This window comes from Acidaminobacter sp. QWL-03 (assembly GCF_058683855.1).
The window spans coordinates 2,017,722-2,075,392 of record NZ_CM178752.1; the positions used below are offsets into that span (position 1 = coordinate 2,017,722).

At 48.8% G+C, this 57,671-nt stretch carries 53 protein-coding genes (2 of these 53 cut by a window edge); 8 read left to right on the forward strand and 45 right to left on the reverse strand.

Translation table 11 applies throughout. The features are described 5' to 3' along the window. The 22 genes from metK to AC4PHM_RS09495 all read right to left on the reverse strand — a co-directional run. A protein-coding gene (metK, locus tag AC4PHM_RS09390) for a methionine adenosyltransferase (protein ID WP_492017555.1) crosses the window boundary here: on the reverse strand, nt 1-968 show its 5' portion. 193 nt of this gene lie to the left of the window's left edge; the window shows 968 of its 1,161 coding nt (coding positions 1-968); the start codon lies at nt 966-968; its stop codon lies beyond the left edge, outside the window. A gap of 1 nt (nt 969) precedes the next feature. Further along, on the reverse strand, nt 970-1,581 hold the full coding sequence (locus AC4PHM_RS09395) for a P27 family phage terminase small subunit (protein WP_492017556.1): 612 nt from the start codon (nt 1,579-1,581) through the stop codon (nt 970-972). A gap of 36 nt (nt 1,582-1,617) precedes the next feature. Further along, on the reverse strand, nt 1,618-1,986 hold the full coding sequence (locus AC4PHM_RS09400; RefSeq protein WP_492017557.1) for an HNH endonuclease: 369 nt from the start codon (nt 1,984-1,986) through the stop codon (nt 1,618-1,620). A gap of 127 nt (nt 1,987-2,113) precedes the next feature. After that, a complete protein-coding gene (locus tag AC4PHM_RS09405) occupies nt 2,114-2,707 on the reverse strand; it encodes a type II toxin-antitoxin system RelB/DinJ family antitoxin (RefSeq protein ID WP_492017558.1) in 594 nt (197 codons plus the stop codon). Between the two features lie 124 nt (nt 2,708-2,831). Then, a complete protein-coding gene (locus AC4PHM_RS09410) occupies nt 2,832-3,281 on the reverse strand; it encodes an ArpU family phage packaging/lysis transcriptional regulator (RefSeq protein WP_492017559.1) in 450 nt (149 codons plus the stop codon). Continuing rightward, entirely contained in the window at nt 3,278-4,636 is a 1,359-nt protein-coding gene (locus AC4PHM_RS09415) for an SNF2-related protein (RefSeq protein ID WP_492017560.1), read from the reverse strand. The genes AC4PHM_RS09410 and AC4PHM_RS09415 overlap by 4 nt, the downstream gene beginning before the upstream one ends. Next, nucleotides 4,617-4,898 (reverse strand): PDDEXK family nuclease, encoded by a 282-nt coding sequence (locus AC4PHM_RS09420; protein WP_492017561.1) that lies wholly within the window; start codon nt 4,896-4,898, stop codon nt 4,617-4,619. Before AC4PHM_RS09420 ends, AC4PHM_RS09415 begins: the two co-directional genes overlap by 20 nt. Before the next feature lie 201 nt (nt 4,899-5,099). Next, a complete protein-coding gene (locus AC4PHM_RS09425) occupies nt 5,100-7,457 on the reverse strand; it encodes a virulence-associated E family protein (protein ID WP_492017562.1) in 2,358 nt (785 codons plus the stop codon). Beyond that, complete coding sequence (locus tag AC4PHM_RS09430; RefSeq protein WP_492017563.1) at nt 7,454-7,870, reverse strand: DUF7768 domain-containing protein; 417 nt, start codon at nt 7,868-7,870, stop codon at nt 7,454-7,456. Before AC4PHM_RS09430 ends, AC4PHM_RS09425 begins: the two co-directional genes overlap by 4 nt. Then, on the reverse strand, nt 7,857-8,636 hold the full coding sequence (locus AC4PHM_RS09435) for a phage antirepressor (RefSeq protein WP_492017564.1): 780 nt from the start codon (nt 8,634-8,636) through the stop codon (nt 7,857-7,859). Before AC4PHM_RS09435 ends, AC4PHM_RS09430 begins: the two co-directional genes overlap by 14 nt. 98 nt (nt 8,637-8,734) lie before the next feature. Continuing rightward, nucleotides 8,735-10,702 (reverse strand): DNA polymerase, encoded by a 1,968-nt coding sequence (locus AC4PHM_RS09440; RefSeq protein WP_492017565.1) that lies wholly within the window; start codon nt 10,700-10,702, stop codon nt 8,735-8,737. Between the two features lie 69 nt (nt 10,703-10,771). Further along, nucleotides 10,772-11,353 (reverse strand): DUF2815 family protein, encoded by a 582-nt coding sequence (locus AC4PHM_RS09445; RefSeq protein WP_492017566.1) that lies wholly within the window; start codon nt 11,351-11,353, stop codon nt 10,772-10,774. Between the two features lies 1 nt (nt 11,354). Continuing rightward, complete coding sequence (locus tag AC4PHM_RS09450) at nt 11,355-12,482, reverse strand: DUF2800 domain-containing protein (RefSeq protein ID WP_492017567.1); 1,128 nt, start codon at nt 12,480-12,482, stop codon at nt 11,355-11,357. After that, the gene (locus tag AC4PHM_RS09455) at nt 12,479-12,799 is read right to left on the reverse strand and encodes an rRNA biogenesis protein rrp5 (RefSeq protein WP_492017568.1); all 321 of its coding nucleotides are present in this window, start codon (nt 12,797-12,799) and stop codon (nt 12,479-12,481) included. The genes AC4PHM_RS09450 and AC4PHM_RS09455 overlap by 4 nt, the downstream gene beginning before the upstream one ends. Nucleotides 12,800-13,065: 266 nt before the next feature. Then, entirely contained in the window at nt 13,066-13,458 is a 393-nt protein-coding gene (locus tag AC4PHM_RS09460) for an RNA polymerase sigma factor (protein ID WP_492017569.1), read from the reverse strand. 161 nt (nt 13,459-13,619) lie between these two features. Then, nucleotides 13,620-13,766, reverse strand: coding sequence for a hypothetical protein (locus AC4PHM_RS09465; protein ID WP_492017570.1), 147 nt, complete (start codon nt 13,764-13,766; stop codon nt 13,620-13,622). A gap of 35 nt (nt 13,767-13,801) precedes the next feature. Further along, the gene (locus tag AC4PHM_RS09470) at nt 13,802-13,954 is read right to left on the reverse strand and encodes a hypothetical protein (RefSeq protein ID WP_492017571.1); all 153 of its coding nucleotides are present in this window, start codon (nt 13,952-13,954) and stop codon (nt 13,802-13,804) included. A 94-nt stretch (nt 13,955-14,048) separates the two neighbouring features. Then, nucleotides 14,049-14,765, reverse strand: coding sequence for an ImmA/IrrE family metallo-endopeptidase (locus tag AC4PHM_RS09475; protein WP_492017572.1), 717 nt, complete (start codon nt 14,763-14,765; stop codon nt 14,049-14,051). A 4-nt stretch (nt 14,766-14,769) separates the two neighbouring features. After that, nucleotides 14,770-15,153: a helix-turn-helix domain-containing protein gene (locus AC4PHM_RS09480; RefSeq protein WP_492017573.1), complete on the reverse strand. Its 384-nt coding sequence runs from the start codon at nt 15,151-15,153 to the stop codon at nt 14,770-14,772. Between the two features lie 141 nt (nt 15,154-15,294). After that, a complete protein-coding gene (locus tag AC4PHM_RS09485; RefSeq protein WP_492017574.1) occupies nt 15,295-15,678 on the reverse strand; it encodes an ASCH domain-containing protein in 384 nt (127 codons plus the stop codon). Further along, nucleotides 15,653-16,756: a GNAT family N-acetyltransferase gene (locus tag AC4PHM_RS09490; RefSeq protein ID WP_492017575.1), complete on the reverse strand. Its 1,104-nt coding sequence runs from the start codon at nt 16,754-16,756 to the stop codon at nt 15,653-15,655. Before AC4PHM_RS09490 ends, AC4PHM_RS09485 begins: the two co-directional genes overlap by 26 nt. Before the next feature lie 4 nt (nt 16,757-16,760). Next, nucleotides 16,761-17,285: an AAA family ATPase gene (locus AC4PHM_RS09495; RefSeq protein WP_492017576.1), complete on the reverse strand. Its 525-nt coding sequence runs from the start codon at nt 17,283-17,285 to the stop codon at nt 16,761-16,763. A gap of 172 nt (nt 17,286-17,457) precedes the next feature. Between AC4PHM_RS09495 and AC4PHM_RS09500 the strand changes: the two genes are divergently transcribed. From AC4PHM_RS09500 to AC4PHM_RS09515, 4 genes are read left to right on the forward strand one after another with little or no spacing between them, the layout of a single operon-like run. Beyond that, nucleotides 17,458-17,670, forward strand: coding sequence for a helix-turn-helix domain-containing protein (locus AC4PHM_RS09500; protein ID WP_492017577.1), 213 nt, complete (start codon nt 17,458-17,460; stop codon nt 17,668-17,670). A gap of 16 nt (nt 17,671-17,686) precedes the next feature. Then, nucleotides 17,687-20,530, forward strand: a complete 2,844-nt coding sequence (locus AC4PHM_RS09505; protein WP_492017578.1) for an SNF2-related protein — start codon at nt 17,687-17,689, stop codon at nt 20,528-20,530. Nucleotides 20,531-20,548: 18 nt separating this feature from the next. Next, nucleotides 20,549-22,120, forward strand: coding sequence for a site-specific DNA-methyltransferase (locus AC4PHM_RS09510; protein WP_492017579.1), 1,572 nt, complete (start codon nt 20,549-20,551; stop codon nt 22,118-22,120). Further along, entirely contained in the window at nt 22,110-24,845 is a 2,736-nt protein-coding gene (locus AC4PHM_RS09515) for a DEAD/DEAH box helicase family protein (RefSeq protein WP_492017580.1), read from the forward strand. Before AC4PHM_RS09510 ends, AC4PHM_RS09515 begins: the two co-directional genes overlap by 11 nt. Before the next feature lie 97 nt (nt 24,846-24,942). Here the strand turns inward: AC4PHM_RS09515 and AC4PHM_RS09520 are convergent, their stop codons facing one another. Together AC4PHM_RS09520 and rlmD are read right to left on the reverse strand one after the other, a co-directional pair. Continuing rightward, nucleotides 24,943-25,752, reverse strand: a complete 810-nt coding sequence (locus tag AC4PHM_RS09520; RefSeq protein WP_492017581.1) for a hypothetical protein — start codon at nt 25,750-25,752, stop codon at nt 24,943-24,945. A gap of 667 nt (nt 25,753-26,419) precedes the next feature. Beyond that, nucleotides 26,420-27,808 (reverse strand): 23S rRNA (uracil(1939)-C(5))-methyltransferase RlmD, encoded by a 1,389-nt coding sequence (rlmD, locus tag AC4PHM_RS09525; RefSeq protein ID WP_492017582.1) that lies wholly within the window; start codon nt 27,806-27,808, stop codon nt 26,420-26,422. A gap of 145 nt (nt 27,809-27,953) precedes the next feature. Between rlmD and AC4PHM_RS09530 the strand changes: the two genes are divergently transcribed. Next, complete coding sequence (locus AC4PHM_RS09530; protein ID WP_492017583.1) at nt 27,954-29,318, forward strand: GerMN domain-containing protein; 1,365 nt, start codon at nt 27,954-27,956, stop codon at nt 29,316-29,318. Nucleotides 29,319-29,538: 220 nt separating this feature from the next. Next, the gene (locus AC4PHM_RS09535) at nt 29,539-31,038 is read left to right on the forward strand and encodes a CAP-associated domain-containing protein (RefSeq protein WP_492017584.1); all 1,500 of its coding nucleotides are present in this window, start codon (nt 29,539-29,541) and stop codon (nt 31,036-31,038) included. Nucleotides 31,039-31,114: 76 nt separating this feature from the next. Here AC4PHM_RS09535 and AC4PHM_RS09540 read toward each other — a convergent pair whose 3' ends face one another. From AC4PHM_RS09540 to AC4PHM_RS09585, 10 genes are all read right to left on the reverse strand, one after another. Then, nucleotides 31,115-31,918, reverse strand: coding sequence for an alpha/beta fold hydrolase (locus AC4PHM_RS09540; protein ID WP_291405492.1), 804 nt, complete (start codon nt 31,916-31,918; stop codon nt 31,115-31,117). A 2-nt stretch (nt 31,919-31,920) separates the two neighbouring features. Beyond that, on the reverse strand, nt 31,921-32,862 hold the full coding sequence (locus AC4PHM_RS09545) for a prenyltransferase/squalene oxidase repeat-containing protein (protein WP_492017585.1): 942 nt from the start codon (nt 32,860-32,862) through the stop codon (nt 31,921-31,923). 214 nt (nt 32,863-33,076) lie between these two features. Further along, complete coding sequence (locus AC4PHM_RS09550; protein WP_492017586.1) at nt 33,077-34,345, reverse strand: glycerate kinase type-2 family protein; 1,269 nt, start codon at nt 34,343-34,345, stop codon at nt 33,077-33,079. 13 nt (nt 34,346-34,358) lie between these two features. Then, entirely contained in the window at nt 34,359-35,363 is a 1,005-nt protein-coding gene (locus AC4PHM_RS09555) for an aldo/keto reductase (protein ID WP_492017587.1), read from the reverse strand. A 66-nt stretch (nt 35,364-35,429) separates the two neighbouring features. Further along, on the reverse strand, nt 35,430-35,873 hold the full coding sequence (locus AC4PHM_RS09560) for an acyl-CoA thioesterase (RefSeq protein WP_492017588.1): 444 nt from the start codon (nt 35,871-35,873) through the stop codon (nt 35,430-35,432). 5 nt (nt 35,874-35,878) lie between these two features. Next, nucleotides 35,879-37,633, reverse strand: coding sequence for a pyruvate kinase (pyk, locus tag AC4PHM_RS09565; protein ID WP_492017589.1), 1,755 nt, complete (start codon nt 37,631-37,633; stop codon nt 35,879-35,881). 193 nt (nt 37,634-37,826) lie between these two features. Next, nucleotides 37,827-38,786 carry a 6-phosphofructokinase gene (gene pfkA, locus AC4PHM_RS09570; RefSeq protein WP_492020492.1) on the reverse strand — a complete coding sequence of 320 codons (960 nt, stop codon included), beginning with the start codon at nt 38,784-38,786 and terminating at the stop codon, nt 37,827-37,829. Between the two features lie 166 nt (nt 38,787-38,952). After that, the gene (locus tag AC4PHM_RS09575; protein ID WP_492017590.1) at nt 38,953-42,555 is read right to left on the reverse strand and encodes a DNA polymerase III subunit alpha; all 3,603 of its coding nucleotides are present in this window, start codon (nt 42,553-42,555) and stop codon (nt 38,953-38,955) included. Nucleotides 42,556-42,618: 63 nt separating this feature from the next. Continuing rightward, nucleotides 42,619-43,569, reverse strand: a complete 951-nt coding sequence (gene whiA / locus AC4PHM_RS09580) for a DNA-binding protein WhiA (protein WP_492017591.1) — start codon at nt 43,567-43,569, stop codon at nt 42,619-42,621. Nucleotides 43,570-43,608: 39 nt separating this feature from the next. Beyond that, nucleotides 43,609-44,031: an NUDIX hydrolase gene (locus AC4PHM_RS09585; protein ID WP_492020493.1), complete on the reverse strand. Its 423-nt coding sequence runs from the start codon at nt 44,029-44,031 to the stop codon at nt 43,609-43,611. A 399-nt stretch (nt 44,032-44,430) separates the two neighbouring features. Here AC4PHM_RS09585 and AC4PHM_RS09590 point away from each other — a divergent pair, with 399 nt between their 5' ends. Beyond that, on the forward strand, nt 44,431-45,807 hold the full coding sequence (locus AC4PHM_RS09590) for a sigma-54 interaction domain-containing protein (RefSeq protein WP_492017592.1): 1,377 nt from the start codon (nt 44,431-44,433) through the stop codon (nt 45,805-45,807). 212 nt (nt 45,808-46,019) lie between these two features. On the opposite strand, the gene AC4PHM_RS09595 is transcribed toward AC4PHM_RS09590, so the two are convergent. The 8 genes from AC4PHM_RS09595 to AC4PHM_RS09630 form a co-directional block, all read right to left on the reverse strand. Continuing rightward, nucleotides 46,020-47,429 carry an APC family permease gene (locus tag AC4PHM_RS09595; RefSeq protein ID WP_492017593.1) on the reverse strand — a complete coding sequence of 470 codons (1,410 nt, stop codon included), beginning with the start codon at nt 47,427-47,429 and terminating at the stop codon, nt 46,020-46,022. A 568-nt stretch (nt 47,430-47,997) separates the two neighbouring features. After that, entirely contained in the window at nt 47,998-49,032 is a 1,035-nt protein-coding gene (locus AC4PHM_RS09600) for a gluconeogenesis factor YvcK family protein (RefSeq protein ID WP_492017594.1), read from the reverse strand. After that, the gene (rapZ, locus tag AC4PHM_RS09605) at nt 49,029-49,910 is read right to left on the reverse strand and encodes an RNase adapter RapZ (RefSeq protein ID WP_492017595.1); all 882 of its coding nucleotides are present in this window, start codon (nt 49,908-49,910) and stop codon (nt 49,029-49,031) included. Before rapZ ends, AC4PHM_RS09600 begins: the two co-directional genes overlap by 4 nt. Next, nucleotides 49,901-50,719, reverse strand: coding sequence for a PHP domain-containing protein (locus AC4PHM_RS09610; protein WP_492017596.1), 819 nt, complete (start codon nt 50,717-50,719; stop codon nt 49,901-49,903). Before AC4PHM_RS09610 ends, rapZ begins: the two co-directional genes overlap by 10 nt. 87 nt (nt 50,720-50,806) lie before the next feature. Next, nucleotides 50,807-51,781: a UDP-N-acetylmuramate dehydrogenase gene (murB, locus tag AC4PHM_RS09615; protein WP_492017597.1), complete on the reverse strand. Its 975-nt coding sequence runs from the start codon at nt 51,779-51,781 to the stop codon at nt 50,807-50,809. A 147-nt stretch (nt 51,782-51,928) separates the two neighbouring features. Continuing rightward, nucleotides 51,929-52,381 (reverse strand): MOSC domain-containing protein, encoded by a 453-nt coding sequence (locus AC4PHM_RS09620; protein ID WP_492017598.1) that lies wholly within the window; start codon nt 52,379-52,381, stop codon nt 51,929-51,931. A gap of 1 nt (nt 52,382) precedes the next feature. Then, nucleotides 52,383-53,348, reverse strand: a complete 966-nt coding sequence (gene moaA, locus AC4PHM_RS09625) for a GTP 3',8-cyclase MoaA (protein ID WP_492017599.1) — start codon at nt 53,346-53,348, stop codon at nt 52,383-52,385. 61 nt (nt 53,349-53,409) lie between these two features. After that, nucleotides 53,410-54,696, reverse strand: a complete 1,287-nt coding sequence (locus AC4PHM_RS09630) for a molybdopterin molybdotransferase MoeA (protein ID WP_492017600.1) — start codon at nt 54,694-54,696, stop codon at nt 53,410-53,412. Nucleotides 54,697-55,031: 335 nt separating this feature from the next. Between AC4PHM_RS09630 and AC4PHM_RS09635 the strand changes: the two genes are divergently transcribed. Continuing rightward, nucleotides 55,032-55,598 (forward strand): MogA/MoaB family molybdenum cofactor biosynthesis protein, encoded by a 567-nt coding sequence (locus AC4PHM_RS09635; RefSeq protein ID WP_492017601.1) that lies wholly within the window; start codon nt 55,032-55,034, stop codon nt 55,596-55,598. A gap of 448 nt (nt 55,599-56,046) precedes the next feature. Here the strand turns inward: AC4PHM_RS09635 and panD are convergent, their stop codons facing one another. The 3 genes from panD to panB all read right to left on the reverse strand — a co-directional run. Next, nucleotides 56,047-56,430 (reverse strand): aspartate 1-decarboxylase, encoded by a 384-nt coding sequence (panD, locus tag AC4PHM_RS09640; RefSeq protein ID WP_492017602.1) that lies wholly within the window; start codon nt 56,428-56,430, stop codon nt 56,047-56,049. Between the two features lies 1 nt (nt 56,431). Continuing rightward, entirely contained in the window at nt 56,432-57,283 is an 852-nt protein-coding gene (panC, locus tag AC4PHM_RS09645) for a pantoate--beta-alanine ligase (RefSeq protein ID WP_492017603.1), read from the reverse strand. Between the two features lie 96 nt (nt 57,284-57,379). After that, nucleotides 57,380-57,671 carry the end of a 3-methyl-2-oxobutanoate hydroxymethyltransferase gene (panB, locus tag AC4PHM_RS09650; protein ID WP_492017604.1) on the reverse strand. Its footprint extends 545 nt past the window's final position, so only the last 292 of its 837 coding nucleotides appear in the window; the start codon falls outside the window, past its right edge; it ends in the stop codon at nt 57,380-57,382.

Consider the following 57,671-nt stretch of genomic DNA (forward strand, 5'->3'; position numbering starts at 1 on the left):
GAGACAGTACCCGTACCGAAGGTGTCAATCTCAACCGCAACAGGATCAGCCTTGCCGATAGCATAGGAGATGGCCACCTGACAGCGTTTGGCATAGCCGCAACGGACGAGGTTCTTTGCGATGGCCCTTGCCATGTAGGCACCGGAGCGGTCAACCTTCGTCGGGTCTTTTCCGGAGAAGGCACCACCGCCATGAGCAGCAAGGCCGCCGTAGCAATCAACCATAATCTTTCGACCAGTCAACCCAGTGTCAGCTGCAGGCCCACCTTCGACAAAACGTCCGGAGGGATTGATGAGGATTTGAGTGTCATCATCAAACGGAAATTTCTCGAACACCGGCCACAGTACTTGTGAGATGATCTCACTGCGGAGAATCTCTAAATCCTTATTAGCGCGGTGCTGTACAGAAACAATAATCGTTTTGATGCGCTTGGGCTTGTCATCTTCATACTCGACAGTGACCTGGGCTTTGCCATCAGGACCAATGCCTTTGATGATGCCGTTTTTCATGGTACTATCGAGCTTTTGACAAATGGCATGAGCAAATACGAGAGGGAGCGGAAGTTTTTCTAGCGTCTCATCTGTAGCATAGCCATAAACAGTGCCTTGATCGCCAGCGCCGAGCATGGAATACCATGAGGTATCTCCAGTGCGGGATTCCAGCGCCTGATTCACACCACCCGCGATATCCTTGCTTTGCTGGTGGACGAATACAAACACAATAAATTTCCAAGGGTTGTAGCCGACCTCCTCAAGAACTCTACGGACCACCCAGCGGATGTCTACTTTTTTCGAGCAGGTGATTTCGCCCGCTACGATGATTTTGCCTTTTGTCGCCATGACCTCGCAGGCCACGCGAGAAGTTTTATCTTTGCGAAGACACGCATCAAGAATGCTATCTGCTATCAGGTCGCAGAGTTTATCCGGGTGACCCTTGCAGACACTTTCAGAAGTTTTGTATTTTGTCATATCATTTTCCTTTCCGGGCGGTTAAGAGCCGCTCCATAACATCATCTTGTGGATTCACACCGCTGTACTCGCCGGTACAGTTTTCTTTTACGATCTGAAAAATCTCCATCCACAGGCGGTTTGTTTGGTTCATGTAGTTTTGACCCATCGCCACATAGGGGCTCTGAATTGCATTGCCTGTAGTGGGATGCTTTGCTAGAAAGCCGTATTCAGTGACTGCTTCCTCGCATTGAATCCACCTAGCCACGCTCATGGCGTAGCGCTCCAGAAGCTGCGGAGCTACAAGTACCGCACAGCCACGTTCGTTCAGCCAAGTCCAAGCGGATTTATAGATCTCGCTTGCGACAAGTGTCTTACCGTCTTTTTGTATGGCTTCGAGCATTTTGTTTGGTTCAGGCATTTCAAGGCCTTTGAGATCTGCAGCATCTTGAAATTCCATCACAGTCAGTTTCCTGCCGCCGGGATTGCCCTCGGCAATTTTGTCGGCTAGTGGCTTCTTTTTTGCGCCCGCTCCGATACGAGCACCGCCACGGTTGGTACCGTCTTTTGCCAAAAATATCACCTCACTTTGCAGGGCTGGGGCTATTCCCTCGTTTGAAAGCGCGTTTTTCAACACGAAGCCCCACGCCGCTGTCCGTTTTGAATAGTTTTAGAGATTTGACCGCCCCCACCGGTCACCGCTCTCTGCAGTAATTCGAGAATGACAGGATTTACATAGAGACATTAGATTACTCTTTTCATTGCCACCACCCTTAGAGAGCGGGATGATGTGGTGGACTTCTTCGGCAGGCGTTAGCTTGCCTTGCTTCTCGCACTCTTCACAAAGGGGATGCAACTTGATGTAGCGGTCGCGGATGCGCTTCCAGCTTCTGCCGTAGCGTTTGTTGGACTTTGGGTCGCGCTGGTAATGGTTGTATTGTTTGTCCACGACCTTTTGATGCTCGGCGCAGTATTGCTCACGCTCAGCGAGCCGACCGCAGCCGGGGAAGGCGCAGGGACGCTTTGGTTTGTATGGCATGGGTTCACCTCACTTTCGGGGCATAAGAAAAGCCCCCGCGGTTTTCCGCGAAGGCTCTTGATATAGCTTTTGATACTATTATTATACTATGCCTTTAGACAAATACTCCCTCAGAATTCCCTCATCTTTATGAGTGCTTCTTGCAGTATGCCTCGACTTTATCACCAAAGCTTCCGGACAGCTTATCCTGCCAATAAGGGACGGACAATTTTAATGATTTTAATGCATCCTGGTGTTTTTCCTCACCGAGTTCCTTTTTTATTTTTTCCATGTAATACTCAAGGTCCTGCATTTTCATGGTACGGGTGTTGGGTTCACCCTTGGCAAGGTTGGCGAGAATGTTCAGGTAGATAAACGCACTACCACGGTTCATCCCAGTTTTAGTGGACACCTCCGTGCTCATCCGATTGATTTCACCAGAGCCCTCAAGATGTCTTAAGAACGAACGCCAAACCTCCTCGACCATAACCGGGGTGATCTTATTATTGCTACGTGTGACCTGGATGGAGTCATAATCAATCGCCTCGTTTGAGTCCTCAGAAGCGTCAGGCTCTGCTTGACTTGAAACCGGAGCCGCCATCGTCATCGGTAAGCCCTTTTCTATTGCGACCCTCCTAAGAAAAATGTTGACTGCCATCTCCATATTCAGCCCAAGGGAGTGAAGGATCTTCTCCGCTTCATGTAAGGTTACATCCTCAATATTGATTTCTAGCTTTGCCATACTGAACACCTCCATAATTTACTATCGTTTTACTTGAATTTACTATATCGTTTTTACTTTTACTTGTAAATAGTATTTTTATAGTATTTTTGCTTTCGTTCAATTAATCGATAGTATTTGTAGATCAACAATATAGAAGGCTCCGAAGATGATTCAGGGCATTGGACCTTAAACGTTCAATGTGGCTTTCACTGTAGCTCAGTTCATCCATCAGGCGATAGGTCGCACCGGATTTCTGGTTTTCTGTCATGTAGAACTCGGTAAGGATGTGCTGCTCTGTGTCAGTCAAGCTGGACCACGCAGGCTCAAACCAAGTCATGTACTCAATGGCCTGGCTGTAGCGCTCCCGCAGAATATCCAGCTTATCAATCTGGGCCGCCAACTTGTCGGCTCCAGCCTGAGGGTTCCTTGCAGAGGGCATCCCGGATAGCTTTGGACCTCTTGGAGAAGCCATCTGGGAATACACATCCTTGATTTCCTGAGGAGTGTTGTTGATGATAAACCGCATGTTTTCGTAATCGCGGATGGCGGCTACAGTAGCGGCGTTTTTATTGATATATTTTAGTGCAATCATGTAACCGCCTCCTTCTTTAGGGTCGCCCTGACCGCATCAATCAGTGCGGACTGGGATTTATCTTTCATCCGTAGGGCTTTCATGACCTGTTCGTCAATTGTGCCCTTAGCAATGAGGTGATGGATTATTACCGTATCCTTTTGTCCTTGCCGCCAAAGCCTCGCATTCGTTTGCTGATAAAGTTCGAGACTCCAGGTCAACGAAAACCACACGAGGGTGGAACCTCCAGCCTGAAGATTTAGGCCATGTCCAGCTGAAGCAGGGTGAATAACCCCTAGCGGTAGTTCTCCGGCATTCCATCTGCAGATGCTTTCAGCTGTATCTAGACGCTCAGCAGGAAAGCGCTCGAGTATTCGCTCAAGATCATGCTTATACCAGTAGGCGATGAGCACCGGTTTACCGTTGGCCGCTTCGATCAGATCCTCAAGAGCATCAAGCTTTCGGTCATGCAGGTGGATGGCTTCGTGGTTTTCGTCATAGACCGCACCATTTGCCATCTGCAGCAGCTTCCCGGAAAGGGCTGCTGCATTTGCGGCATCAATCTCCTTGCCTTTAAGGGACAACACCATCTCGTCCTTCATGGTCAGGTAGTGTTGTTCCTCACTTGGCGACATCCGGACAGGGACTTCGTTCATCACCAGTTCCGGCAGCTTCAAATGGTCGCTGCCCTTCATGGATATCGTGATATCAGAGATCAGCCCGTATATGGCTTCTTCGGCACCGGGCTTTGGTTTATAGGAGAAAACCACCTGGGCATTTCGCTTGTCAGGGACAAAGAAGGTGGACCTATAATTCCCGATAAATCGGCCGAGCCGCTGGCCCATGTCCAGAAGCCTGAACTCTGACCACAGATCCATGAGACCGTTGCTGGAGGGTGTCCCCGTAAGTCCAACAATTCGCTTAACACCGGGCCGTACCTTCAGCAGGCTTTTAAACCGCTTAGCTTGATGGGATTTGAAGGAGGACAGCTCATCGACGACTATCATGTCATAGTCGAAAGGCAGCCCGCTCTTGGTGACCAGCCATTCAATGTTTTCTCGGTTGATGAGGTGCACCTGAGCTTTTTGCAGCAGCGCTGCTTTACGTTCCCGTTCACTGCCGACAGCAACAGCATATTTCAGACCCGAGATATGATCCCATTTCTCGATTTCAGCGGGCCAGGTATCCCGAGCCACACGAAGTGGAGCAATCACCAAAACCTTTCGAATCAGAAAGCTATCGAGGGTCAAATCAAAGATGGCCGTCAGGGTGATTACTGACTTGCCAAGACCCATATCTAACAGGATTGCAGCAATGGGATGCTGGAGGAGGTACTCTGTTGCATAAACCTGATAGTCATGTGGTTTGTAAATCATCAAGTATCCCTCCAATCTGCCTTTCATCGTCAAGGACATACACTAGAAAGCCCAAGGACCGTAACAGTTCATGCCTTCTAAGCTGCAAGGGACGTGGTTTACAGCCCTTGGCTTTAACCTCAACGAAGGCCATTTTTGAACCCGGAAAAAGTACAAGACGGTCGGGCATGCCATCAAAACCAGGCGAAACAAACTTCACAGCGATTCCACCAGCTGCTTTAACCACCCGGACCAACTTCTGTTCAATCAATTTTTCACGCATAAGTACCTCCTTGTGCCCATGTCCATGCCCAAGCGGTCTAAACTCTTACGCGCGTATACGCGCTTAAATGTGCCTATTACTCCTTTACTTCTTATAACTACAACCTTGAATAAATAAGGAATCGGCACAATGGGAACAAGCACTCCTAGAAGCCTACCAGCTGAAGGGCTTGCGACTTTGCCCAGACTGTGTGCCTTACCTTTAATGAGCAGCATTGGCATATGCCTGCACCTCACTTTCGGTTCGAATGAACACACGTTGAGGACCATAGAGCTGCACATGCTTTTTACCGGTCTTGTTGCCGGTGAATTTCGCCCAGCCGCCTATCTTACTTAGGATGCTCTCAATCTCATAGGAGTCGCCTTTCTTAACGGTCTCGCGACTCTTGCCAAAGCACTCACACCAAATTTCCATGACGCAGACCTGCTGCCTGCGCTGCGTTCCTATGCGGGTTTCGCCACCGAACTCACTGCCTGTGAGGAAGCTTCGCCGCTGATAAAGGTCCAGCTTATCCCAGCCTTCAGGTAGCAAGGTATCGAGATACTCCGCTACCAAACCTTCACGGTCGTCGCTTTCCATGGCATCCCGCTGCTGGGAGACTGCTTCCTCAGCCAGTGCACCTTTCAGGAATAGCTCCTCGCCAGCTTTATAACGTTCTATTGTCTCGGCCCATATTTGATCCACCTCGTTAAGATCCCAGGCATGGTATTTACCATGGCCCATAACACGCACTGGCCAGAAACGGCGATTGCCCGTAATGTCCCGAAGGAACCCACCATCAGAGTTGGTGGTACCAACAATGATGCAGGAACGCGGGTGACTTTCCACGGATACACCATAGGACTGGCGATACTTATCATCTGTCCTCGTAATGAACGACTTCACCGTTTCCACATCCAGTTTCTTAATGCCAGCAAGCTCTCCGAGCTCCAGTATCCAATAGCCCTGCAACTTCTCTGGTGCAGTCTTGTCTTTCATGTCAGAAATAGATAACGAATCGGAGTACCACTGGCCACCTAACCGAGCAAAGAGAGTGGATTTACCGATGCCTTGTGATCCATTGAGCACAAGAATGGAATCGAACTTCGTGCCCGGTCTGTAGATCCTGGCCACTGCCGCCACCATTGTTTTTCGTGTGACCGCACGGACATAGGGTGTATCTTCTGCACCCAGGTAATCGATGAGTAGCGTGTCAAGCCTTTGGGTACCATCCCATTTCAAGGTTCCAAGGTAGTCCTTGATCGGATGATAAAGTCGTTCCACCGATATCACGCCAAGCAGCGCATCTTTGAACTTGGTCGGTGACCAAATCCCATAGGTGCGCTCAAAATAGAGCTTGGCACAGGCCATGTCTGTATCACCCCAGCCAGGCTTCACCTGAGGCCAAGGCAGCTCACCTATCACATCGATTAGGTTCTTGAATTGGTTGAACACGATATACTGTAGTGCCGGATCAAACCTTAGGATGGTGGAAATATTGGACAAGGTATCCTTGATCTTACCGTTCTTTTCAAGCTCAAGCCGGCTTTGCCAATCCTCCTCGTCTGAAAACTCCTCGATGGTCTGGGCTTTTCGTTCCTGTGTAAACTCCGCCTTAACCCGAGCATCCTTAACAGCGAATTCAGACATCGCCTTAAAGGAGGCCTTTTCGTCAAGCTCAGGATATTTGTGAAGCCTAACAAGATCAAAGGCATTTAAGAGCTTCCCGCAGACCGGATCTGTGGCATGATGGGAATAAGCGAACTTGCCGCCGTAAATAACAACACCAGCGCTGGAGTCCGCGGGGATATAGTCAAAGCGGCCTTCCATCGCAGAAGGCTCATAAACAGTTGGCAAAAATACCTCGATGGCTTCTTCGATGGAGTAAGCCCTGCAGAACGCGCCAACCACACCGCTTTTTTCGAGCGGGTCCTTTTGCTGCTTGATGCTATGCTGAAGGACCTCCGACTGTCGTTTCGAGGTTGGCCACATTGAGGTATCCCGCCAATCGACATACCTCGAAAGATACACATCCGGATCAAGTAAGGTGCCATCCTTATCTTGATACACAAACCCACCATCCGAAGAGGTCGATGGCCAGTACATCAGGCGGGAGGGCTCATAGGTGGTGTCATCAAACATGTCGATACCGATTTCCTTGGCCACCATACGGCCAAGAGCAGGATACTCATCCTCACTGACCTCCCGGGCTAGTGGTATAACCAGACGAAGTCGCGGAGCCTCCGGGGTATGCTTATGAGTGGAATAGAGGCAACAGGCCCAATCGTAGAGAGACTCAAGCTGCGTCCAGGTATCCGGTGTTGCGTAGTCCATATCGAGGGTGAGCATGGACCGACAAAGCACATAACCGTTTCGTCGTTTGCCTTCTCGTAAGGCACCACCGACGAAGCCACCTATGTCTTTGATGGAATCCTGACGGGCCTTTGTCATCTTACGAAACTCGGATACCGTTTCGGTGGTGCGCCTGGTGGTGCGTACCATGTCCTTGAAAGCTGACCATGGGATGTCCTTGTTTTTCCATTTCTTATCCATACGGCTATTGCCGACAGCGATCTTCATTCAAATTCCTCCTCGCACACATCATTGAAACGCCTTATTGGAATACCGCGTTTTTTCGCCTTGGCTATTTCACGTGCCATGCCACTCGATATATGGCGGCCGAACACCCATAGCTCATCACACTTTCCGAGCCAGACCATCCCAAAGAAGAGCCCGAGCTCTCGTTCGGAGGGATCAGCTTCGTCCAGTACCTGAGGATAAAGCAAATGAGGAGCGAAAGGGATCGCGCCTCGCACCACTGCAAACCGCATGTATCGAAGGGCTCTTCTGGTGTTTCCTTCTATATCGCCGGCAAACGGCGAGCAAATGAACACACAGGGATTTCTTGCTTTCGCTTTTTCCTTCCGCTCCACAGCCGCCAAGGCATCGGCAGCCGTTGGATCGGGGTAGTGCTCCGCATTAAATCTGTCCATTGCTGCCACCTCCGCCGAGGAAGTAGTTGACGAAATACTGCTGGCCTTTTCCTGTCACCTTGGTGGTCTTAGAAATCGTGACATGGCCATCTGAATGGGTGATAGCCGTTTCCTTGACCTTGAACAGTTCCAGCTCCATTGCCCTCTGGGTAGGTGCATTGTAGTCGGTGCCCTTGCGTTTGATCAAAAATCCTTCCTGTCTAAGTTTTTCAAACAGGCGATTCTGACCGATTTCAATTCCGTTGCCCTTAAGGATTTTGGCAAGCTCGCCGATGAGGATGGTTCCATATGATACTGATACAGCATCAGCAAAAACGACTTTAGGCCTGTCGACCGTAGCTTGAAGCTGGAGTCGCTCCTTTGCCTGCCGTTCTTCTTTAAGTGCGGTCAGCACCTTGATCCAGGCATCGGGATCATTCATTATTTCTTCAAGCTTGTCCGAGGTAACATACGCTCCGTGCTTGCGGATGCTTGGTAGGATTTCGTGGGTGACCCAGCGCTTGAACCTGCGGGCTTCAGGCTTTCGTGAAAGCAGGATAACGTTGTATAGCCCGCTTTCACTAATAACCGTCAATTCTTGCTTCCCGCCAAGGGTGTCAACAATGCTTACACCCTTTTCGTCTTCATCCAAGCGTTCAGCCACCATACGACTATTGCTGAGTTCTAAGACCTCACACACATCCTTCAGCACCCACCAAGGCTCGCCACTTTCCTGGATTGTTCTGACTTCCTTCCCCTCGTAGGAGAAAACCTGTAAATTGTTCATATTAGAACCGTCCTTTCTGAAGGCCAGAGGATTTTGTTTGTTGCCTTCGCTTTAAGCCACGAGAAAGGGCGGTTTCGGACGGTCCTTTTCAAATTTCCTTAATCTTTTTTGTAAAATGGGCACACAAACCCATCGGCACGAAGTAAAAGCCCTTCAGCCCAAGGTGGAACCTGGCTCATTTGCTCACAAATTGCTTCCATCGACAAATGCGCGTCGGCTTCGATGACGAGCTCGTCATGGACATGCATTACAATTTCACAGTGCTGGAACCTATTAAGGGCGTGACAGAGAAGATCGCGGGATACGGCCTGGACGATGTTCTCCACCAGCTTTGGGCCATAGGTCTCGATGCGTTCCCATTTTTTCGTTGCGCCGACACCCTCATAGGTCACCGACTCATTTCCGAATCGGTTCTGACCAAGCTTCGGTTTCACATAGGAGAGCTGTCTGCCTGAAGGTAACCTCACGAAGAGCATCCCGCTTCTGCACTCAAACTGGATTCCGTGGGTGTTCGTAATCGTTCGTTCCTTAACAGTCGTCATGGCAGCCCGATCCACGTCCCACCAGAACCGTACAATGTTTGGATTGGCCGCACGCCATACATTGACCAGAGGCTGTAGCTCATCCTCTAAGACTCCCATATCAAGTGCGCCCATGGCTTTGAGCGCACCAACCGATCCGCCATAACCGAGGGCGAGCTCTGATATTTTGCCCTTTTGTCGCAAGGGGCTGCCCTTGGTGATTTCCTCAAGTGGGACATGAAACATCTGACTGGCCGACGCCTCATAGATCCGGCCGTGGGTGGCAAATACCTCATTTCGCCAGGTCTCACCGGCAAGCCATGCAATCACACGGGCTTCTATCGCTGAAAAGTCCGCCACGATAAATTGATGACCGTCTTTCGGAATAAAGGCAGTCCGGATGAGATCCGACAGCACCTCCGGCACCGTATCATAGAGTGCTTCTAGCATTTCGTACTGGCCAAGCTTGACGAGCTGCCTTGCTTGCTCCAAGTCAGGCAGGTGGTTTTGGGGTAAATTTTGGACCTGCACAAGCCTTCCGGCCCAGCGTCCCGTTCTGTTCGCGCCGTAAAACTGCAGTAAGCCACGAACTCTGCCATCTGAACAGACAGCATTTTTCATCGCCGTGTATTTCTTGACGCTGCTTTTGGCCAGAGACTGCCGCAACTCCAGCACCCTACAGAGTGGTTCAGGCGCTGTCTTCAGAAGCTCTTTCACAGCAGCCTTGCCCAGCGTGTCAGTCTCTATGCCTTGATCAGAAAGCCACGCCTTCATCTGGGCGACCGAGTTTGGATTATCCAGTTCAGTCATTTGCTGCATCAGATAGGTCAGTTCTTGTTTGGCTCGCTCATCAAAGCGAATGGCCTGCTCAACCAAGCCCATGTCCAGCTGAATACCCCGGTCATTTATCACTTGATCGAGGATATAGTTTTGCCATTCAGATTCCGGCACAGGAAACTTGTGAAGCTTCGCCTGGAGTTCAAGCTCCGTTTCAACATCGCGGGCGTTATAGGCTTTGTACTGCTCCCATTTATCGGGTGCGTCAGCTGGCAGGTTGCGTTCACGCCCGGCATTTACCTTTGATGGTTTACAAGGCATAGAGAAGTAGCGGATTAGGTCTTTGCCTTCCTTGAGCTTTTGTTTTTCAAGCCCGAGCACGACACCAGCGCTCTCTAGTGCGAGGGGTAAACCCATGTAGGCTGACCAAATCATTGAGCAGCGCCACGCTGACGGGCTCAGAAATTGGCTCTTTGGATTGTCTGGGTCAAGGGTTACTCCTATTCGCTTTAGCCAGCGTGAAAGGCAGACCCGCTCAAACTGACCATTAAAGGCCCACTTTATAACCGCAGCATCTGTCAAAGCATTTAGGATCTCCAGCGGCAGCGCTTCGCCACTGGCAAGATCAATGACCTGCACTTCACCGCCATCAACCGAATAGCCAAACAGTAGAATGTCGAAATCCGGTGACTCAGAATATTTGTAGACGCCGCATTTAGAAAGGTCGGCGCTCGAATACGTTTCAATATCAATGGATAGTGTTTTCATAAGCCCTCCGTATCAGAAAAGGGCGGCAAGATAACCTGCCGCCCAAATCGTCGTATTGTTGTTATGTCCTTAGCCAAGGAAGTCATCGCCATCATAGTCAGAGGTGAAATCATCAGCAGCGCTGGTCTTGCCACCGAGCGGTTCACCATCCTGAATCTTCTGAATGTTCCCAAGGCCACAGGCGACACCACGGTTTCCGTTGGAATTGAAGGCGTAGAAATTGATGCTGACCCTCGCATAGACACCCGAGTAAACCTCTGAACGGCTCATGATGGGATTCAGGGACTTGTCCACAATCTCCGGCGCAGAGTTGGAGTTGGCGTTCACAAAGTAACAGCCTGCATATGCCTCATCATCCGGGCGGTCAACATCGCCGTCGCGTAGCGGGAGCTTGAGTGCTGCCTTACTCGGAATCTTACCACCGAATTTTCCACGGCCTTCTTCAATGGCAGCGTCCACTGCTTTGTTGATCGCATCAATGGTCTTGGTATCGGTCTTGGGAATGATGAGCGAAACGCTGAATTTCTCTGTGCCTCCGTTGATGCTCTTTGGTTCCCAAACATTGGCGTAAGAGAGACGCACGACGCCTGTGACGACCTTTGTGGGATTAGCCTTTGTACCTGTGTTTGTTCTGTTTGCTGTGTTTGACATATTAAATTTCCTCCTTAAAATCCTGCTTTGCGGATGTATTAATTTCCGGCCGTTTGTCGGTTATAGGTACCAGTGCCGGCTTACCCGGCGGTTTTTCGATGAGGTCACCAAGTATTTCACTGAACTTTGGTTTGCCCATCAGTTTTTCCATTTCGGTAAGGGTGATCAAGGACTGTCTGAAGATATCGCGGTATCCGGCTGCCTTAGCTGCTTCTCCAACTGCAGCTTCATCCTTGAACCTTCTATTTGATCGGCCTTCAACTAGCTTGAACCCGCTCCAGCGTTTTCCGTGGTTGAGGGCTGCTTCCAGGGCATAGGACTTGATGTCATTGGCCCAAGACGAGAGGTCATCCAGCTTCATAAGAATTCCCTCGATATCGTCATCCGTGAGGATTGGCGGCAAGGAGAACTCAAATCGCGCAAGACTTAGCTTTTCCTCGGCCCGCGCCCTGCACTTGACTGCTGCCCGGCAAAACTGGCACCAGTCGCCGCAGCTATATTCGCCGCTGCCTTCAAAGGCTAGCTTTGCAGTTGGTACCAGGACTTCGTCTGCCCACTGATAAAGCGCTTCCTTAAACACCACGTAGGTACTAACATTCTCCCTGCGTGGTTGATAGATCGTCATAGCCACTTCGCTGATGTCATATATGACGTCGAAAAGATCTAAAGCACCAAGGGCATACAGTTTCATTTGTGGGTTGTCGTCAGCATGGACTAAAACACCTTGGCCGTACTTGAAGTCCACGATGTGAAGTGTCCCGTCACCGATTACCACACAGTCTCCTGTACCAAAGCCATCTGGCACGAAGCGGGTAAAGTCCAAGCGCTGCTCGATTAGGACCGTTGGATCAGAGCAGGCTTGCTTGAGACCCTCAATAATCTCCAGTACGAACTCAACATAGTCATCGGTGTAAATCTCCATTTCTTCTGAGTTGTACTGGGAGGTTGGCCGTTTCGAGCGCAGCTTGAGGGCTTTTCGCAGCTTGTGTTCTGCAAGAGCATGAGCAGCCGAACCCTCTGCAGCCGCCTCGCCGCTGTTGTCTGAAAACTCGCGCTCCAGCCTTGCTGATGGCGTGCAGTTCATCCAGCGATGCGCACCTGATGCGGATAGGATTGCGTGATTACTCATTTGAGTGCCTCCGCATCTGCCAGTAGTGCAGCGAAATTTGCTGGATCAATCTGACTTAGCTTCGGAGCACCATGCTTTTCTAAAAGCCCGCGCACCTCTGCGGTGAAGCCTGCCTGGCTCTTTTCAGCCAGCACAGCACGAACCTGCTCAAGCGAGACTGCTTTAGCCTTGGGTTTGGGCTCAGCGGCCGGAGGCTCCTGTGCTGCAGGTTGGGCAGGTTCATTGCCCGCCATCGCCTCTGCAGCAGCATGGATGCTGTCTGCCAGTGAACGCAGGTTATCGACCACCTCAAGTAACAGCTTTATTTTGCTCACCATTTTCACCTCCCTCCTCAACGATAGACATCGTCCTTACACTGTCGCCGGGGATGATAACCGTCAACCTTTGCTTGTCACCCAGTAGGAGACGAACCAGTCGTTCCCTCATGTTGACATGCCTACAGCCGACAATTCCTCCGCCCGGCGGTTCTTTTGAAACACTGATTTTGAGCGTGTGTCTCATGTGAATCACCTTTCCTTTATGAAGGCTGATTTTGTTTGTGCCTTCTGATGTATGCCAGGAGAAACAGCCGAATCGGACGGTCTTATTCCAGAAATTTTCTGAGTTTCTTTTTGGCGCGATCTACGGCATGACGGATGGCGGATTCGTCTTTGTCTTCTGCAGCAGCAAGGTCAGTGTATGTCCAGCCCTCTAGTAGACACTTGCGAATCAAGTACTGCTGGCGTTCATTCAAGCAGGACATGGCGTGGCTGATAACTTCGGATTCAATCAAGTCAGCAAGCAAGTCAGTACCATCGTTAAAAAATCGTATGTCCTCATATTCAAAAGTTGAAAGCTGGGTGTGACGATCAGGGCGTGAGTTTTTACGGTCGTTTTTCTTTTCAGCATCAATTGACTCAAGGTAGAAGGTACCGACTTCTTGGGACACTTCAAGGTCGAGTATTTTGCCATCTGCATCTTTATAATTGATTTTCATTGGTTGGCTCCTTTCAGGCAGGAGCCAAGCGTGAGATATGTAAAAGAGCCGAATAGTCACGAAATACAAAAAGCCGGATGGTCACGAATTTGAATTTCGTAACTCATCCGGCCATTTGGTAGCTCGCACTCGGCTCCGTTGCTCGGTATGACTTTATTGGGTTATTTTTTCTTTGGTGATGGTTTTGTCTGTGCCAGTGCACTCGCAGCCACAGACTTGGTCTTGGCACTGGTTCTACCATCTCTTAAAAGAGACGATGCCTTGCGCGCAACCGATGGGGATGTTTGTTTGCTGTTACTCTTAGCCATAAAATCACCTCCCTTCATCTGGTTTCAGGCTTTAGCTAGGAAGCCTTAATCTCTGAATCTTCATTACAGGGAACCGAGACGAACTTTCCGCACTGTGGACATTTAAGCATGACTTCGACTTCTTCTTTTGGAAGCTTGGAAATATCAAAGGCTCTTCGCCCGCAGTTTGGACACTTCATTTTTCTCATAGGCATTCTCCTTTCGCGTTCGCAATATCGCTGCTCCGCTTTTTAGCGAAGTTGTTGAGCAAAAAAAATGGTGCATTTAATAGAGGAGCATTTCCTAAAGAGGAATATGCCCCAATTCATTAAGTCTGATTTCAGCAGATTGTTTTGAAACCTGATAGAATGCAGCAATCTCCTCAATAATCCAACGTGTAGGTGGCATGAGATTCGCTGCAATAAAAGGATTTTCAAGGCTTTCAGCTAACAATCTCGCAAATACAACTCCTACTGTTTCCTTCGGCATAAGGATACGCGGTGCGATTCCATTAGCTTGCCATTCCATCCAGTCCTCATCGGTCCAATTGGTATTGTAACTCTCATTCTTGATATCCGTAGGGCATCGAAAAGCCACAGCGGTTTTTCCATCGTTGACACTTGCTATAATGTGGTAGTTCCGATGCTTGACCCAATGAACACATTCATGAGCAATTGTATTACGCTTACTGCCAAGATTACGGAGAGTAAGGGTATCTGGGTCGATAATCATTGTCCCAGGCTTAACCTTAACTTCTCTGTATTCATCGTTTTCACGATCGTAGATTTCAGCCAATCCACCAGTGAAACACATCTGTCCCAGAATGCTAAAATCTTCTGTAAGTCTGCTTTCGACAACTGTTAGCCCCAACTTCTTTCTCGCGATCTCTTCAATCGGCACTGCCATAGGAGACTCAAGAGCTTCTGGATAATAAGCTGATAGGAATTTAGTGGCCTCATCATCAAATTCAGCCTTACTTATACGAGGTACATAATCGTTTAGCTTTCCATTTGAAGGCATAGGCTCACTCCTTATCGTCCATTTCTTCAACAATCTTCTTCCAGAAATCGTCTCCAAGTTTTTTATCATTTGCTCTTCTCAAAGCAACTCTTACATGAGGAATATCCTCATCCATAATGTAACTCGGCAGGTCAGGAGCTGCTTCATTACGCTCGCGTCCGGCAAGATCAAACATCTCTGCTTTTTCTTCTGGAGATAGGTGAAGTACTGTAGCAATCTTCTCAAGCAATTTCATCTCAGGCGGATTTCGCCTCCCTTTTATAATGTCCGAGAGGTATGTTGCTGTCATTTCCATTGCTTTAGCAATATCTTTCAGCATGATATCTCCACCATCGGCGGCACGTCCTCTACGCTTTTCATCAATGAATTTTCCAAATTCACCAGCCATGATTCGAACCTCCTTTCATAAGTGAGCTTTTACGCTTATTCGCTACTTCGCTTTTTAGCGTATCATATTTAAAATGTCCTGTCAAGCATAAAAAAGCCGCACATTTTTCAGTGCGACTTTTGATGTCCCTTTAATAGATAATTACAGGGCTGAGGCTTTTAAGTAGATAAACGACTGCGGTGGATAATCAATTCCGTAATCTGAAAGCTTCCTAGGTTCGTCATAGGCTTCAACATTTTTTAGCCTATATGCAACTGCTTTCTTTTTTCCCTTATAGTAGGCCCGGAAAAAATTATAAGTTATCCCCGCATACTCTTTTGTCTGCCTCCAAACTTCATTGATATCATCTTCAATAATCTCATCAATTTCAGCTTCAGCTACTACCATTTTATGTGGAGCTGTCGCATATATAATGATCTTATCAACTTCAGGCTTACATCGTACTTTTCTAAATTCAAAGAGTTTTTTCCCGCTGAGGATGTTTTCAACATGCTCAGGATTAATCGATAATAACATTTGACACATCTATGTCGCCCTCCCTAAGTATTGCTTTGAATTCCTCAGGACTCAATTGAGTTTCTGCAGGATATTCATTTCCCTTGGTCCAATAATTGTTTCGATCAAGCCAATCCATGTTAACGTTATTTCCTTCGCCAAAATAACCATAGTAGAGCATCTCAATAATAACTAAATTACGATCGTTATCGTATTTAGTTCTCATTTCGCGTTCGTTGTAAACTGACTTATTACCTATAAGTGCTTTAAGCTCATCAAATGAAAGATGGCATCGATTATTTGTTTTTACCATTACTACATTGTTGACAATACAGTATGAGGTCACACATGATCTGTACCTAGGCTTCTGCCCATCTTGCTTTGTATGCCTGCGATAAATGAGTACAGGCTCTCCAGTTTGATAATGTGGGCGGGAATATTGTGCACCTACATATATTTTACATAATCCATTTGCTACAGCCAAGCCAACGCTTTCTTGTAAAGTCCTACTAACTTCAGAATATGGGAATAGTGTATCGTGATAAACGTCGTTCACAATCAAGTAACCGGCTTTGTTAAAAGTCGGATTAATAAAAGGAAATGACTTATAAGGATCACTATAATCAACAGAACCTCTGCTTTTTATGTAAACACGCTCGCCATTAGTGTTATAGCCAGCCAAAATAAATCCAAAGCGTTCAAAGAGTCCAATGAGTGTATCATGCTTTTCAAATACCGTAACATATATTTCTTCAGTCTTAGATCTTTGCCATTTCCAGAGGGCTAATCCAATTGCACCTTCACCAAGTCTCTGCCCTCGATATCTTTCCGCGAGTCGGAGTGTACTTATTTTAATTCTTGGGATGGCCGGGAGTACACCATCAGCCAGTTCAATCGGCTCATTCTCATCTTTAAGGCAAATAAAAGCTCCTAAGCCTTCTTCATCATCAAACACGAGTGCCGTTGAATCAGTGGTCGCTTTTCGTTGGAACCACCTTTCAAAGCCTATATTATGTTCATCTGCTGGATAATCTTCCTTGAGAGAATCGAAAAATGGGTCGTCTAAATCAATATCCGCAAACTTTTTGAACATGAATTTCCCTGCCATCATACTACCTCCCCATAATCACTCGAATAAAGTCGAGTATTTTGTCTAAATCATCCTCTCCTAAAGAAACAATAAAAGGTACTTTTAGCGTATTAGCGATCTCTGTCGCATACGTAATTTCCTCATTCTGAAATCTAGTGATATCTTCAATGCTGTGGTCCATACCATCGCGCTGCCTACGTCTTTCAGCAATTACATCTGGATTTGATGTAAGCAGGATGATTGCATCAGGTTGGAGTTTTAGGAAAGTATCGATCGGAATTCTTGTGATCTCTCCATGTGAATTAAGCAAGCAAAAATGTCCGTCAAGGATGTACTGACTTCCTAATGAATTCAGCTCATCGATTGCTAATAGTAGATATTGCTGATTTTCATCAATGTCGGGTATGAGTTTGTCATTGGAGAATTTCGCCTTTTTTCTTTCAGAAATCAGTCCACTAGCAGAGTATGTATTTATAGACATTTCTGATTCGGCTCTGCTACAAAAATATGATTTACCAACCCCGTGAACACCACCGATGAATATCATATTATTCCCTCCATATTATAACAGTAACATTTCAAACAGAGTAAATCAAGAGAAATGTATGCAAAATCAAGCGTTCGCTCGTTTTATTCTTGCTATTTCATTTTTTATTTGATATGCTTTTCCTGTACAGTCGGGTGCAATATGCTTCGATACTCTAAATGAGGTGAGCGAAATGGCAATTACTTATAAAAAATTATGGAAGCTACTTATTGATAAAGATCTTAAAAAAAAGGATCTTCAACAGCTTGCTGGTATCAGTTCGGCTTCAATCACCAAACTAGGAAAGAATGAAAATGTCAACACTGAAATCCTCGAGAAAATCTGCAAAGCCTTGAATTGCGATATTGCAGACATTATGGAAATAAGCGACGAATCTAAGAAATAGGTGGGGGTGATTCATTATGGATAGATATACGCCGCATCAGGCGAGGTATTTTGCTGAACAAATTATGTTGAAACGTCCTCAAGCTAGCATTGATGGACTTGCGTCAGCAATGTCAGGCGTTAAGGTAGACCTTAATCCCCATCAAGTTGATGCTGCATTATTTGCTTTGAAATCACCACTATCAAATGGAGCATTACTTGCTGATGAGGTTGGATTAGGAAAAACCATTGAAGCAGGATTGGTGCTTGCGCAGCATTGGTCAGAACGCAAGCGTAGAATATTGCTCATTGTTCCGGCTTCCCTTCGAACACAATGGAGAGCCGAACTTGAAGAGAAGTTTTACATAAAGTCCACAATACTCGAGTCATCCAATTTCAACAAAGCAAAAAAAGCAGGCGCCTTGAATCCGTTCGATCTCAAGGATGAAGTTGTTATCTGCTCTTATAACTTTGCTTCACTAAAGGCAAACGAAGTTCATGCTACACCCTGGGATCTAGTCATAATAGATGAGGCTCACCGACTTCGTAATGTTTATAAATCAGGTAATGTTACAGGAAGCCGACTAAAAATGGCGTTATCAAAGAAACGCAAACTACTTCTTACCGCGACCCCTCTTCAGAATAATCTGATGGAGTTATATGGCTTGGTAAGTATCATTGACGAGCATGTCTTTGGAGATGCTCGTACCTTCCGTGACATGTATGTTTCGGTTACAAATGAAGAACTGCGTAATCGAGCTTTAAAAATAAGGCTACAACAATTCTGCAAACGCACACTCCGGAAGCAAGTAACGGAGTATGTCAATTACACTAGCCGTATTGCTATTTTACAGGAATATACTCCAACAGCAGATGAAGAAAAACTCTATAATCTAGTGTCATCCTATCTACAAACTGAGCGATTATTTGCTCTTCCGCAAGGGCAACGAACCTTAATCACATTGGTATTAAGGAAATTATTAGCGTCTTCTACATTTGCAATATCAGGCACATTAAATTCATTGATTGAGAGGTTAGAGCTACTACTAAAGGGGCTTGATACTCAGCTTGAATTTAATGAAGATTACGATACCTTCGATGAACTAATCGAAGAACAAGAAGATGCAGAAGATCCGCTGCTTAATGGCCTTGAACAAGATCGAGCTGCCGTTTCAAATGAACTCAACATGTTGAGAGCGTACGCTGATTTAGCCAAGAGTATCACCAATAATGCCAAGGGTGAAAATTTGCTGGTTGCGCTTCAAAATGGATTTGATGAGACAGAAAAACGTGGTGGGCAAAGAAAAGCGGTCATCTTTACTGAATCTCGCCGAACACAAGATTATTTGTTGAACCTACTATCAAACAATGGGTTTCAAGATCAAATCGTTTTTTTGAATGGCTCAAACAACGACGATATCTCAAAACGAATTTATTCTGAATGGAAAGAGCGTCATAAAAATGATGGTATCATTTCTGGTTCCCGTCAAGCAGATATGAAAGCAGCCGTTGTCGAAGAGTTCCGTGATAGAGCGAGTATTTTGATTGGAACAGAAGCCGCTGCAGAAGGTATCAACCTTCAGTTTTGTAGTTTAATAGTAAATTATGACCTGCCATGGAATCCTCAACGGATTGAACAGCGCATAGGCCGCTGCCATCGTTATGGTCAGAAGAATGATGTTGTTGTAATAAACTTCCTGAATAAAAAGAATGCAGCTGACGTTCGAGTTTATGAGCTTTTAGATCAAAAATTTCGCTTGTTTAGCGGATTGTTCGGTTCATCAGATGAAGTGCTTGGATCAATCGAATCCGGCATTGATTTTGAAAAAAGAATTGCAGAAATTTATCAGACCTGTAAAACAACCGATGAAATTCAAAGAGAATTTGATGCATTACAAGAGGAACTCTCAGACCGTATTAATGAAAAAATGGTTGCGGCCCGTCAGTCTATCCTTGAAAACTTCGATGAAGAAGTCGCTGCTCGACTTAGGGGTTGTCAGATGGATACGCTTGCTGGCCTCGATAAATTTAGCCGTTGGCTCTGTAACTTTTTTATAATAAAAGGTGCGGAGAGAGTCCAACCGTTGGACCAATGGCGTTTTAAATACCAAGTAAATGGTTCAACAGAGACATATAATGTTCAGTGGAAAGATGCAGAGCGCCAAGGAGACATATTTTTACGACGTGATGATCCTATGTGCCAACAATGGCTCTCTGAGGCAGTAGAAGTTCCATTAACACCCGTAACAATACGTTTTGATCACACGAACGCTCTGGATCATCGTATTAGCTTTCTAGAAAGCCACCCTAATCTACGTGGAGTTCTTTCGATTGATAAACTCATATATAGCGGTTTTGATACTGAAGAACATTTGATTTTCTCAGTTGTAACCGAGGATGGAACTGATTTGGATGATGACTTAATAAATCGTATCATGGAATTACCCGCAGAGATAATACATGATTCTGGAACCGACGTGTCCATTCTAGATTCTCTCAGGCAGACAAATGCAGAAAAACAGAAGTCCGAGATTGAACGTACTAACAAAGAGTACTTCTTGGCTGAGTGTGCAAAATTAGATGCCTTTAGTGAGGACCTAAAAGACGGATTGCAACGAGAGCTTAAAGATTTGAACAAAGAAATAACTGAGAAGAAGCGCTTATTTAAAGCTAGTACAGATAAGCCATTATCAGAAATGCTTGACATGAAGGATGAAATCAATCGTCTTGAGGAAAAGCGAAAGAAGCTACGTCGCGAAATATATGACCGCGAAGATGAAATCGATGTCCAAAATGAGCGGTTACAGCTAGAAATCAGATCTAAACTTGAAGGTGCATCTACACTTGAACACATTATGACAATTTCATTTGAAGTTGTTTAGAATACGGAGGGATTCAAAATGCAAAAACTGGAACTAACTTGGATTGGCAAAGGAAATGAACCACAAGTGGAGCCTAGAATTCTATTGCACGATCCATCATACGATTATGGCGACCCTAATTCAGAAAATATGCTAATACATGGGGATAATTTACTTGCCTTAAAAGCTCTCGAGCAAAATTTTGCAGGTCAAGTAAAATGTATCTATATCGACCCTCCTTACAACACTGGATCTGCATTCGAACAGTATGACGACAATTTGGAGCATTCGACCTGGCTTTCATTGATGAAGCCGCGTATGCAAATTCTTCAAAACTTGTTAAGTGATGACGGTAGCATTTGGATAAGTATTGATGATGACGAAGGTCATTATCTTAAAGTACTGTGCGATGAAATATTTGGTCGTCAGAATTTCGTTAATACCGTAATTTGGGAAAAAAAGTTTTCGCCACAGAATGATGCAAAATGGCTTTCAGATAGTCACGACTTTATTTTGGTTTATGCAAAAAACAAACCAATGTGGAAACCTAATTTACTACCGAGAACAGAAAAAATGAATAGTCGATACAAAAATCCGGATAACGACCCGCGAGGGCCTTGGACTTCTGGCGATGTTTCAGTAAAAACCTACAATGCAAATACGGACTACCCAATAACAACCCCTAGCGGACGAATAGTAAACCCGCCTGCTGGATATTGTTGGAGATTTTCTAAGGAGAAGTTTGCAGAGCTCGTAGCAGATAATCGTATTTGGTTTGGTGAAAAAGGAGAAAATGTTCCCCGAATAAAACGGTTTTTGACTGATGTTAAGGATGGAATGACAGCAATGACCTTATGGAAACACACAGAGGTAGGTCACAATCAAGATGCTCGCAAAGAAGTCGTGGCTTTTAATTCTCAGTCAGTTTTTGCAACGCCGAAACCAGAGCGACTAATTGAGCGCATTCTTACTTTAGGCAGCAGTGAAGGTGATCTTATTCTTGATAGTTTTCTCGGCTCTGGAACAACTGCTGCCGTCGCACATAAGATGGGCCGTAAGTGGATTGGAATCGAGCTAGGTAACCACTGTTATACACATTGCTTACCGCGGATTAAATCTGTTATTGATGGAGAACAAGGAGGCATTTCAAAAGCTCTAGAATGGCAAGGAGGTGGAGGCTTCAAGTTTTATGAACTTGCACCAACACTTATAGTGACTGACTCTCACGGTCAACCTATTTTTAATGAGCAGTATAATGCGCAAATGTTGGTTTCAGCAATAGCAAAATTAAACGGATTTATTTATAGTCCAGACCCGGATGTCTTCTGGAAGCAAGGTATCAGTCAAGATAACAGCTTCATTTTTGTCACAACACAGTACTTAACAACTGCTCAGCTGGATGACATCTCGAGAGATCTCACAGAATACGAAAAATTGTTAATTTGTGCACCTGCGTTTGATGTTGGGCTTGGAAAACGTTATGAAAATATAGACGTACGTAAAATACCACAATCAATATTATTCAAATGTGAATATGGTGTTGATAACTATAACTTAAGCATTGTTAATCCGCCAGAAATTGATGAGGAGGAATGGGAAGATGCTGAATAGTAATGCAAAGTTCATTAATAATCGTCTTGCTCTACGTCCTCCTCAGAGAGAGAGTTTAGAGCGTTTTCAGCAAATAGTTGATATCTTATCACTATCGAAGACTCCAGATTTGGATGACGAATTGAACAAGATAAGAGAGCTTTATCCTACTCTCACAAGCTTTGAAAGGGAATTCCCTTCTGTGTGTTTTGCTCTTGCTACTGGTATTGGTAAAACAAGGCTAATGGGTGCTTTAATCGCTTATCTTCACTACGAGAAAGGTATAAAGAACTTCTTTGTGATGGCTCCCAACATAACGATTTATAAAAAACTGAAAACAGATCTTGGAGATTCTTCAAATCCCAAATACGTTTTTCGTGGCTTAGACAAATTTGTTAACCCGCCTAGAATAATTGATGGTGATAACTATGAAGACTTTAGACAACATACTTTTTTTGACTCTGGTATTATCATTAATGTATTTAATATTTCAAAACTCAACTCAGATTCTGGAAGAATGCGTCGGCTAAATGAAGTTCTTGGACAATCATACTTCAAATATCTTCAAGAGCTGCCCGACCTTTGCATATTTATGGATGAAAGTCATCATTATCATGCAGACAGAGGATTTGAGACGATTAATGAATTGAAACCTATTTTAGGAGTTGAATTGACAGCTACGCCACAAATACAAAATGGCGCGCGAAAAATTGATTTTAAGAACGTTGTTTACGAATACTCACTTGCACATGCGCTCAATGACGGTTTGTACGTTAAGGTCCCTGCTGTTTTTACTCGGAAAGATTTCAGGCCTGAAGAGTACACACCGATACAACTTGACCGAGAAAAATTAAACGATGGGATCAGGCTGCATGAAGAAACGAAAAGCAAATTAGACGTTTTTTCTCGTACTTATGGAAAACCTTTGGTCAAGCCATTTGTTCTTGTAGTAGCAAAAGATACTGATCATTCAAAGCAAATTAAAGAATATTTGACCTCTGATAGCTTTTTTCGCGGTTATTACCGTGATAAGGTACTTGAAATCAACTCCGCACAGCGAGGTGCAGAAAAAGATGAGAATATTGAGCGATTGTTGTCGTTAGAACAATCAGATAACAGAATTGAGATCGTTATCCATGTTAATATGCTGAAAGAAGGATGGGATGTTACAAATCTATATACAATTGTTCCTCTTCGTGCCTCAGCATCAGAGACTCTCACTGAACAAACAATCGGCCGCGGCCTTCGTCTACCATACGGTCAAAGAACTGGTGAAGATGAAGTTGACAGACTTTCTATTGTGAGTCATGATCGCTATGAAACTATCATAAATCTTGCTAATGATCCAAATTCATTAGTACGACGGGTATACTACATTGATCCATCAGAAATTAAAACCGATGACCAACGCGAGACAGTAGAGCTTCCATCAGTGTATGATCAAATTACATCATCAAAGAACTTTACAGAGCAATTAGCATTTACTCTCTGGGAAACAGCTAGGACATCTTACAAAGAAGAGAATTCACAAGAACAAACCATTCAGGTGGCACAGTTTGTAGCAAAGATGGCTTCAAAAACAGTGATGGAGCTTGGTAAACAAGTTAAAACTTTTGATGCTACAAAAGATGAAGAAACCAGAAGAATTGTTCATACAAGCATTGTGAATGAAACAATAAGGAATTTTCCCGTTCTCGGTTTGAAAAAAGAAGATTTAGATGTAGTTGTCGAACAAGCTATAGATACCTGTGTACAAGCATTAACCGACAATGTAATTCCCATTCCAATCGCTGTTGTGCAACCTTTTACTGAAGTGAAACGTGGTTTTTATCCTTTTAAACTCGATACTCGCAACATGGTCTGGCATCCATCTGACGATACACTTGTAGGAACCGAGTTGCAGGAAGGCGGGCAAACTTTCGAACTTACGACGAGTTTTAATTTGTTTTCCCAATCCGATACTGTAGAGAATGAAGTAGCTAGGCATATCATCGTCCATGATAACGTGGATTATACTACATGCGCCGATTTAATATATTCTCTTATTGCTGATGCTAAAAACCACTTTTTGTCGTACTTAAATTCTGAAGAAGCTGAAAAGGTTATGCGCGATCGTCAGAAATCTTTAGCAGAAATAATCTATGCACAAATGAATGAGCATTTCTATAAGGAGGAAACCAGCTATAAAGCCTCTAGCATGAGACCGTTCACTCGTATTGAAACTGGTTTTGGAGGTAAGTTTAAGTCGGATGATATTTTAGATTTACGTGCAACACTTCCATCATCAGAAGTAAAAACTAAGGTTTTCAAAGGCTTTAATAAAGCGTGTCATACTTTGTATAAATTTGATAGTGATACCGAACGTAGGTTTGCAATTGTATTAGAAAATGACACCTTTGTACTTCGTTGGATGCGCCCTTCTGCTAAACAGTTCAACATCTATTATGGTCCAGGTGGAATAAGTCGCTATGAACCGGATTTCATAGTAGAAACTGAAAATACCATCTATATGGTCGAGACAAAAGCTGCGGATGAAGTAAAAAAGGCTTTACAGAGTAAATCCGGAGATGTCTGGGAAAAGTCAATCGCAGGGCAAGAATACTGTCGTGCTGTTTCAGAATGGAATATGGCAAATGGCGGTAAATCTTGGGTTTACAAGATCATATCGCATGATGAGATTCGATTACAGTCAAGTTTTAACTACCTCGTGAATAATGCAGCACAGATGGAACAACTAGAGATTTGAAGTAAAAGGAAAGCAAAAAACAAACGTCCGAACTGATTACCAGTTAGGGCGTTTGTTTTTCATGTCCTTTAGAATTAATATTTGAGAAATCAAAATGTTACTTTAAATTTTTACTTATCCACCTTTTCAGTGAGATAATATTGTTGAATATATTCGTATTTGGAGGGGGTGACTTATAGAGGAGCTGTTTAGGTAATACATCCTTAATAACAGCTGCGCCAACCGATGTATTATTCCCTTCCTGAAATGTTAATAAAAAAAGTGGTACATTCAGCATCCGAGCGAGATCATAAACAGGTAACCAGGTATTATAATCGCCACCTCGATAGTTGTAATATTTTGCTGGATCATAATTTTCTATATTGAAAGTAGCAGTCACTCGCTTTTCTATAATCGCAAGCACTTGACTTGAGTCATGCCTTGATATAATGAATCCATCAATATTTCCGCCCCATTTAAGCTCATTGGACTCCAGAACATCGTCTATATAGCTATCATTTATTCGACCCTGCATTTCGTTATATCCTTTTGTTTGTATAGTACCTTTGTTTTCAGCCCACCATTGTATAAACTCGGCTGTGCTTTTTATTGACTGTGAAACCTCAACTACTTGACCATTATGTAATGCAACATTGTAGTAAGTAAAAAAATCAGTTTTCTCTTTATGTACAATAATATAGAATGGAACATTAATTTTTGATGCAAGGGTGCATTTTGCATGCAAAGAATCAATCGTAAATGCGTTCCTGTAATCGAACTCTTCATTTTCGTCTATATCAAAAGCCTCGATTGCCACAGTAAATTCGCTGTTTTTCCCTATTAGAAGGCCTTGTAAGTCGTACATATGCGAATTTTCATATATTCTGTTTGCTAATTCGTGTTCTCTTTCAGTATCACGTCTTTTCAATTCTTCGCCCCCCTCGATCTAAAAACGATTATTAGTGTACTATTAAATTTTACCAGATTGAGGTAATATTACACAATAAAAAAGTGACCGCTTTACTGTCAGTTACCGATTGCATAATAAAATGAATCTTTATTTTGAAAATGAATAATAAAAACTATTGTTCAACGATTCTTCAAATGTTTAACGATATACCTTTTAAGTGCACACCTCTATTAAAAGACAAACGATTTGAAGCAAAAAAAAACTATCATACACCATACTGTGACGTGAATCTGAACAGCAGACTTCAAAACAATGTAACAAGCCAGCCCCATAAAACTCTGGGGATAGCTTGTTTCAAGCCTTTTCAGGGCAAAATAAAACCATCAACCGATAAAATACTTTTATCAATTGATGGTATTACTTTTGATGGAGTCGAGGTGACAACTTCATTAATCCACGCTTTTTCTTTATTCTAGACCCTTTTCAACAACAGTTCTCTAGCTTCAACCTATCCTAAATACAGTAGTTCCCTTAACTCGCAGTGCAAAAAGCAGTTCTATAGCCCCAACCCAACCATTCTTTAAGACCTGCCCTACTTACAATAGATAAAAAAGAAAGGTTTCCAGCAATCGGCGATCATTACCGAAAGTCTGAAAACCTCTGATTTCAGCCCTTTTCTGGCCAATTATTTGTCTTTGCGTGACATCAATACTACCGTCTCAACATGCCCCGTCTCCCCAAAAAGATCCACCGGCTGCACCGCTGCCAGCTTATAGGCAGGTTCCTCCAGGCCCGACTCCCCGCCGCCGCACAGAATTTTCAGATCCCGCGCCAGCGTGGAAGGCTTGCAGGACACATAGACGATCTTCTCCGGCTTCATGTCCAGCAGTGTCCGAAGCACCTCCGGCTCACAGCCCTTACGAGGTGGATCCAGGACGACAACATCAGGCCGTATGCCCTGTTCCGCCAGTCGCGGCATGACATCCTCCGCTTTGCCAGCTATAAACTCCACATGCGCCACACCGGCGCGTCTGGCATTTTCAACTGCATCCTCCACCGCTGGTCTCACGCTTTCAATCCCGTAGACTTTCCGTGCTTTTCTTGACAGGCTAAGAGATATTGTTCCGATACCGGAATAAACGTCAAAAACGGTTTCGGTACCCTTCAAATCCGCAAACTCAATGGCTTTCTGATAGAGCACTTTCGTCTGCGCCGTATTGACCTGGAAAAAGGACAGCGGACTGATGCCAAACTCAAAGCCGTCTATTTCCCCATAAATCCGTTCAGTCCCAAACAACACCTTATTTTGTGGCCCCAGCACCTGACTGCCAGGCTTGGTGTTTGTATTGAGCACAAGGCTCTCGATCTCAGGGACTGCGCCCACAAGCCGGGCTACAAGTGCTGCTTCGCCGTGCATCGCTTTCACCGTCGCCACCAGCACCACCATGAGTCCGCCGGTGATGTTGGAATGCCGGATCATCAGATGACGCAGCACACCTTCCTGTGTCTTGGGATTGTATGTCGTCACACCGGTCTCCTGGATCCAGGTCTTGAGTGCCGCAACAACCCGCCCGTTGATCTCCGGCTGAATCAAGCAGTCCTTGATGTCAATGACCTCATGGGACCCCGCCTTAAAAAAACCAACCCGAACCTGCCCATTGACCTTCCGTATAGGGTATTGGCCGTTGTTTCTATAACGCAAAGGCGCATCCATCCCCAGCGTCAGCGGCACCTCGATCCCCTTAAACCCGCCAATCCGCTCCAGCGCGTCCTGAACCGTCACACGCTTGGCTTCCAGCTGCGCCGGATAGTCAAGGTGCTGCAGCTGACAACCGCCGCATTCCGGAAAATAGGGACAGGGTGGCGCAACACGAGCAGGTGATGCCGCCAGGATCTGCGTCAGCCGGCCTTTGGCATAGTTTTTCTTCTGCTCCACTAAAACGCATTCCACGATCTCCCCGGGCAGTGCTCCGGGCACAAATACCGCCATGCCGTCCAGACGGCCAATGCCCTCCCCTTCCTCGCTGAGCGCCGTGATTGTAACCTGCTGCGGTTTCATTGAAATATCGTCCATGGTAGTTCCTCCAATTAGTTCTAATTTGGGTATACATAATACCGAGAATTCTATTGCCTGCATTCATAGGTGGCAAAGCCCTTCATAATGAATTATAATGTAATTTAGAGCAAGTTCAAAGACTTCGATTGTTAGGAGGGGTAGCGTGTCAAAATTTCTATTTAATTTTGTGCTTTTGACCGTCATGTTTTTTACACTGACCACTATGCCCGTTAATAAAAAAATTCTGGATTTCAATTTTTCCTTTGAAGGTTTTTTGGAGTGGGAGCAGAGCAACCAGCCTGAAGTAGAGATACCAGGAATTGTGGCCGATGGTTCCGAGGACGCAGCCATGACCATCGGCACACCTTATCTTTTCCAGCCTGAGTCGCTGGTGATCCTGGTCGAGGGCACCGGCGAGGTGGTGGAGACGGCGGCGGCCATACGGGATCAGATGACGCTGACGATCAGCGACAAAGACCGACAGGTAAAGACCCTGACCGGTGCGCAGATTCCGTTTGGGGATGACCGGCTGATCGACAAGACTAAGGTTGAACTGACGGTAGATGTGGCAGCGCTGGCACTGGAAGCCGGTCACTACCAGCTGGACTTCAGCAGCACGAGTACCCATCTGGCTGCAGGCGCGAACTCCGTTTCCGCAGAGGTGTCCACTTTCGCGGGCAAGCGCTATGTGCCGGCTAAACAAGTGTCTCAAAATGGTTATGTGTCTATTCAAACCTATTACCCGGATGAGCAGCTGATGCATTTGATTCCGCTGTCCCAGGCGACGGCTAATGACAAGGTCCTGAGAAAAACGGCGAATGCCCTGGCAGCGCCGCCGCCTGCGGGCTTGGGGCTCCTGAACGAGGCGCCGGCCTTCCGTGTGCCGAACATTCAATACGCCCAGGGACTGGCGACTATGTACACAAGGTCCGCGGATCTCGCTCCGTTTTCGACGGGCAGCACACGTTCACTGATGGCCGTAGATGCGATCCGGTACTCTCTTTTCAATATTGATTATGTCCAGAAGATCAAGTTTTTTGTGGATGGAAAATCGACGGGCGCCTTCCTGCACGGCATGGACCTGGAAACCGTCTACGAGCGGGACAATACACCGACGGCATGGCTGGGCGTCAGAACTGGAGGCGAGCGACTGCTCCTCGGTCTTGTGAAGGTCTATCCAAAGCTTTCCACGCCGCACGAGGATGTCATGGCCCTGCTGAAGAGCGGCATTGCCCAAGAGGGTAACAGCGACGCGCTGATAGCGCCAATTCCAGCGAATGTCACTGTAGTCAGCACGACCCAGGAGGGCACCACTTTGAAGGTGGACCTTGGCATTGAGGGCGACCTGTACGGCGGCGACCAAGCTTTGGCCGCGTTCATGTTTGACGCTATGACCCAGTCACTGACCTCCATCTCAGGTGTGGATGGCGTCCTCTACACTTTGGGCGGCGCGCCGGTGACGGGACTCAATGGGCTTGATTTGACGGAAGTACAAAGACGAAAGGCATTGATCAACCCGCTTGAATAGCGGGTTGTTTTTTTGAAGATAAAGTGAAACTGGGTGTCTGACACCGAGTTTCACTTTGTTTGATTGGTGACCATCGGCATGTCCTTGTTCTTCCAGTTGAGAATTTGCTCTTTTGGGGGTGACATTATTATGTTAACTATGTTATCATGAAAAAAGGATTGCTCACAACATTCCCTTTAGCACAATCCAAAACTTACATAAGAAGAGGAAACCCTGACCTATGAGAAAACTTGGACGACTGCTGCTCACCCTGGTACTGATGGTGTCCTTAGTGGCACCTGTCACCTTTGCGTTTGAAGACACAGATCAGCATTGGGGCCGCGATTATATCGGGACCCTGGTTCAGTACGGCATTGTCAACGGCTACCCTGACGGCAGCTTCAAGCCGGATGCCCAGATCACGCGATCAGAATTCTTGGTCATGACGCTTAAGTCTCTGGGCGAGACTGTTCGGACAGCTTCATCGGGAGAATACTGGGGACAGCCTTATATTGACAAGGCGAAGGCTTTGGGCTTAATCCAAGCCTCAGATTTTGCGTCACTGACAGCTGCGACTTTCGACAGACCGATCCTGAGGGAAGAAATGGCCGGCATCGTTTCTGCGGCCTATTTAAGATCTAATGAGCACCCCGCGGCGTCCACGCTGGACATCGCGGCGGATAAAATCAGTGACCTGGACGCTGTCCGGGACTGTTATCAGGAACCGACACTGGTGGCCTACGCCGTCAAGCTGCTGAGCGGCTACACGGATGGCAGCTTCAGGCCTGCAGGCACCGCCACTCGAGCGGAATCCTCCGTGGTAAGCGCAAAGCTTCTGGCCGACAGGCTGGATCTGGGCGACATTGTCGTTTCAACTCCGCCGGTTTCATCCCCTACTTTTAAGGTCGCCGGCATCAGCATTGGCGATTCACTGGAGAAAGTGACTCAAACCCTCGGAACGCCGGTGCGCAAGGATCTCAGCGAGTATGGCTTTGAATGGTATGTTTATCACAAAAGTTTTAAGGACTATGTTATGATTGGCATTTCCTCAGGCAAAGTCGTGGGGCTGTTTACGCATTATGGGCCGTTTGAGTCGGCCATCGGCCTTAGAATGGGCAGTACCAGGAGTGATGTTCAGTCGAAGTACGGCACCGGCCTGACGAAAATCGACAAGGGCACCTTTACTTTCCTGATCCAGACAAGTGAGGAATTTGACACCTACAAGCTTCATGCTGGTTATGCCACGTTCTTTTATGACCTGGCGGACAGCAAGAAGGTAATGGCGTTTCAGCTGATCGCGCCTGTGACCGAAGAGGCGTTCAAAAGCCTGTATGGTCCTGCGAGTGCAGGGCTGCGGACGGCTTATGAGAAACAGACCTTTGATCTGGTCAACGTTTTCAGGATCGCCAAAGGTAAGTCCGTGGTCACTTACAGCGCCGCAGCGTCAAAAGTGGCCTACGCTCACAGTTTGGACATGTTGAACCGCAGCTTTTTCGATCATATAAATCCGGACGGGAAGTCACCGTTCGACAGGATGCAGGCAGCGGGGCTGAGTTTCTCAGCGGCGTCGGAGAACATCGCTGCGGGTTACATAAACGCAGTCACAACGCACATGGGGTGGGTCAACTCACCTGGCCATAGAGTGAACCTGCTCGGCAATTATACGCAGCTCGGGACCGGCGTGGCCTTTGGGGGCGAGTACAAACAATATTTTACGCAGAATTTTTTAACACCGCGGTAAGCGAGCGTATAAGTGAAAATAAGTTGGGGTCAGCGGCTTACGCCTGTTGGCCCCAACTTTTTTTGTCCCTAACTTTTTATTTAAACCTCATGAACGCATTAATTTCCTCTGCAACGCGCTCTGGCGATTCCCAGTACAGCAAATGTCCCAAACCTGAGAGAATTTTCAATTGAGCGTTCGGAATCACCTTTTCAAGCACTTCCTGATCTTCTCTGGCGGCTATAACATCCTGATCTCCCCATAGAATCAGCGTCTCAGATTTGATCTTTCCAAGAGATCCCGGAAATGGCTCATTCATAATACCTCGGATGGTTTCAATCCAGACCCTCGCCGGCGCTTTGAGGTTTTCTTTCAGCATGACTTCCAAAAAATCTGAAGGTATATTTCCGGTTTCAAGTCCCTGAGCAAACCTACGGACAAAATTTTCGTCCAAGGGATCTGTCAACAGGGAGATGACCTCATTCCAAACCTTTACAATGCCAGGCTTATCTCCAAGCGATGCAGGCGAGCCCAGCAGAATCAGCCCCTCTGTCCGCTCCGGATAGTCTGCAGCAAAGCTTCTGGCAGGAAATCCGCCGCTTGAAGCACCGAGCAGTACCGCTTTCTCGATGCCCATTTCATCAAACAACAAAACCAAATCCTCTTTAAAATTCATAGTTGAATACCCGGTCTCAGGTTTTCCTGCGTCGCCATGCCCTCTCAAAGTCACTGCCAATGATCGAAACTCATCTGATAGGAAAGGCAACATGGGCTCAAAAGCAACACAGGAATCTGCGACGCCATGCAGCATGACCAATACTTTTCCATTTCGGTTTCCTTGTTCGAGGAACGGAATGAGAAGATGATTGGGAAGCTCAACAACCTTTGGTTCCTGCCTCAAAATCATGCCTCCTTCAGCCTGTCGTCCTCGTACGCAGCCATCACCCTTAGTGCTCTCAGTGTATTGAATCTGCTTGGCGCGCCAGTTTTTTCCATTAAAAAATGTACCTTCCCAGGGTGCATCATCTGCACCGGCCATGTGCCGTCCTTGTTTCTCTTATACTGAAGAATCCTGAGGGCGTCTTCCATCCGCAGGTCATATGGCCTCCCCGCATCAGCGAAATAGACCAGCGCCCTGAGAATATCGTAACGCCATCTGGAAGGAAAGGACAGCATGCACCACCTTTTGTCAATGATCTCACCCGTCTTGTCCGACTTGAACAATTTGTGGTTCAGCAAGAAGCTTTCCGCTTGTTGCCTTGCCTGTTCAATCTCTTCTTTTCGGTAGTCGTGCCCGGCTTTAAGAAACTCCCATAGCCCCTCCAGCACGGAGATCGTGGTGTGCATGGAGCCGTGAGACGCGCCATACCTCTTGTAGTCACAATTATATCCTCCATCCGCCATTCTGCTGTCAAGGATAAAGTCAACAATGGACATCATCTCTGACTTCGGAATCCCAAAGAACGAAGCGTAATTCAGAAACATGCCGTTCACACAGAGATCGCCGGACGGGATCTTATTCGACTCGTTGATGCTGCCATCTGCTGATTTTCGGGTTCGCAGGATCAGGTTTAGAGTCTCCAGAATGGGTTCTGCCGGCTCTACCTCAAGGTGTCTGAGATCAAGCAGCGTGTAGTGGGAGCTGATCCACTTGACCTGGTAAAAATCCCGTCCCCAGTGGCCGGTGGGATTCCTGGCGGCGAGGAAGGCTTTTCCCCAACCATCGGCCGCTATCTTTTTTCTGAGCGCGACGAGTTCCGCCTCAGGACTATGGAGAAGGTATTTACTGGTCAAATACTGCAGGCTCACGTCGCCCGACATCAGCCAGTTAAACAATGGGTCCATGGGTGTCACCTCACTAAAATCGCATCTACCTGTTAGATACCCTGCGAGCTTCCTTTCAAAGATTTTTGTTGGCCGATGGTCGTGGGTCGCGCCGTAATTCGTAACACACACCGTCCTTGATACCAACTTTGGTATATTCAAAAAGAGAATAAAGACGTCCATTCGCATCTGGAATTGGACGTCTTTTCAATAGACCTCTCTGGAATCTGAATCATTATTTGCCTTCACCAATCAACACCACCATCAAATCATTGACGTTGGTTCCGGTTGGACCGGTCATAACCAAATCTTCGCTGACCTGAAGGGCATGGTAGGAATCGTTTTCAGCGAGAAACTGGCCAGGATTAAAGCCCGCGCTGCGAATTCGATCCAGGGTATAACCGTCAACCATGCCTCCTGCGGCATCTGTAGGACCATCTGTCCCATCAGAACCCACTGAGAAGATCACGACATGATCCAGGTCCTGAATGCCAACTGCCGCTGCTAACGCAGTTTCCTGGTTGCGGCCGCCTTTGCCTTTTCCCCTAAGATGAACAATTGTTTCGCCGCCCGCTACGAGTGCACATGGCGGACGCAGCTTATAGGGGCTTGACTTGCCCATCAGGATCTCTCGGGCAAATGATGCCAGCGTTCGACCTAGTTCAGAGGCTTCACCTGTCATCTCGGTTGACAGTATTATTGGAGCATATCCCAAAGCCTCACAGGCTGCTGCAGCCGTATCACAGAGGGTTGAAACACTTCCGGTTATAATGCTCTCGCAGAAGCCAAGTGATTTGGGCGTCTCCTTTTCGATCGCGGCTTTCACCTTGGCACTATAAGCAATCCCGAATTTATCAAGAACTGCAAAGGCTTCTGCCGATGTCGACGGATCCGGAAACGCCGGTCCCGACGCAATGACATCCAGCGGGTCACCAATGACATCTGACAGAACAATGACTAAAAGCTCCGTTTGGCCACAAGCCTCCGCGAACCTGCCGCCTTTGACTCTGGACAAATGCTTCCTAACAATGTTCATCTCCGTGATGTTAGCGCCTCTTGACAATAACTGGTCCGTGATTTCCATAATGTCGCTTAGATCCAATCCCAATTGAGGCAATTCAAACAGCGCGGAGCCCCCACCGGAAACCAAAAACAGAATCAAATCCTCATTTTCATCAGCGTCCGAAACCATGTCAAGAGCTCTTTCAGCACCTAAAACCGAATTCTCATCCGGAATTGGATGACCGGCTTCAATGATCTCGAATTTCGGCAAAGCCCCCTGAGAATGGCCGTACTTAGTTACGATCATCCCTTGTTTAATTTTTTCGCCCAGTACAGCGTATGACGCTTCCGCCATTCTCCAGGCAGCTTTCCCAATAGCAATGACTGTGACAGCCTTGGTGATGGCTCTATTCATCAAAGCAGCCTGAACTGCCGCTTCTGGAAGTACGGCCTCGATAGCTGCATCGATAATTGTTAGCGCATCCTGCCTAAGCGAAATCATTGCTGCCACCCGCCTATCTAAAACTCTCATCCACTTTCTTGAGCATACTCCGAATAGGCAAGTCATAAGGGCACCTCGTCTCGCAAATACCGCATTCGACACAATCGGCGGCTTTGAAAGCCATGGCGCCATACCGCTCTTCTGCCCATTCCTTAAGTCCATATCGCTTCAAATACCCCTCCATGAGGAACAGGGTTGGTATATCCAGATTTTGAGGGCACGGCAGACAGTACCCGCAGCGCCGGCAGAAATGCTCACCCATTTCCTGGCGCACAATCTCCATATTCTTTAGGTCTTCTTCAGTATAGTTGAGATCCGCACTGCCCATGGCCGCATTTTCTGAGACTTGCTGTGGGCTGTCCATACCTGGAATCGCCACAGAAATGTGTGGGTTGTTCAAAATGTACTTAAGGCTGAGAGGACCATTGGAAATGGCTCCCCCTGCCAACGGCTTCATGGCAATGACGCCTAACCCGAGCTCATGGGCACGCTGGAACAGCCGCTCGCCCTGATGCTCCACCAGGTTGTAGGGGAACTGAATGGTCTCAAACCGGCCATCCTCAATGATTTTTTCGAGAAGCTTATGGTCGTGACTCGTGATGCCAATGTGACCGATCAGCCCTTCACGTTTAGCCTCCAGCATGGCTTCATAACCACCTTGCTGAATCAGGGCATCATAAGCCTCTTGATTTCGGACAAAGTGCGCCTGGTATAACTCAATATAATCCGTTCTAAAGTTGATCAGGCTGATGCCAATGTCCCGTTTCATATCCTCATAGCTCTTCGCCATGGTTTTGGTAGCGAGGACGAAGCTGCCGCGATGGCCTTCAATGGCGGCGCCAATCATCTCTTCGCTGGTCGTATAGCCACGGGCGGTGTCAATGAAGGTGACTTCCCGGCGCAGGCATTCCTGCAGGATGGTTTTGACCGTTGGCGCGTCGACGCGTTGGATGGGTATACCGCCAAAGCCTACCTCGCTGACCATCAGTCCTGTCTTGCCCAAGAGACGTTTTCTCATGGATGCATCTCCTTTGCCTTGCTTATTGTGATCCTGTGACGGAAAGGGTAACCATCGGCCACAGCTTTATTCCTGGGTGTCTTGTGATGCTTTGACTTCCATGGCATCCTCAACGGCTTTGACGAAAGCCTTGTCGAGGCGGCTGACGCGCAGCGGGCGCATGGCTTTGTCGACGAAGGCATGAAGGGTCTGACCCTCGGCGAGCAGCTGACCGGTCTCCTTGTCCAGAAGCTGGTACAGAAACGCAATCTTGACGCCTTTGAAGGTTTCAATAAATGTGCGGATAATGACTTCCTGATCGTAGAGAATGGGCACACGGTAACGGCAGCTGCTCTCTACGACGGGCAGGATGATGCCCGCTTCTTCGAGGCCGCGGTAAGAGTAGCCCAGTGACCGCAGATACTCGCAGCGCCCGACCTCAAAGTAGCGGTAGTAGTTGCCATGGTAGACCACGCCCATCTGATCGGTTTCTTCGTATCGGGGGCGGATCTCGAAATCATAATAGTTCATAAGCCTTAGAGCATCCTGGTGCGGCCGGCATAGACTATGCCCTTGGTGGCGTCCACGGTGACGTTTGGCGCGCCTTTAAGCAGCTTGACTGCATCCGCCGCGCCGACGACCGTCGGGAGGCCGAGTGACAACGCGACTATTGCCGCGTGGCTGGTGTAGCCGCCTTCTTCGACAATCAGTCCGCTGGCTTTGGTGATGAACGGCATCATATCGCGGTCCGTCGTGCTGGACACCAAAATGTCCCCATCTTTGAAGCTGACCTGAGCCTCTTCAGGCGTATTGGCTATGCAGAAAGTCCCTGAAGCCATGCCTTTGCCTATGCCTGTACCTTTAATGAGTACCTCGCCCACCAAGTGCACCTTCATCATATTCGTCGCACCGGCAACGCCTACAGGTATGCCCGCTGTCAGGATGACCAGATCCCCCTGCTCGACGAGGCCCTCTTCCTGAGCGCTCTTCAGGGATTTCTCCATGATCTCGTCTGTGGAATCCGCCTTGCCCAGTGAAATGGACTCGACGCCCCAGACCAGCGACAGCTTGCGGCGCACCTGCTCTGAGGTGGTCGCGGCAATGATAGGCGCTTTTGGTCGGAACTTTGAGATTTTGCGTGCCGTAAAGCCGGAGGACGTCGCCGTCATGATGGCACTGGCTTCAAGCTCCAGAGCCGTCAGGCAGGTCGCGTGGCTCACAGCGAAGGTGACATTGTCATCTTCCTCTGACTTGTGCACGCCGCGCAGCAGGGCTTCATAATCGAGGCTTTCCTCTGCCGCCTTTGCAATGACCGCCATAGTTCGAACTGCCTCAAGGGGATACTTGCCTGCCGCGGTTTCACCGGACAGCATAATGGCATCCGTACCGTCAAAGATGGCATTTGCCACGTCTGTAGTCTCCGCCCGGGTCGGACGCGGGTTGCGGATCATGGAGTCCAGCATCTGTGTGGCGGTGATGACCGGCTTGCCCGCGCGGTTGCACAGCTTGATGAGCTCTTTTTGAACCAGCGGAATGCGCTCCGTTGGAATCTCGACGCCCAGATCGCCCCGGGCGACCATGATACCGTCAGAGACTTCGAGAATCTCACGCATGTTGTCCACGCCTTCCTGATTCTCAATCTTGGAGATGATGTGGACGTGGTGGCCGCTGTTTTCCTCGAGGACTTTGCGGATTTCGAGAACGTCCGCAGGCTTTCGGATAAAGGAAGCTGCTATAAAATCAATGCCGTTGTCGATGCCAAAAATAATGTCGCTGATGTCTTTTTCCGTAATCGCCGGCAGCTGAATGCTGACCCCCGGCACGTTGACGCCCTTGTTGCTCTTCACGGTTCCGCCGTTGAGCACCCGGCAGACAATATCCGTCTCGGTGACAGAGACAACTTCCATGCCCACCAGGCCGTCATCGATCAGAATAGTGGTGCCGGCAGACACGTCCTGCGGCAGCCCCGTATATGACACCTGGCACTTCTCCTGGTCGCCCAGATAATCCAGTGTGGTCAGCGTGAAAGTCTGACCTTCTTTTAACTCCACATCCTGAGCAAATTTACCTGTTCGGATCTCAGGACCCTTGGTGTCCAGCAGAATTGCCACTGGCTTTTCCAGCTCAGCGCGGACCTTTTTGATCATCAGAATGCGCGCGAGATGCTCCTCGTGGCTGCCGTGGGAAAAGTTGAGCCGTGCGACATCCAGGCCGCTTTCGACCAAAGTCTTGAAAACTTCCGGATTTTCGCTGGCGGGACCTATGGTACATACTATTTTAGTTTTTTTCATTGCATCATCTCTCCTAAGGGGGTGGCCTGATTATTGGCTGTGAACAGGTTTGACATCCTAACTGGCTAAATCCTGGCGTCTGGCGCGAACCTGTTTTGTAGTCGGCAAAACAGCGCCATCATTTCTTAATTTTATCACATATTCATTATAAACCTATTAAGTTAAGCTGCCTCAGCGAACTAAGGCATGCCGCTTAAAGCGATAAAAGCTCCGCCAGGTCATACTTGGCCTGATCGAACCGCTTCGGCTCATTCAGCGCCGCTTCAAGGTCCTGATCCATGATCTTGTTGTCCCGAATCCCGACAACGCGTCCAAACTTATTCTCCAGCAGCAGTTCCACAGCCCGCTGTCCAAACTGGGCGCCCAGGATGCGATCCGTAACGGAAGGTGTTCCGCCCCGCTGCAAATATCCGAGCACGGTGACGCGCACCTCCTGGTGTATGAGGGCCTCAAGCCGCTCCGCGATCTCGTAGGATTTTCCAACGCCTTCAGCGACAAGAACAATGCTGTGCAGTTTGCCCCGACGTCTTCCCTGCAGGATTTTCCGTGCTACGTCATCCAGGTCGAACTTACGCTCCGGAATCAGAATGTCCTCAACGCCGCCTGCAAGCCCCGCAAACAGCGCAATGTCTCCACAGTGCCGGCCCATGACCTCCACAATGCTGACCCGTCCATGAGAAGACGAGGTATCCCTGAGATTATTGATGGCCGAGACCACCGTACTGACCGCCGTGTCAAAGCCCAGCGTCAGATCCGTATAAGCGAGGTCATTATCAATAGTGCCCGGTATGCCGATGGTCGGGAACCCCATCTCCCACAAGCGCTTGGCACCCTTATAGGAGCCATCCCCGCCTATGACCACCAGAGCGTCGATCTCGAACATCCGCAGTACATCCAGTGCTCGCTTTTGTCCTGCTTCAGTCATAAATTCCTCAGACCTGGCAGTCAGAAGCTTGGTCCCGCCGCGGTTGATGATATCGCCAACATCGGCCAGCTCAAGGTTATCAATGTCTGCTTCGATCAAGCCCTGGAAGCCCCGGCGTATGCCGGAAACCTTCAGCCCGTTATAGAGCGCAATTCTCACTGTGGCACGGATCGCCGCGTTCATGCCAGGTGCGTCTCCGCCGCTGGTAAGCACGCCAATTCGCTTGATCCTTGGGATGGAATCCGCCATGGCTACGTCGTCCATATCTGGAACACTCATGCACATCACCTCATTCTCAGATCTTTCTAAGTCTATTTTCAGATCATTATTGGTCGGTTACTAAGTTGGTTTTTGGCTGGTTATTGGTTTGTTAAAAATAAAGCTCAACGCAGTCTCACTTCAGTTTAACTGAGTCGTGACCCAGTTCGACTCTAAGTTCCGTCAGAAGCCTTTCTGCAGGCTTCACCCATAGTTTTTCCTGGGTTCGGATAGTCTTCTTTTCCTTCTCAAGGTAAAGGATGACCTCTGTATCCCCTGCATAGTTCTGGAGGATCTTTTTAACCCGCTCCCATTGAGCGGCCTCCAGATGCGCCATTTTTAAGAAGAGCTTTGGATCCGGCACTTTCCTGAAGCGCTTGATGGTCTCAGTCGTCAAAGGATAGATGGCATCCGCCACGAGCTTTGGCGGCTCGTCCTCCCGAAGGCTGAGTCTGCCCTCCGCAATGATGAAACTGTCTTCATTCAGGTGCAGCTCATAGCGCGTCATTATCAGGGGGAAGACCAGCACCTCGATGGCGGCGTAGAGGTCCTCCAGGCTCAGGAAGCACATTCTGGAATTGTTTTTGGTGATCTTGTCCGTACGTTTGGCTATGAGGCCTGCGACGACGACACGCTCGCCGTCCGAGAAGACACCGGTGCCCTCCTCCCAACTTTCAAACAGGTCGCTGAGCCTTAGACTGGAGATGTTGTCCACGTCGTCCTTGTAGGCCGAAAGTGGGTGCCCGCTGAAATAGATGCCAAGGACTTCCTTCTCGAAGGCCAACAGGGTTCGGACGTCAAACTCGGGTACGTCCGGCAGCAGTTCGGGCGGTGCGGTATCCAGGCCAGACATGCCGGGTGGGGCTGAGGTTGCGGCACCGTGACCATCGGCTGAAGTATTAGTATTAGTATTAGTATTAGTATTAGTATTAGTATTTGTACCTGTACTTGAATTGACACCCGCCGCCATAGCCATGCCCAGGCCTGAAAACAGGCTGACCTGGCCTGCCGCGTTATTGCGCTTTTCTCGGTGAGCGCTGTCGACAATACGCTCATAGGAGGCCAGCAGCTGGGAGCGTCGAGCACCCATGCCGTCAAAGGCCCCGGCCTTAATCAAGCTTTCCACGGCCTTCTTGTTGAGTTCGCCGGCCGGAAGCCGGTCGCAGAATTCCGTAAAATTCCGGTACGGACCGTGTTGCTCGCGCTCCTCGACCAGAGCTCTGATGATGCCGCTTCCCACATTTTTGATGCCGAGAAGGCCATAGCGGATGGCGCTGCCCTCCACGGAAAACTGTTCAAGGCTGTGGTTGACGCTTGGCGCCAGGACTCTGAGGTTCATGCGCTGGCATTCGACTATGTAGACCGCCAGCTTGGTCTGGCTGCCCATGACGCTGGACATGAGGGCAGCCATAAATTCAATGGGATAATGGGCCTTCAGCCAGGCCGTCTGGAAGCTGACCAGCGCGTAGCCGGCGGCGTGACTTTTATTGAAGGCGTATTTGGCGAAGTCGATCATGTCGTCAAAAATGGCGTCCGCTGCCTCTTTGGACACGCCATTGCGCAGGCAGCCTGGGATTTCCACGTTGCCCTCGTCATCCAGCTTGCCGTGGATGAAATAGCGTCGCTCTTCTTCCATGACCGACATTTTTTTCTTGGACATGGCCCGCCGAACAAGGTCACTCCGGCCATAGGAATAGCCTCCCAGCTCGCGGACGATCTGCATAACCTGTTCCTGATAGACCAGGCAGCCGTAAGTCACGCCCAGAATCTCCTTCAGCTTTGGATCTGAATAGGTGATCAGCTGCGGGTTGTTTTTACTTTTGACATATCTGGGGATCGAATCCATAGGCCCTGGTCTGTAAAGGGAAATGCCCGCGATGATATCCTCCAGGCAAGTCGGCCTCAGCTCCCGCATGAACCGCGTCATGCCGGCGCTCTCCAGCTGGAAGATGCCCAGGGTCTGGCCGTTGCCAATCCCGACGTAGGTCTTTGGGTCGTCCGTTGAAATCTTTGAAAAATCTATGTCGAGGTCGTAGTTTTCCTTGATCAGCTCGACAGCCCGCTGAATCACCGTCAGCGTGCGCAGCCCCAGGAAATCCATTTTGAGGAGCCCCAGCTCTTCGAGCAGCAGCATGCCGAACTGCGTCGTGACGTTGCCGTCCTGAACCGTCAGCGGTACATAATGGTCCACAGGCGCTTTTGAGATCACGACGCCTGCAGCGTGAGTCGACGAGTGCCGAGGAAGCCCCTCGACCTTTTTGGCGAAATCAATCAGGCGCCGGGCTTCGGCGTCCGTGTCATAAAACCCCTTCAGCTTGGCGTTCATTTCCAGTGCTTTGCTGATGGTCATGCCCAGTATGGTAGGGATTTCTTTGGCAATCTTGTCCACGTCAGCATAGGGCTGGTTGAGAGCCCTCCCCACATCTCTGATGGCGGCCCTTGCGGCCATGGTGCCGAAGGTCACAATCTGCGCCACATGCTCCTTGCCGTACTTGAGTACAACGTAATCGATGACCTCCTGGCGCCGGTCGTCCTGGAAATCGATATCGATATCCGGCATGGTGACGCGCTCAGGATTCAGGAACCGTTCGAAAATCAGGTCATAGGCCAAGGGATCCACGTCTGTGATTTCAAGGCAGTACGCCACGAGCGAGCCTCCGACGCTGCCGCGCCCCGGCCCCACAAGGATCCCCTGCTCCTTGGCAAATTTGATAAAGTCCCACACTATGAGGAAGTAATCCTCGTAGCCCATGTCGTGGATGGTGCCAAGCTCGAATTCCAGGCGCCGGATGTGCTCCGGTGTCACGTGATAGCGCTTGTGAAGGCCGTCATAGCAGAGCTGCCTCAGGTAGACCTGGGCGGTCATGTCTTTGGGCAGGTCAAACTCCGGAAGGTGCAGACTGCTGAAATCAAAGTCAAAGTGGCAGCGCTGGGCGATCTTGACCGTGTTGGCCAAAGCCTCAGGGGCGTAGGGGAAGAGCCGCTGCATCTCGTCCGGGGATTTCAGGTAAAACTCCCTGGTCGGGAAGGTCATCCGGTCTTTATCCGCCAGGGTTTTGCCCGTCTGGATACACAGCAAGACGTCGTGGACCTCGTGATCGCCCGGCTCAATGTAATGGACATCATTGGTCGCGACGAGGGGAATGCCGGTCTCCTTGGACATTCGAATCAACTGAAGGTTGACCTTTTTCTGCAGCTCCATGCTGTGATCCTGAAGCTCCAGGTAATAGCGGTCCGGTCCAAAGATGTCGCTGAATTTTAGGGCGAGGGCTTTGGCCTCACCGTAGCGGTCTTCTGCGATCAGCACTTGAACGTCACCTGCCAGACAGGCGCTGAGACAGATCAGGCCTTCGCTGTGCTTTGCGAGCAGTTCCATGTCTATTCTGGGTTTATAATAATAGCCCTCGATGAATCCCCTGGAAACCAGATGGATGAGGTTTTCGTAGCCCTTCGCATTCTCTGCCAACAGCACCAGGTGCCCCCGGTTCTTGTCCATGGACGCATCTTTGTCGTGCATGGAACGGCTGGCCATATAAACTTCGCAGCCTATGATGGGCTTGACGCCTGCCGCTTTGGCAGCCTTGTAAAAATCCACCACGCCAAACATGACGCCGTGGTCTGTAATGGCCACCGCGTCCATGCCCTGTTCTTTCACCCGTTCGAACAAACGGTCTATGACCGTAAATCCGTCCAGCAGGCTGTACTCAGTATGAAGATGTAAATGGACAAATTTACTCATCAATCAACGCGCCTTTCCAGCGGAATCTGTTCTGGTTGTGTTGTTAAACTAATTGGTTGTCGCTTAGGTGACGTTCAGCTTGACTCTGAGGTCAGCCGCGATCTTCTCTATTTTTCTGAAGCGATGGTTAATGCCCGATTTGCCAACGGGCGGATCCATCATTTCCCCAATTTCCTTGAGGGTCGCCTCACGATTTTCAAGTCTCATTTCTGCGGCTTCTCGGAGATTGGCACCGAGGTAATCCAGTCCAACGCGCTCCATGATGAATTCAATGTCCTCAATCTGTCTATAGGAGGCATCCACGGTTTTGTTGAGGTTAGCCGTTTCACAGTTGACCAGACGGTTGACGTCATTGCGCATCTGTTTCACGATTCTGATGTTTTCAAATTCCAGCAGGATGGTGTGGGCACCGATAATGTTAAGGAAATCTACGATCTGATCCCCTTCCTTGATATAGACGATCCAGTGGTTTTTTCTCTGGATGATTTTAGGTGCCAAGTCATACCGCTCCATCAGACGGCTGAGGGCTTCCGCGTAGGTCTCGTCATTGGTGACAAACTCCAGGTGATACCCTTTCTCGGGGTCGCTGAGGCTGCCGCCGCCCAGAAAGACGCCCCTTAAGTACGCCCTCACACAGCATTCCTTAGTTGCGATGCCCTCCGGAATACCGTCTTCGAATTTATAAGTGCCATCACTGTGGTCAATGATTTTGAGTGCTATCAGGATTTCCTCAGCGCCTCGTACGACGATCAAATAAGTGTTGTGTTTCTTGAGCGTGGGATTTTGTTTGATCAGGATCTCTGCGCTCAGACCAAAGATGCGCTTAAATCCGGAGAAAATTCGCCTGGCAATGGCCGGGTTCTCTGTCGTCAGCGTTAGACTGAGCCCTTTTCCCCGAGCGTAGCCGATAGAGCCGCTGACCTTGATTAATGCAGAAAGCTCTGCAATCTGGCAGCAGCGATCCTCGCCCCGGATCTGGCAGAGCTCATTTTTGGTTGTGGATGAAAATGACATAGTCTCACCTGTCTTATTGGTTCTTGTTCCTGGACCTGCTTAATCCTTCTCAATACTTTCTTCCAGTCCAAGTACAGCTTTTCCCTTTCGCACCATTTCGCGTTCGTCACTATAGCGGAGGAAATTGTCAATCTCGCTGATATCGACGAACTTGCCGTCAATAAAGCCCTCTTCCTCGAGGGGAATGATTTCCGTGGTCATGGCAATCATGGCATACCAGTGAACCCGCTTGATGATCAGCTCCTGCTGACTCCAGATGTTTCTAAACCGATACCCGGTCTCGTCGAGATAGCCCAGAACCTGCGCTGTGATGCCAGTCTCCTCTGAAACTTCACGGGCTGCAGCATTTTCCGGGGACTCTTTGGGCTCAACTTTACCTTTAGGCAGCACCCAATCACCATTCATTTTTTTAAGGATCAGAACCCGCCGTCCATGAAAGACGACTCCGCCTGCGCTCGTCACATATTTCAAAGGTTTCACGCCCTTATGGTCAATACCAGAAATTTGAGTTGCGGTGAGGTGAATGGGACAATTTTGAATGCTTCTGGTCTAGAATTGTCCCTCTGTGCTTGAACACATAATTATCCTTTAGTATACCACAAAATGTGGTGCCCCATGCGGATCAATTGGATTTAGAGACTGGTGTCAGGGACAAAAATTATTACAGTGTCTGTCACCGAGTTGAGTTTGGGGACTGACACCGTAATGAAAACGAAATACAAAATCCGCGCTTCATTCATTATTAGTTTCCACGCCATTCCTATATCCTATCTATCATGGCCAACCCTTACACATTGATCCGTCACTATGTTAAACTAGTTATGTTATCACATTACCTATTACACAACTGGAGTGATTCTTGTGAATCAGTTTGACGCCGACTTTTATATTGCCATCCTCGAAGCCTCCCATGACGAAATTTACGTCACAGACGGCGACGGCTTTGCCGTTTACTGCAATAAAACCTTCGAGTCCAACTATGGTCTGACGCGCGAAGAAATCATGGGCAAGCATATCAGCTTCCTCCTCGATAACCAATATTGCGACCAATCCCCTTTGCCTATGGTCATTGAGCAAAAAAAAGAAATCAGCATCCGCCAGAAGACGAAGATGGGCAAAACCCTCCTGATTACGGCAACCCCCTCCTTTGACGCAAACGGGAATATCAACTTAATCGTCGAAAACTGCAGGGACGTCACTGAGATGGAAGCCATCAAAGCTGATCTTGAGCACACAAAAGAGCAAATGATTCGCTACAAAAATGAAATTGACGAACTCAGACGAAACGAGTTGAGAGAAACAGAGAACCTCATCATCAACAATTCCAAGATGAAATCCATTGTTGACATGATCGACCGCCTGTCATCCATTCACTCCACCATCCTGATCTCGGGAGAGTCCGGCACAGGAAAGAGCATCCTGGCGAAATACATCCATTCCAAAAGCACACGAAAGGACGGTCCCTTCATCACCATCAACTGCGCCGCCATTCCGCCCAACTTGCTGGAATCTGAACTCTTTGGTTATGTCGCCGGCGCGTTTACCGGAGCGGACAAAAAAGGAAAAGTCGGCTTAGTGGAACTGGCGAGCGGCGGCACGCTCTTCCTGGACGAAATTGGCGACGTGCCGCTGCCGCTGCAGGCCAAGTTCCTGGAGCTCATCCAGGACAAGCGGTTTATTCCTGTGGGATCCACCAAGTCCAAATCCATTGACGTTCGAATCATTTCAGCCACAAACGCAGACCTGATGGCCCTCGTCAAAGGAAAGAATTTTCGCGAGGATCTCTATTACCGCCTAAAAGTCGTCGACCTTCAGATTCCGCCGCTCCGTGACAGAAAAGAAGATTTGAAAGCCATGGCCACCCTTTTCCTGAACAAATACAACAGAGAATATAAACTAAATCGTGAAATGTCCAAGGACTGCCTGGAAATCCTCCAGAATTACCGCTGGCCGGGAAACGTCAGAGAGCTTCAGCACGTCATAGAACAGCTGGTCGTCACCGTCCCGGGAAAAGTCATTGAACCACATGATCTCCCAATGCACTTATTCCGGGACGCACTCGTGCCGCTGGACCCAGCTCAGTCAGAGCTTCCACCGCTGGACATCGCTCTCGAAGAGATTGAAAAAACTTTGATTTTGAAAGCCTTCGAGCATTTCGGAAGCTCCTACAAGGCCGCGAAAGCGCTTCACATTTCACAGAGCAAGGCAAGCCGGCTATACAGAAAATATATGGAATAAGTCAATCAGACCCCAATAGTATAAGGGAAGAGGAAGACGGGCCAAATCACACCCATCTTCCTCTTCCCTTATTTTGCTATCATTTATTCATTCAATTGCCTTGAGAACGCCTACTAAATATTCCCACGTCTTTATCATTGGCAGAATGTATGGAGAAGTTGGAAGAAGGTGTCAGACACCTTCTTCCACGTCCACCTGCTCTGTCTGAATACTCAAAGGCTGTCCGCAGCCTCGTTGCCGTGAATGCTCTCAGCTTTAGGACGTGCGGCATAAAACAGAAAGCCTGAGCCAATCATAAACACCAGCAGCGCATATTCCGCAGGCCATTGAAGGGCGCCTGGGCTGAATGGAAGCAGCATGGCAAGTGTGAGGAAGACCACCACGCCAATTCCCATGAAGTCGAGGATTTTTGCGTGGAAGGACTGTGGCTGACCATCGGCAGAACGCTTTCTGAGGTGATGGGCGGAAAATACAGTCGAGCCCCACAAAAGGATGTAGAAAAACGCAGCTAAGTTGACGAGAGCTGCAAATACCGCGCTTCCTACAAACGGGGTAATGGCAACGACAAGTGCAACAAACAGAATTGCATTGACCGGGGTCTTGTAAACAGGATGAACCGCGGCAAAGCACCGGGGAATCAGACCTGCCTTCCCCAGGGCATACAAGGACCGTACCGCACCAAAGAACATGCCGTTAAAAACGCCTATAATATTGAAAACAGCGGCTGACAGCAGGATGCCTTTAAAAGCAGGCACACCGGTAAGTCTAACCAAGCTGTCCGAAAAAGGAATGGACGTCGATGCCATCTCCTGCCAATGCATCAGCCCCGCCTGAAGGAACAGCAGCGCACCATACAATAAGGTGGAAATGAGGATTGACAGCATCATGGCCTGACCAATCCGCCTGACGCTGAGGCTCGCGCTGGCCTCCTCCACGCCTTTTGAGATGTTTTCCCAGCCGGCAATGGAGAAGGGCAGGAGTACCAGCAGTGAGATTGTACCGTCAAACGTCGACTTGACAGCCAGAGGTGATAAATTATTAGGATCAAAGAAAAGCATACCAGCAATAAAGGCTCCAACCACCATGGTTATGACGATCGCTATAAGGACGACTTGAGCCCTCGAAAAAAATTTTGTGCCTCGATACTGCATCCATGCGATACCAAAGACAAGGGCGACTCCGATCAGGACAGCCCAAAGCGTTACCGGCTGGCCGCCAACAGCATACAGGACATTTTGGCCTTCAAGCACCGGAAAGAGTACATAGAGCATTTTGAATATAGCCAGTGTCTGCCAGGCGCAGATCACGCCGTTGACAAGAAACCCGCACCATCCCGCGACGAGCGCTATGCGAGCGCCAAAAGCCCGGCCGGCGTAATGCATCTCTCCCCCGCCTTCCGGAAACATTGGCATGATCCTGGTATAAGAAGAAGCCATAACCAGAAGCATCAAAAGGCCAAGGATAAAGGCCAGCAGCGCGTTGACCGGTCCACCGGACGCCGTCATCCAGATCCCGGTCATCAGCAGCCAGGAGGAGCCAAACACACAGCCTATGCCCATGCCCAGAAATCCGGCGAAGCTGATGGAGCGTTCAAGTTTTATGGGTGCTGAATTATTTTGCACGTGACTTCCTCCCCGATCCTCTATTGGCGGATCTCTATCTTACAGTTTCTGAAGTGACTCATTATATTAATAAGCAATTTCTATGCCAAACTATAAATGTAATTTTATGACATTATCTATGATAACTCACTCATAATCGGCAAATGAAGATCTGAAATTGTCAAAGTTAGAGGCAACACTCACTGCTTACTCAAGATATTCAATATTCAAAATATAATTCAAGTCAATTTCAACTCATTTCCCAAGTAATCCAACACCTTGATATTGCTCAATTATGCGCCAGTTCCCTTTAAAGCGAGTTATAAACGACTTATTTTCAATGACAGAACTATATAGAGAGCCTCACAACTGACGTCAACCTGCTTAAAAAACTCAGTTCTCAAGATGGTGAGACCATTATTTTCAAAACAGTCCCACTTTAAAATAAGTCATTTGTAACTCATTTCATTAAAATTTACCAGATTCAAGGTCTCTACCCCCCCTCAATTTTAACGATCATCCAACAAAAAAAAGCCGGCGCCCAACTATAGGCACCGACTCAAACTTCACAAAATCACCATGGAATCACTTACTCTCCATGATGGTAAATCTTAATATCCACCAGAGCTTCCAAGCGCTGCGCGACTTTTAGCGCATCGTGGCGTATGTAGCCCTTCACCACTTCAACAAAGTCGTCCAGCAAAATCTCTATGCCCCGATCCTCAAAATAAGCCTTGTCCGTGGCAGTCATCCGAACCGGTGAAGCCCGCTCTGCTTCATACCGTGCGACTATGGACTCATCAATGATGGCATTGTTGAACAGCACGTGAGTCACAAGACCCGGACCGGCGTGGGCCTCAAGGGCTTTATAGTAATCGGACAAGCCATAGCCATCCGTCTCGCCTCTTTGGGACATTAGGTTGACCACAAAAACTTTCGGCGCGCCAGTCTTTCGAATAGCCTCCGAAACGCCATCTACCAACAGATTTGGCAAAATACTGGTGTAGAGACTCCCTGGCCCCATCACAATGACATCCGCTTCGGCTATGCTCGTCAGCACCTCATCCAGCGCTTTTGGTTTTTCCGGCACCATGGAAATCCGCTCAATCCTGAGGCCCGCCGCGGCGGACTGAATCGGAATCTTCGATTCCCCCTCCACCACGGAACCATCCGACAGCATCGCCTTCAAGCGCACGTCCTCCAGCGTCACCGGGAGGACGCGGCCTGTCACGGCAAATATCTCGTGGATCAGCCGGATCGCTTCCTCAAAGCTGTTGGAAATGTCACTCAAGGCTGCAATCATCAGGTTCCCCAGGTTCTGGCCGCTGAGGTTGCCTTCTTTGAAGCGGTAATTGAGCAAGTCCAACAGGACCGGCTCCTGGTTGGCCAGCGCGACAATACAGCTTCGGATATCACCCGGCGGCAGCATGCCCAGATCCTCCCGAAGGACGCCGGAACCGCCGCCGTCATCCGACATGGCGACGACCGCCACGACGTCCCGCGTCACTTGCTTGAGTCCCCGCAGCAAAATCGAGAGCCCGCTGCCGCCCCCGATCGCCACGATTTTGAGGTCTGATCGCGGAACCATCGGCTCAATTTTTTTAATCTCTGGCGCCCTGATCATTGACCGCTCAGCTCCCGATGGTACACTGCCACCGTTCTGCCGCGCTCTTTTAGCGTATGCGCCAGCAAGTTTCCAAAGGTCACAGAGCGGTGCTGGCCGCCGGTGCAGCCAATCGCCACCACGAGCTGAGCCCGCTTCTCCTTGATGCACAGCGGAATAAGGAACTCGACCATGTCGAGAAGCCGCTCGTAATAGGACAGACTGTCCTGAAATTTCATGACGTAGTTCTGAACCTCGGCGTCATTGCCCGTCAGGTTCCGGAGCTCGGCAATGTAAAAAGGATTCGGCAGCATTCGCACGTCAAAGACCAGGTCGGCGTCCAGGGGGATCCCGCGCTTGAAGCCAAAAGTCTGAATCGAGATGCTCATGCTGTCCTCGATCTCCTCCGGCTCAAAGGCCTTCTGAATCTCAGTCCTGAACTGGCCTATGGTCTTCTGCGTCGTATCGATGATCTTATCTGCACTGGCGCGAATCGCCTCCAGGCGCTCCCGTTCCATTTCTATGCCGGCCGCGATACTCCCAGTTGGATTGATGGGATGCGTGCGCCGGGTTTCCTTGAACCGCTTGATCAGCTCCGCCGTCGAAGCCTCCAAAAAGAGGATCTGCACGGAGGCCCCGGTCTGTCTGAGGCCCTCAATTCCATTTTCGAGATCGTCAAAAAAGCGCCCGCCCCGTATGTCCGCGACCAGGGCCGCTCGCTCAATTGGCTCCGACTGGTTCTTCACCAGCTCCGCGAACTGCGGGATCAGCGCAGGCGGCATATTGTCAACACAGTACCAGCCCATGTCCTCAAAAGCCTTCATGGCCTGACTGCGGCCGGCCCCGGACAAGCCTGTGACTATGACGTAGCGCATAGCAGCGCCTGGATTCACCGCCATAAGACCTCACCCGCCTTTTCCAATCCTTTAACACCCTCAGGCGCTTCGGCTTTGACTTCGTCTTCGTCTTCTGACTTGAGGCAATTTATAATCCTACTGCACGGAATCTTCGCCCTGAGCGCCCGCTCTATGGCCGGCTCGAAGCGCCCGATCATTTCAGGGCGGTGGGCATCCGAATTGATAGCGAACAGACAAGCGCTGCTTCGCAGCAGCAGCAAATCTTCAAGAGTCAGATGTCCGTGGCGGTTCGCATTGATTTCCAGCGCCGTATGGGTTGCAATGGCCGCCTCCGCCACAGACATGATCTCAATAGCCCCTTTGGCGCCCGGGTGGGTCAGGATCTTGATGTCGTAGTTATGCATAGCCTTGATCATGGCCTTGGTGTTCAGTTCTTTGGCCTTCTGCGCCGCTTTGCTGGACAGCCGTCCCTCAAAGTTGAGCCTGTGAAGGGCGCTGGTGCCCTTGAGATCGCCGCTGAGACTCCCAAAGTGATAGCCCGCGAGCAGCACGTCCGCCATGCGCAGCATGCCCTCGTCCACGTCCAGCCGCCCGTCCGCGTCCATGATATTGGCCTCTAGACCAAGCATTGTCTGGATCATGGGATACTTGGCATTCATTTCGTCAATGATTCCCCGCATCTCCGCATATTTTTTCCGTTTGATGCCATAGGTCAGATGCTGGGGTCCGTGGTCGCTGATGGCCAGGATTTTGAGTCCCCTTGCCACAGCCGCCCGCACGTTGTCCTCAATGGAGCCCTTGCCGTCGCTGTAAGTGGTGTGTGTATGATAATCTGCGTAAATTCTGATCACGTTCAGTCCCTCCTCATGAGGCGACAATGCGGTTTCCAGGCTATTTCCAAAGAATTTTGCCGATGGTTCCACAGTCCACCACTCACCCTAAACCGGAATTTCTGGAACTTCCGGAAATTCCGGAATAATGCGTACCTCTGGTTCAAGCTCGACCCCATAGGTATCCCGCACCGTTTTCCGGACCACATTGATGAGATGGAGCACTTGCTCTGCCGTCGCGCCACCGTTATTGACAATAAACCCGCAGTGCTTTGGACTCACCTGAGCCTTTCCGTAGGAAAGCCCTCTCAGACCAGCGTCCTCAATGAGTTTTCCCGCGAAATATCCCGCCGGCCGTTTAAACGTACTGCCAGCACTTGCTTTTTCGAGAGGCTGCTTTGAGGTTCTCTTTTCGGTCAGATCGTCCGTCTTCGCCTTGATATCCTTATACATACCCCGGTTAAGCTCAAGACCAACACGCAGGACAATCCCGCCGGCCTCCATAATTCGGCTGTGACGGTAAGAAAAACCCAGTTCAGCATTGGTCAGTCTTTCGACCTTCCCATCAGGCATCAGCACTTCTGCCCACGCCACCACATCTTTCATTTCACCATCATAGGCGCCGGCGTTCATATAGACCGCGCCGCCCAGGGTGCCTGGTATGCCGGAAGCAAATTCGAAGCCCGCGAGTTCTTTGTCCAGCAGCTGATTGGCCAGCTTTGAAAGCAGAATCCCCGCCTCAGCGGTCACCTGTGTGTCCTCAATCTCAACGTTTGTCAGATTGTCTGCGATTCTAAGTATTGCCCCGCGATACCCGTTGTCCGAGAACAGGAGATTGCTCCCGTTGCCAATGACCATGAAGGGGAATGCATCTTTTTTCAAAAGCTCAAGGGCAGCGGCGACAGCCTCTAATGAAGCCGGCTCTATCAAGAGATCCGCCGGGCCGCCAATTTTAAAGCTCGTGAGTTCACACAGATTCGCCATGGTTCTGACCTCCTGTGTGTCCAGCTTTTCCAGCAGCTTGCCTGTCATTTCCGCGGCCCGGTTTTCGTAGTAGTCAAGATTCTTATTATATTCAGTCATGTTGACCTCCAGATCTAAAGAGATAATTTTGCCGGTTTAATTTTACCATAGGTTGAGCTATGTACGCCAATAAAAAGGAATGAAGGCAAATCGGGTATCAAACACCCAGTTTCACTCAAAAAAACAGGGCTCCCGCCCTGTTCAGTATTATAGTTTTTTAAGCCCTTCCATCTCAACGGTAATATCATCGCCCGCTTTAACGTCCCCTGCCTCAAGCACCCTGCAGAAGATCCCTTCCCGCGGCATGACGCAGTCTCCAACTTTATTACGGATTTCGCATCCCGCGTGGCATTCCTTGCCAATCTGGGTGACCTCCATGAGCGTCTGACCAATTCTTAGCTTGGTACCAATGGGCAGGGTATGGAGGACAATGCCCTCCGTCGTCAGATTTTCGGCGAAATCGCCGGCTTTCAGCTCAGGCAGACCCATCTTTCTGACCTTTTCAATGCTCTCTTCAGCCAAAAGACTGACCATTCTGTGCCATGAACCACTGTGCGCGTCGCCCACCAGTCCCAGGTTGAGCTCGAAACGTCCAGATTCAATGCGCGTTTTGATTGTGCCCTTCTTTTCGCTGATGTTGACAGATCTGATTTTCGCCATGTTATCCTCCTATTTTATACATGCCGCGAACAATTGGCACATAATCACTTTCTTCCATGTGATGCTTTTCCGGTTTGAGCCCGACGGCCTCTCGGATGATTGGAACAAGGTCCTCACCGGCACGCAGCGCCGCGAGTAAATCAATCTCTTTATCAGAATGCAGGCAAGGCTTAATTTTGCCGTCTGCCGTCAAACGGATGCGGTCACAGTCCGCACAGAAGTTGCAGGAAATGGGCTGAATCAAGCCAATTCGACCACTTGCCCCCGGTAATCTGAAATAGCGCGCCGGTCCGTCATGGGCCTTTGCTATGTCCGGTACCAATTCAGGGAGGATCTCCAGAACCCGGTCCGTGGAAATAAAATGCTCTTCCGTCCAGGCTGCGGCTTCGCCTATAGGCATCAGTTCAATGAACCGGACGTCATAGCCTTTGCTTCGTGTGAGCTCAGCCATTTCCCGAATCTCGGACTCGTTCTCTCCGCCAATCAGGACACTGTTGACGCGGATGGGCCATATGCCTACGCGCTCAGCCTCTTCGAGACCTTTCAGTACCCGGGCGAGGTCGCCGCCACGGGTCATTTCTTTGAAGCGCTCAGGGTTCAGCGTATCCAGCGACACGTTGATGCGCCGCAGGCCTGCTGCCTTCAGCGGTTCTGCCATAGTGTCCAGCATCACGGCGTTGGTCGTCATGGCCAGGTCCTTAATGCCTGGTATGGCCGCGAGCTCCGCCACCAGCTCGACAATGCCTTTTCTGACCAGAGGTTCCCCACCTGTCAAACGGATCTTGTCGATGCCAAGACTTGCCGCTACGCGGGCCACTTCGACAATTTCCTCGTTCCTTAAGATTTTATCATGGTCCAGCTTCGCCGGCATCCCCGATGGAGGCATACAATAACGGCAGCGCAAATTACAGCGGTCCGTCACCGATATCCTCAAATAGCGTATAGTCCTTCCATAAGCGTCCTGCACGGGACACCTCCCATCTGATTACTCCGGTGGTCAAGCCGCCAAATTCGACCGGTTAAAGCCATTAAAGTAAAAACACCTTGACCTGCTCTCCAGCCTCAACCGTACCTCCATCCAGCGGCGCTATGACATAGCCATCCGCGTTGGCAATGTAGGTGATCAGACCGGATTTCCCCCTGAGCGGCATGGCCGTCATTGCCCCCTCACCTTCGGTGAGTCTGACCATGTGAAAGGTCGTCCGCCCGTCTTCCGGGCCGATGGACTCTTTCAGTCCAGCGTAGCAAAAGGGATGCTGAATGTCAAAGCCAAACTGATTGATCAGCTCACTGACAAGCACAATGAATCCGACGACCGTAGAGACAGGATTCCCGGGGAGCAAGACGATTGGCTTCCCATTCATTGCGGCGACGCCAATAGGTTTTCCGGGCTTGATATTCATGCCGTGAAAGAGCAGTCCCTCATCCGACAAGTTTTCAACGACCGCCGGGATGTAGTCCTTCTTGCCAACGCTGCTGCCGCCGGAGGTGATCAAAAGATCGCATTGGTCGATTTCGCTCTTGATGTAATTCTCAACCGCTTCGTAGGTATCTTCGAGGCGTGTCAGCTTTACCGGCCCAAGTCCCCACTCCCGGGCTATACCTGCGAGTACCGTGCCGTTGATATCCCTGATTTTTCCCGGGCTGAGAGGGGCATCAATGTCCACCAGCTCATCGCCGGTTGTGGCGATGGACAGGCTCGGCGGCACGATGACCTCAACTTCGTTGAAGCCCAGCATGCCAAGTACGCCAAGATCATAGCGGGTCAGTCGCCTGCCGCGTTTGATGATTTTTTCGCCACCCCTGACATCTTCGCCTTTTCGGATAATGTTGCTGCCGGGTTGAAGGGAGAGTAAATGGAAAGTATTCGGCTGATCCGTTTTTATAATGTTTTTGAAAAGTATTCGGTCACCATGTTGGATGGTCTCTTCAATCTTAACTACCGCGTCATAACCATCGGGCAAAAAACCTCCTGTCGGGATGTAGACACAGTTATCTTCTTCAGTATTATTAGGCAGTTTCGCTTCAGCACCCATCATGACTTCGCCAATCAGTTTGAGAGACGGCATGCCTTCTATAAGAGTATACCGGTCTCCAGACTGCTGTGCGAGCACTTCAGTTTTAACCGCATAGCCATCTACTGTAGATTTATCGAACGGCGGCATGTCCTGATCCGCAACCAAATCGCTTGCGAGATACCGGCCCAACGCCTCAAACAAGGTGACGCGTTCTGTTTTGACCGGGCGCTCAGAAAAACATTTGCGTATGATAGCCTTAGCTTCTTCAATTTCGATCAGCGGACGAATGGGCTTCACAGTGAGAACCTCCTTATACATTTGATGTTAACGGAGGTCAAAGGCATCAGCCGCAGACATCCGAATTTTTTTAATAGAATTATATTAATCTAGTTCAACTTTAATAGAATTTTATTATAGGTACGCGAGAATGTAAAGGCGTTATTCTCCAAATAATATAGCGATCACTTATGTACAGTTGACAAACTGTTCAACGATAACCTTTGAGCCACGTTCACCGACCATATAATTTACTTAAAAAACTTGGACAACGTAAGGTATAATAGACATGAAATTAAATTATCTATTCGCTCAAAATAAACCATATCGCTTTTCACCTTTTAAGGAGGCTTTTTATGTCTACAAAAACCGCATACCGCATAGCTGTTCTGACCGCCAGCGACAAAGGCGCCAAGGGTGAACGTGAAGACGCCAGCGGCGACCTGATCCGCACCACTATGCAGACAGAAGGCTACGAGATTGCGAAGTCCATCCTTGTGGCAGATGAACGGGATGAAATCGCGGCACATTTGAGACACCTCAGTGATTCAGGGGAGATCGACCTCATCCTGACCACCGGCGGCACCGGCTTTTCGCCAAGAGATTTTACACCTGAGGCGACAAAAGATGTTATTGACAGGGAAGTCCCAGGCATCCCTGAAGCCATGCGCCGACGCAGCATGGAGATCACGCCACGCGGTATGCTCTCTCGCGCTGCCGCCGGAATCAGAGGAAGAACGCTGATTGTCAACCTTCCCGGAAGCCCAAAAGCCGTGGCTGAGAATCTCGAGGTTCTGCTTCAGTCCCTTGAGCACGCCCTTGATATTCTGGTGGGCACAGCCCGCGACTGCGCCAGAGATCGGGATCATGAAGACAAGCATGATCATGCGCATGACCACCATGAGATAAAGCACCCGCATTAATGACAAAAGGGCCAAATTCGGCCCTTTTTCTTTTTTTTGGGGACGCGGACAGTTTCAAAAATGGTGCCAGAGCTTCAGAAACTCGGTGTCAGACACCTAGTTACACCTCAAACGCGACCATTGCTTCGCTCGGTCGCGGGCTGCGCCCTATCGTAAGATACCTCCTCACTCTACCCGACGTGCACCTCGCGGCTGGCGCCTATTGCTTCGCCCACAGCCACACTCCGTGTGGCCGCAGGCTGCGCTTCGGTATCGGGCTCCGCCCTATCGTAAGATACCTCCTTACTCTACCCGACGTGCACCTCGCTTCGCCCACAGCCACACTCCGTGTGGCCGCAGGCTGCGCTTCGGTATCGGGCTCCGCCCTATACAAACAAAAGTGGTCCCGCCCGGCAGAGAGCAAGCTCTCTGTCAGGCGGGACCACTTTTGTTTGTGCACGTCACAGCTTTACATTATTTCCCCATGCGTCTCATGATCTGTGATCTCGCTAATGGCATTCTTGTCATTGACGAAGACGACAGACGGCTTAAAAGTCTTCGCTTCCTCCGCATCAATCCAGCAGTAAGCTATAATAATCACATTATCGCCCACGTGAACATGTCTTGCAGCGGCGCCATTCAGGCAGATAACACCGGAACCGGCCTCACCTTCAATGACATAAGTCTCCAGGCGCGCGCCATTATTGTTGTTCACGATCTGAACGCGCTCGCCAGGCAAAATACCGGACGCCTTCAGAAGAAGCTTGTCTATGGTGATACTTCCAACATAATTCAGGTTGGCCTCCGTGACCGTTGCCCTGTGAATTTTTGCTTTGAACATATTAAGCATCATTTTAGTTCACCTCAATCTGAAGGTTGTCTATCAACCTGGGTTTTCCTACCTTGACCGCCAGCGCAATCAGGATTTTCCCTGACATGACGTCCACCGGCGCCAAGGTCATTGCATCCACTATCTCGATGTAATCAATGACCGCAGAAGACACAGCTCCAATACGATCCGCTATTGCCCTGCGGATGGCTTCAGCGCTGCGTTCTCCGGAAGCAATCATATCTCGGGCCATAAACAGGCTTTGAGACAACACCAAAGCATCCACACGCTCAGCCTCGCTGAGATAGACATTTCGGGAGCTGAGGGCAAGGCCATCCGCTTCTCGAACGATTGGGCAAGCCACAATTTCAAGATCAAAATTGAGGTCCATGGCCATGCGCCTGATAACTGCGACCTGCTGGGCATCCTTGATTCCAAAATAAGCGCGTTCTGGTGCAACAATATTAAACAGTTTACTGACCACCGTTGCGACGCCGCGAAAATGTCCCGGTCTGCTGGCCCCGCAAAGTCTGCCCGTCAGTTCACCTTCCACATCCACATAAGTGGCATACCCGTGTGAATACATATCGTGAATCTCCGGCGCGAAAATATAATCCACCCCCGCCTCATCTAGCAGTGACGAATCCCTTTCAAAATCCCTCGGATAGCTAGCCAGATCCTCATTGGGTCCAAATTGTGTCGGATTCACAAAGATGCTGACAACAACGATCTCATTATTGCGGCGCGCCTCCCGCACCAAGGACAAATGACCTTCGTGCAGGTAGCCCATTGTAGGCACCAGCCCAACCGATTTTCCCTCTTTTTTCAGCGTCTTCAGGGTTTGCGTCAAGACGCGGGGGTTTTTAACCACTTCCATTTTGGCATTCCTCCAATTTAAAGGGCCCATCCGGCCTGAATTTCAATTTGCTTCGACTTTTGAGATCTACAACCATCGGAAAAAGCCTTGGGACTCCTAATAGAGCTTCTCAAGCACCTCGTCATCCATGCCAAAGGTGTGCTCCGGCCCCGGGAACGCGCCGCTGTTGATCTCGCGAATATAAGCCTCAGCCGCCGCCTCAATCTGCTCGCCGACACCGGCAAACCGCTTCACAAACTTCGGCGTAAAGGTCTTGAACATCCCAATCATGTCCTGGATGACCAGCACCTGGCCGTCGCAGTCCGGGCCGGCGCCAATGCCAATCGTTGGAATTTCAAGCTTTTCGCTTATTACCTTTGCCAACTTTGCAGGGATGCATTCCAGCACA

Coding starts and splice junctions, on each gene's coding strand:
- AC4PHM_RS09400 (WP_492017557.1), bottom strand. CDS start 1,986: ATGCCATACAAACCAAAGCGTCCCTGCGCCTTCCCCGGCTGCGGTCGG.
- AC4PHM_RS09405 (WP_492017558.1), bottom strand. CDS start 2,707: ATGGCAAAGCTAGAAATCAATATTGAGGATGTAACCTTACATGAAGCG.
- AC4PHM_RS09410 (WP_492017559.1), bottom strand. CDS start 3,281: ATGATTGCACTAAAATATATCAATAAAAACGCCGCTACTGTAGCCGCC.
- AC4PHM_RS09415 (WP_492017560.1), bottom strand. CDS start 4,636: ATGATTTACAAACCACATGACTATCAGGTTTATGCAACAGAGTACCTC.
- AC4PHM_RS09420 (WP_492017561.1), bottom strand. CDS start 4,898: ATGCGTGAAAAATTGATTGAACAGAAGTTGGTCCGGGTGGTTAAAGCA.
- AC4PHM_RS09425 (WP_492017562.1), bottom strand. CDS start 7,457: ATGAAGATCGCTGTCGGCAATAGCCGTATGGATAAGAAATGGAAAAAC.
- AC4PHM_RS09430 (WP_492017563.1), bottom strand. CDS start 7,870: ATGGACAGATTTAATGCGGAGCACTACCCCGATCCAACGGCTGCCGAT.
- AC4PHM_RS09435 (WP_492017564.1), bottom strand. CDS start 8,636: ATGAACAATTTACAGGTTTTCTCCTACGAGGGGAAGGAAGTCAGAACA.
- AC4PHM_RS09440 (WP_492017565.1), bottom strand. CDS start 10,702: ATGAAAACACTATCCATTGATATTGAAACGTATTCGAGCGCCGACCTT.
- AC4PHM_RS09445 (WP_492017566.1), bottom strand. CDS start 11,353: ATGTCAAACACAGCAAACAGAACAAACACAGGTACAAAGGCTAATCCC.
- AC4PHM_RS09450 (WP_492017567.1), bottom strand. CDS start 12,482: ATGAGTAATCACGCAATCCTATCCGCATCAGGTGCGCATCGCTGGATG.
- AC4PHM_RS09455 (WP_492017568.1), bottom strand. CDS start 12,799: ATGGTGAGCAAAATAAAGCTGTTACTTGAGGTGGTCGATAACCTGCGT.
- AC4PHM_RS09460 (WP_492017569.1), bottom strand. CDS start 13,458: ATGAAAATCAATTATAAAGATGCAGATGGCAAAATACTCGACCTTGAA.
- AC4PHM_RS09465 (WP_492017570.1), bottom strand. CDS start 13,766: ATGGCTAAGAGTAACAGCAAACAAACATCCCCATCGGTTGCGCGCAAG.
- AC4PHM_RS09470 (WP_492017571.1), bottom strand. CDS start 13,954: ATGAGAAAAATGAAGTGTCCAAACTGCGGGCGAAGAGCCTTTGATATT.
- AC4PHM_RS09475 (WP_492017572.1), bottom strand. CDS start 14,765: ATGCCTTCAAATGGAAAGCTAAACGATTATGTACCTCGTATAAGTAAG.
- AC4PHM_RS09480 (WP_492017573.1), bottom strand. CDS start 15,153: ATGGCTGGTGAATTTGGAAAATTCATTGATGAAAAGCGTAGAGGACGT.
- AC4PHM_RS09485 (WP_492017574.1), bottom strand. CDS start 15,678: ATGTGTCAAATGTTATTATCGATTAATCCTGAGCATGTTGAAAACATC.
- AC4PHM_RS09490 (WP_492017575.1), bottom strand. CDS start 16,756: ATGGCAGGGAAATTCATGTTCAAAAAGTTTGCGGATATTGATTTAGAC.
- AC4PHM_RS09495 (WP_492017576.1), bottom strand. CDS start 17,285: ATGATATTCATCGGTGGTGTTCACGGGGTTGGTAAATCATATTTTTGT.
- AC4PHM_RS09500 (WP_492017577.1), top strand. CDS start 17,458: ATGGCAATTACTTATAAAAAATTATGGAAGCTACTTATTGATAAAGAT.
- AC4PHM_RS09505 (WP_492017578.1), top strand. CDS start 17,687: ATGGATAGATATACGCCGCATCAGGCGAGGTATTTTGCTGAACAAATT.
- AC4PHM_RS09510 (WP_492017579.1), top strand. CDS start 20,549: ATGCAAAAACTGGAACTAACTTGGATTGGCAAAGGAAATGAACCACAA.
- AC4PHM_RS09515 (WP_492017580.1), top strand. CDS start 22,110: ATGCTGAATAGTAATGCAAAGTTCATTAATAATCGTCTTGCTCTACGT.
- rlmD (WP_492017582.1), bottom strand. CDS start 27,808: ATGGACGATATTTCAATGAAACCGCAGCAGGTTACAATCACGGCGCTC.
- AC4PHM_RS09535 (WP_492017584.1), top strand. CDS start 29,539: ATGAGAAAACTTGGACGACTGCTGCTCACCCTGGTACTGATGGTGTCC.
- AC4PHM_RS09545 (WP_492017585.1), bottom strand. CDS start 32,862: ATGGACCCATTGTTTAACTGGCTGATGTCGGGCGACGTGAGCCTGCAG.
- AC4PHM_RS09550 (WP_492017586.1), bottom strand. CDS start 34,345: ATGATTTCGCTTAGGCAGGATGCGCTAACAATTATCGATGCAGCTATC.
- AC4PHM_RS09555 (WP_492017587.1), bottom strand. CDS start 35,363: ATGAGAAAACGTCTCTTGGGCAAGACAGGACTGATGGTCAGCGAGGTA.
- AC4PHM_RS09560 (WP_492017588.1), bottom strand. CDS start 35,873: ATGAACTATTATGATTTCGAGATCCGCCCCCGATACGAAGAAACCGAT.
- pyk (WP_492017589.1), bottom strand. CDS start 37,633: ATGAAAAAAACTAAAATAGTATGTACCATAGGTCCCGCCAGCGAAAAT.
- AC4PHM_RS09575 (WP_492017590.1), bottom strand. CDS start 42,555: ATGAGTAAATTTGTCCATTTACATCTTCATACTGAGTACAGCCTGCTG.
- whiA (WP_492017591.1), bottom strand. CDS start 43,569: ATGTCATTTTCATCCACAACCAAAAATGAGCTCTGCCAGATCCGGGGC.
- AC4PHM_RS09600 (WP_492017594.1), bottom strand. CDS start 49,032: ATGATCAGGGCGCCAGAGATTAAAAAAATTGAGCCGATGGTTCCGCGA.
- rapZ (WP_492017595.1), bottom strand. CDS start 49,910: ATGGCGGTGAATCCAGGCGCTGCTATGCGCTACGTCATAGTCACAGGC.
- murB (WP_492017597.1), bottom strand. CDS start 51,781: ATGACTGAATATAATAAGAATCTTGACTACTACGAAAACCGGGCCGCG.
- AC4PHM_RS09620 (WP_492017598.1), bottom strand. CDS start 52,381: ATGGCGAAAATCAGATCTGTCAACATCAGCGAAAAGAAGGGCACAATC.
- AC4PHM_RS09635 (WP_492017601.1), top strand. CDS start 55,032: ATGTCTACAAAAACCGCATACCGCATAGCTGTTCTGACCGCCAGCGAC.
- panD (WP_492017602.1), bottom strand. CDS start 56,430: ATGATGCTTAATATGTTCAAAGCAAAAATTCACAGGGCAACGGTCACG.
- panC (WP_492017603.1), bottom strand. CDS start 57,283: ATGGAAGTGGTTAAAAACCCCCGCGTCTTGACGCAAACCCTGAAGACG.